This window comes from Amycolatopsis stemonae, assembly GCF_054781455.1.
The window spans coordinates 945,301-1,001,793 of sequence record NZ_BAAGUJ010000001.1; the positions used below are offsets into that span (position 1 = coordinate 945,301).

52 protein-coding genes and 5 tRNA genes (2 of these 57 cut by a window edge) are annotated in these 56,493 nt (G+C 71.0%); 32 read left to right on the forward strand and 25 right to left on the reverse strand.

Annotation, left to right across the window (positions count from 1 at the left end):
• On the forward strand, nucleotides 1–1,401 hold the 3' portion of the coding sequence (locus ACYVLJ_RS04700) for a chitobiase/beta-hexosaminidase C-terminal domain-containing protein (protein WP_460437856.1). 918 nt of this gene lie to the left of the window's left edge; only the last 1,401 of its 2,319 coding nucleotides appear in the window; its start codon lies off the left edge, out of view; its stop codon occupies nucleotides 1,399–1,401.
• A gap of 54 nt (nucleotides 1,402–1,455) precedes the next feature.
• On the opposite strand, the gene ACYVLJ_RS04705 is transcribed toward ACYVLJ_RS04700, so the two are convergent.
• Complete coding sequence (locus ACYVLJ_RS04705) at nucleotides 1,456–2,559, reverse strand: erythromycin esterase family protein (protein ID WP_460437857.1); 1,104 nt, start codon at nucleotides 2,557–2,559, stop codon at nucleotides 1,456–1,458.
• 59 nt (nucleotides 2,560–2,618) lie between these two features.
• Between ACYVLJ_RS04705 and ACYVLJ_RS04710 the strand changes: the two genes are divergently transcribed.
• A complete protein-coding gene (locus ACYVLJ_RS04710) occupies nucleotides 2,619–3,311 on the forward strand; it encodes a TioE family transcriptional regulator (RefSeq protein ID WP_460437858.1) in 693 nt (230 codons plus the stop codon).
• Here the strand turns inward: ACYVLJ_RS04710 and ACYVLJ_RS04715 are convergent.
• From ACYVLJ_RS04715 to ACYVLJ_RS04735, 5 genes are all read right to left on the reverse strand, one after another.
• Nucleotides 3,300–4,154 carry an ion transporter gene (locus ACYVLJ_RS04715; protein ID WP_451969152.1) on the reverse strand — a complete coding sequence of 285 codons (855 nt, stop codon included), beginning with the start codon at nucleotides 4,152–4,154 and terminating at the stop codon, nucleotides 3,300–3,302. The genes ACYVLJ_RS04710 and ACYVLJ_RS04715 overlap by 12 nt on opposite strands.
• A gap of 36 nt (nucleotides 4,155–4,190) precedes the next feature.
• Nucleotides 4,191–6,074, reverse strand: coding sequence for an ATP-binding cassette domain-containing protein (locus ACYVLJ_RS04720; RefSeq protein ID WP_460437859.1), 1,884 nt, complete (start codon nucleotides 6,072–6,074; stop codon nucleotides 4,191–4,193).
• A 4-nt stretch (nucleotides 6,075–6,078) separates the two neighbouring features.
• Nucleotides 6,079–7,860, reverse strand: a complete 1,782-nt coding sequence (locus ACYVLJ_RS04725; RefSeq protein WP_460437860.1) for a protein kinase domain-containing protein — start codon at nucleotides 7,858–7,860, stop codon at nucleotides 6,079–6,081.
• Between the two features lie 17 nt (nucleotides 7,861–7,877).
• The gene (locus tag ACYVLJ_RS04730) at nucleotides 7,878–10,559 is read right to left on the reverse strand and encodes a tetratricopeptide repeat protein (protein WP_460437861.1); all 2,682 of its coding nucleotides are present in this window, start codon (nucleotides 10,557–10,559) and stop codon (nucleotides 7,878–7,880) included.
• 202 nt (nucleotides 10,560–10,761) lie between these two features.
• Nucleotides 10,762–11,745: a hypothetical protein gene (locus ACYVLJ_RS04735; RefSeq protein WP_451969160.1), complete on the reverse strand. Its 984-nt coding sequence runs from the start codon at nucleotides 11,743–11,745 to the stop codon at nucleotides 10,762–10,764.
• 371 nt (nucleotides 11,746–12,116) lie between these two features.
• Between ACYVLJ_RS04735 and ACYVLJ_RS04740 the strand changes: the two genes are divergently transcribed.
• Entirely contained in the window at nucleotides 12,117–14,309 is a 2,193-nt protein-coding gene (locus ACYVLJ_RS04740) for an NB-ARC domain-containing protein (RefSeq protein WP_460437862.1), read from the forward strand.
• Here ACYVLJ_RS04740 and ACYVLJ_RS04745 read toward each other — a convergent pair whose 3' ends face one another.
• From ACYVLJ_RS04745 to ACYVLJ_RS04795, 11 genes are all read right to left on the reverse strand, one after another.
• A complete protein-coding gene (locus tag ACYVLJ_RS04745) occupies nucleotides 14,310–14,573 on the reverse strand; it encodes a hypothetical protein (protein ID WP_460437863.1) in 264 nt (87 codons plus the stop codon).
• Nucleotides 14,574–14,875: 302 nt separating this feature from the next.
• Nucleotides 14,876–15,742 carry an alpha/beta fold hydrolase gene (locus tag ACYVLJ_RS04750; RefSeq protein WP_460437864.1) on the reverse strand — a complete coding sequence of 289 codons (867 nt, stop codon included), beginning with the start codon at nucleotides 15,740–15,742 and terminating at the stop codon, nucleotides 14,876–14,878.
• 130 nt (nucleotides 15,743–15,872) lie between these two features.
• Nucleotides 15,873–15,949, reverse strand: a tRNA-His gene (locus tag ACYVLJ_RS04755).
• A 2-nt stretch (nucleotides 15,950–15,951) separates the two neighbouring features.
• Nucleotides 15,952–16,023, reverse strand: a tRNA-Val gene (locus tag ACYVLJ_RS04760).
• 18 nt (nucleotides 16,024–16,041) lie between these two features.
• A tRNA-Glu gene (locus tag ACYVLJ_RS04765) sits at nucleotides 16,042–16,113 on the reverse strand.
• A gap of 1 nt (nucleotide 16,114) precedes the next feature.
• Nucleotides 16,115–16,200 (reverse strand) — tRNA-Tyr (locus tag ACYVLJ_RS04770).
• A gap of 307 nt (nucleotides 16,201–16,507) precedes the next feature.
• Nucleotides 16,508–17,158, reverse strand: a complete 651-nt coding sequence (locus tag ACYVLJ_RS04775; protein ID WP_460437865.1) for a transcriptional regulator — start codon at nucleotides 17,156–17,158, stop codon at nucleotides 16,508–16,510.
• Nucleotides 17,155–18,318, reverse strand: a complete 1,164-nt coding sequence (locus ACYVLJ_RS04780) for a sensor histidine kinase (protein ID WP_460437866.1) — start codon at nucleotides 18,316–18,318, stop codon at nucleotides 17,155–17,157. Before ACYVLJ_RS04780 ends, ACYVLJ_RS04775 begins: the two co-directional genes overlap by 4 nt.
• Nucleotides 18,315–19,136 carry a CPBP family intramembrane glutamic endopeptidase gene (locus tag ACYVLJ_RS04785; RefSeq protein ID WP_460437867.1) on the reverse strand — a complete coding sequence of 274 codons (822 nt, stop codon included), beginning with the start codon at nucleotides 19,134–19,136 and terminating at the stop codon, nucleotides 18,315–18,317. Before ACYVLJ_RS04785 ends, ACYVLJ_RS04780 begins: the two co-directional genes overlap by 4 nt.
• A gap of 127 nt (nucleotides 19,137–19,263) precedes the next feature.
• On the reverse strand, nucleotides 19,264–20,943 hold the full coding sequence (locus ACYVLJ_RS04790; protein WP_460437868.1) for a hypothetical protein: 1,680 nt from the start codon (nucleotides 20,941–20,943) through the stop codon (nucleotides 19,264–19,266).
• Between the two features lie 28 nt (nucleotides 20,944–20,971).
• Nucleotides 20,972–21,044 (reverse strand) — tRNA-Thr (locus tag ACYVLJ_RS04795).
• Nucleotides 21,045–21,242: 198 nt separating this feature from the next.
• Between ACYVLJ_RS04795 and ACYVLJ_RS04800 the strand changes: the two genes are divergently transcribed.
• The 4 genes from ACYVLJ_RS04800 (at nucleotide 21,243) to ACYVLJ_RS04815 (ending at nucleotide 27,448) form a co-directional block, all read left to right on the forward strand.
• Entirely contained in the window at nucleotides 21,243–22,742 is a 1,500-nt protein-coding gene (locus tag ACYVLJ_RS04800; protein ID WP_451969176.1) for a threonine/serine exporter family protein, read from the forward strand.
• Between the two features lie 82 nt (nucleotides 22,743–22,824).
• Nucleotides 22,825–24,264 (forward strand): alpha,alpha-trehalose-phosphate synthase (UDP-forming), encoded by a 1,440-nt coding sequence (locus tag ACYVLJ_RS04805; protein ID WP_451969178.1) that lies wholly within the window; start codon nucleotides 22,825–22,827, stop codon nucleotides 24,262–24,264.
• A 36-nt stretch (nucleotides 24,265–24,300) separates the two neighbouring features.
• Entirely contained in the window at nucleotides 24,301–26,832 is a 2,532-nt protein-coding gene (gene otsB / locus ACYVLJ_RS04810) for a trehalose-phosphatase (RefSeq protein ID WP_451969180.1), read from the forward strand.
• Nucleotides 26,833–26,920: 88 nt separating this feature from the next.
• On the forward strand, nucleotides 26,921–27,448 hold the full coding sequence (locus tag ACYVLJ_RS04815) for a hypothetical protein (RefSeq protein ID WP_451969182.1): 528 nt from the start codon (nucleotides 26,921–26,923) through the stop codon (nucleotides 27,446–27,448).
• Between the two features lie 246 nt (nucleotides 27,449–27,694).
• On the opposite strand, the gene radA is transcribed toward ACYVLJ_RS04815, so the two are convergent.
• Nucleotides 27,695–29,053, reverse strand: a complete 1,359-nt coding sequence (radA, locus tag ACYVLJ_RS04820; protein WP_460437869.1) for a DNA repair protein RadA — start codon at nucleotides 29,051–29,053, stop codon at nucleotides 27,695–27,697.
• Nucleotides 29,054–29,092: 39 nt separating this feature from the next.
• Complete coding sequence (locus tag ACYVLJ_RS04825) at nucleotides 29,093–29,755, reverse strand: copper chaperone PCu(A)C (RefSeq protein ID WP_460437870.1); 663 nt, start codon at nucleotides 29,753–29,755, stop codon at nucleotides 29,093–29,095.
• 275 nt (nucleotides 29,756–30,030) lie between these two features.
• Between ACYVLJ_RS04825 and ACYVLJ_RS04830 the strand changes: the two genes are divergently transcribed.
• The 16 genes from ACYVLJ_RS04830 to ACYVLJ_RS04905 all read left to right on the forward strand — a co-directional run bounded on the left by ACYVLJ_RS04830 (nucleotide 30,031) and on the right by ACYVLJ_RS04905 (nucleotide 41,744).
• Complete coding sequence (locus ACYVLJ_RS04830; RefSeq protein ID WP_004559016.1) at nucleotides 30,031–30,522, forward strand: CarD family transcriptional regulator; 492 nt, start codon at nucleotides 30,031–30,033, stop codon at nucleotides 30,520–30,522.
• 53 nt (nucleotides 30,523–30,575) lie between these two features.
• A complete protein-coding gene (locus tag ACYVLJ_RS04835; protein ID WP_460437871.1) occupies nucleotides 30,576–31,205 on the forward strand; it encodes an IspD/TarI family cytidylyltransferase in 630 nt (209 codons plus the stop codon).
• Complete coding sequence (gene ispF, locus ACYVLJ_RS04840; RefSeq protein ID WP_460437872.1) at nucleotides 31,202–31,669, forward strand: 2-C-methyl-D-erythritol 2,4-cyclodiphosphate synthase; 468 nt, start codon at nucleotides 31,202–31,204, stop codon at nucleotides 31,667–31,669. Before ACYVLJ_RS04835 ends, ispF begins: the two co-directional genes overlap by 4 nt.
• Before the next feature lie 28 nt (nucleotides 31,670–31,697).
• Complete coding sequence (locus ACYVLJ_RS04845) at nucleotides 31,698–32,093, forward strand: PPOX class F420-dependent oxidoreductase (RefSeq protein WP_460437873.1); 396 nt, start codon at nucleotides 31,698–31,700, stop codon at nucleotides 32,091–32,093.
• 10 nt (nucleotides 32,094–32,103) lie between these two features.
• On the forward strand, nucleotides 32,104–32,499 hold the full coding sequence (locus tag ACYVLJ_RS04850) for a PPOX class F420-dependent oxidoreductase (protein WP_451969192.1): 396 nt from the start codon (nucleotides 32,104–32,106) through the stop codon (nucleotides 32,497–32,499).
• Between the two features lie 22 nt (nucleotides 32,500–32,521).
• Nucleotides 32,522–33,208 (forward strand): HAD family hydrolase, encoded by a 687-nt coding sequence (locus tag ACYVLJ_RS04855; RefSeq protein ID WP_460437874.1) that lies wholly within the window; start codon nucleotides 32,522–32,524, stop codon nucleotides 33,206–33,208.
• A 43-nt stretch (nucleotides 33,209–33,251) separates the two neighbouring features.
• The gene (gene cysS, locus ACYVLJ_RS04860; protein ID WP_451969196.1) at nucleotides 33,252–34,640 is read left to right on the forward strand and encodes a cysteine--tRNA ligase; all 1,389 of its coding nucleotides are present in this window, start codon (nucleotides 33,252–33,254) and stop codon (nucleotides 34,638–34,640) included.
• Nucleotides 34,641–34,669: 29 nt separating this feature from the next.
• Nucleotides 34,670–35,626: a 23S rRNA (guanosine(2251)-2'-O)-methyltransferase RlmB gene (rlmB, locus tag ACYVLJ_RS04865; protein ID WP_451969198.1), complete on the forward strand. Its 957-nt coding sequence runs from the start codon at nucleotides 34,670–34,672 to the stop codon at nucleotides 35,624–35,626.
• Between the two features lie 52 nt (nucleotides 35,627–35,678).
• Nucleotides 35,679–37,112, forward strand: a complete 1,434-nt coding sequence (locus ACYVLJ_RS04870) for an MBOAT family O-acyltransferase (RefSeq protein ID WP_460437875.1) — start codon at nucleotides 35,679–35,681, stop codon at nucleotides 37,110–37,112.
• A 32-nt stretch (nucleotides 37,113–37,144) separates the two neighbouring features.
• Nucleotides 37,145–37,348, forward strand: a complete 204-nt coding sequence (locus ACYVLJ_RS04875; RefSeq protein WP_460437876.1) for a hypothetical protein — start codon at nucleotides 37,145–37,147, stop codon at nucleotides 37,346–37,348.
• Between the two features lie 186 nt (nucleotides 37,349–37,534).
• Entirely contained in the window at nucleotides 37,535–37,897 is a 363-nt protein-coding gene (locus ACYVLJ_RS04880; RefSeq protein WP_460437877.1) for a hypothetical protein, read from the forward strand.
• A 2-nt stretch (nucleotides 37,898–37,899) separates the two neighbouring features.
• Nucleotides 37,900–38,505 carry a histidine phosphatase family protein gene (locus ACYVLJ_RS04885; protein ID WP_460437878.1) on the forward strand — a complete coding sequence of 202 codons (606 nt, stop codon included), beginning with the start codon at nucleotides 37,900–37,902 and terminating at the stop codon, nucleotides 38,503–38,505.
• A 74-nt stretch (nucleotides 38,506–38,579) separates the two neighbouring features.
• Nucleotides 38,580–39,161 (forward strand): transglutaminase-like domain-containing protein, encoded by a 582-nt coding sequence (locus ACYVLJ_RS04890; RefSeq protein ID WP_460437879.1) that lies wholly within the window; start codon nucleotides 38,580–38,582, stop codon nucleotides 39,159–39,161.
• A gap of 183 nt (nucleotides 39,162–39,344) precedes the next feature.
• A complete protein-coding gene (locus ACYVLJ_RS04895) occupies nucleotides 39,345–40,358 on the forward strand; it encodes a hypothetical protein (RefSeq protein WP_460437880.1) in 1,014 nt (337 codons plus the stop codon).
• Between the two features lie 2 nt (nucleotides 40,359–40,360).
• Nucleotides 40,361–40,999 carry a hypothetical protein gene (locus ACYVLJ_RS04900; protein WP_460437881.1) on the forward strand — a complete coding sequence of 213 codons (639 nt, stop codon included), beginning with the start codon at nucleotides 40,361–40,363 and terminating at the stop codon, nucleotides 40,997–40,999.
• Nucleotides 41,000–41,072: 73 nt separating this feature from the next.
• Nucleotides 41,073–41,744 (forward strand): HD domain-containing protein, encoded by a 672-nt coding sequence (locus ACYVLJ_RS04905; protein ID WP_451969208.1) that lies wholly within the window; start codon nucleotides 41,073–41,075, stop codon nucleotides 41,742–41,744.
• 36 nt (nucleotides 41,745–41,780) lie between these two features.
• On the opposite strand, the gene ACYVLJ_RS04910 is transcribed toward ACYVLJ_RS04905, so the two are convergent.
• Together ACYVLJ_RS04910 and ACYVLJ_RS04915 are read right to left on the reverse strand one after the other, a co-directional pair.
• The gene (locus tag ACYVLJ_RS04910) at nucleotides 41,781–42,431 is read right to left on the reverse strand and encodes a class II aldolase/adducin family protein (protein ID WP_460437882.1); all 651 of its coding nucleotides are present in this window, start codon (nucleotides 42,429–42,431) and stop codon (nucleotides 41,781–41,783) included.
• A 497-nt stretch (nucleotides 42,432–42,928) separates the two neighbouring features.
• Complete coding sequence (locus ACYVLJ_RS04915) at nucleotides 42,929–43,894, reverse strand: coiled-coil domain-containing protein (protein ID WP_460437883.1); 966 nt, start codon at nucleotides 43,892–43,894, stop codon at nucleotides 42,929–42,931.
• 129 nt (nucleotides 43,895–44,023) lie between these two features.
• On the opposite strand from ACYVLJ_RS04915, the gene ACYVLJ_RS04920 reads away from it, so the two are divergent.
• The 3 genes from ACYVLJ_RS04920 to ACYVLJ_RS04930 all read left to right on the forward strand — a co-directional run bounded on the left by ACYVLJ_RS04920 (nucleotide 44,024) and on the right by ACYVLJ_RS04930 (nucleotide 47,741).
• Complete coding sequence (locus ACYVLJ_RS04920; RefSeq protein ID WP_460437884.1) at nucleotides 44,024–45,253, forward strand: DUF445 domain-containing protein; 1,230 nt, start codon at nucleotides 44,024–44,026, stop codon at nucleotides 45,251–45,253.
• Nucleotides 45,254–45,322: 69 nt separating this feature from the next.
• Nucleotides 45,323–46,498, forward strand: coding sequence for a DUF445 family protein (locus ACYVLJ_RS04925; RefSeq protein ID WP_460438012.1), 1,176 nt, complete (start codon nucleotides 45,323–45,325; stop codon nucleotides 46,496–46,498).
• Between the two features lie 34 nt (nucleotides 46,499–46,532).
• A complete protein-coding gene (locus ACYVLJ_RS04930; RefSeq protein WP_460437885.1) occupies nucleotides 46,533–47,741 on the forward strand; it encodes a DUF445 domain-containing protein in 1,209 nt (402 codons plus the stop codon).
• Here the strand turns inward: ACYVLJ_RS04930 and ACYVLJ_RS04935 are convergent.
• The 3 genes from ACYVLJ_RS04935 to ACYVLJ_RS04945 are packed head-to-tail and all read right to left on the reverse strand — an operon-like array spanning nucleotide 47,738 to nucleotide 50,373.
• Complete coding sequence (locus ACYVLJ_RS04935) at nucleotides 47,738–48,613, reverse strand: metal ABC transporter permease (RefSeq protein WP_451969215.1); 876 nt, start codon at nucleotides 48,611–48,613, stop codon at nucleotides 47,738–47,740. The genes ACYVLJ_RS04930 and ACYVLJ_RS04935 overlap by 4 nt on opposite strands.
• 3 nt (nucleotides 48,614–48,616) lie before the next feature.
• Nucleotides 48,617–49,468: a metal ABC transporter ATP-binding protein gene (locus ACYVLJ_RS04940; RefSeq protein ID WP_451969216.1), complete on the reverse strand. Its 852-nt coding sequence runs from the start codon at nucleotides 49,466–49,468 to the stop codon at nucleotides 48,617–48,619.
• Between the two features lie 2 nt (nucleotides 49,469–49,470).
• Nucleotides 49,471–50,373 (reverse strand): TroA family protein, encoded by a 903-nt coding sequence (locus ACYVLJ_RS04945; RefSeq protein ID WP_460437886.1) that lies wholly within the window; start codon nucleotides 50,371–50,373, stop codon nucleotides 49,471–49,473.
• 177 nt (nucleotides 50,374–50,550) lie between these two features.
• On the opposite strand from ACYVLJ_RS04945, the gene ACYVLJ_RS04950 reads away from it, so the two are divergent.
• From ACYVLJ_RS04950 to ACYVLJ_RS04965, 4 genes are all read left to right on the forward strand, one after another.
• Entirely contained in the window at nucleotides 50,551–51,651 is a 1,101-nt protein-coding gene (locus ACYVLJ_RS04950) for a LacI family DNA-binding transcriptional regulator (protein ID WP_451969218.1), read from the forward strand.
• A 100-nt stretch (nucleotides 51,652–51,751) separates the two neighbouring features.
• Entirely contained in the window at nucleotides 51,752–52,243 is a 492-nt protein-coding gene (locus tag ACYVLJ_RS04955; protein WP_451969219.1) for a beta-class carbonic anhydrase, read from the forward strand.
• A 76-nt stretch (nucleotides 52,244–52,319) separates the two neighbouring features.
• A complete protein-coding gene (locus tag ACYVLJ_RS04960) occupies nucleotides 52,320–53,195 on the forward strand; it encodes an HhH-GPD family protein (RefSeq protein ID WP_460437887.1) in 876 nt (291 codons plus the stop codon).
• Nucleotides 53,196–53,257: 62 nt separating this feature from the next.
• Nucleotides 53,258–54,214 carry a peptidoglycan recognition protein family protein gene (locus ACYVLJ_RS04965; RefSeq protein ID WP_460437888.1) on the forward strand — a complete coding sequence of 319 codons (957 nt, stop codon included), beginning with the start codon at nucleotides 53,258–53,260 and terminating at the stop codon, nucleotides 54,212–54,214.
• Here ACYVLJ_RS04965 and ACYVLJ_RS04970 read toward each other — a convergent pair.
• Nucleotides 54,204–54,950: an alpha/beta fold hydrolase gene (locus ACYVLJ_RS04970; protein WP_460437889.1), complete on the reverse strand. Its 747-nt coding sequence runs from the start codon at nucleotides 54,948–54,950 to the stop codon at nucleotides 54,204–54,206. The genes ACYVLJ_RS04965 and ACYVLJ_RS04970 overlap by 11 nt on opposite strands.
• A 74-nt stretch (nucleotides 54,951–55,024) precedes the next feature.
• Here ACYVLJ_RS04970 and ACYVLJ_RS04975 point away from each other — a divergent pair, with 74 nt between their 5' ends.
• On the forward strand, nucleotides 55,025–56,431 hold the full coding sequence (locus ACYVLJ_RS04975; protein WP_460437890.1) for a M1 family metallopeptidase: 1,407 nt from the start codon (nucleotides 55,025–55,027) through the stop codon (nucleotides 56,429–56,431).
• Between the two features lie 46 nt (nucleotides 56,432–56,477).
• A protein-coding gene (locus ACYVLJ_RS04980) for an antibiotic biosynthesis monooxygenase family protein (protein WP_125308236.1) crosses the window boundary here: on the forward strand, nucleotides 56,478–56,493 show its beginning. The gene runs 296 nt beyond the window's last position; only the first 16 of its 312 coding nucleotides appear in the window; its start codon is at nucleotides 56,478–56,480; its stop codon lies beyond the right edge, outside the window.

Sequence of the window (56,493 nt, forward strand, 5' to 3'; positions counted from 1 at the left end):
TCCGACAACGGCGTCGCGCTGCAGAACTTCTGGCGCTCGGCCGAAAACATGGCGGTCAACCCCTCCAGCGGCAACGACCGCTGGGCGGTGGCGCAGGCCGCGCCGTTCCGCCGGATGGACATCCGCGGCGGGCTGCAGCTGTACCCGGCGAGCTACGGCTACGCCAGCGGCGGCTACATCGCCGACACCAAGGTGTCCGGCCAGACGGCGTCGATCTCGCAGCAGCAGTGGTACACCCGCGATTCGGCGCTCGGCAGCTGGGACGGCGGCGTCTGGAACATGGTGTTCTCCGGCACGAGCGGCGCTCCGGCGACCACTTTCCCGAGCCCGCCGGAGACCACGCTGGCCACGACGCCGGTCTCGCGCGACGTGCCGTACCTCTACGTCGACGGCTCCGGCAAGTACCGCGTCTTCCTGCCTTCCCTGCGCACCAACGCGTCCGGCCCGAGCTGGGCGAGCGGCAGCACCCCGGGCACGTCGGCGCCGATGAGCCAGTTCTACGTCGTCAAGTCCGGTGACACGGCCGCGTCGATCAACAACGCGCTCGCCGCCGGCTGCGACCTGTTCTTCACGCCGGGCATCTACCACCTCAACCAGACGCTCAACGTGACCAGGGCGAACACGACGATCCTCGGCATCGGCTACCCGACGCTGGTGCCGGACAACGGCGTCAACGCGATGAACGTGTCCGATGTGGACGGCGTGCGGCTCAAGGGCCTGCTCTTCGACGCGGGCACGACGAACTCGCAGGCGCTGCTCACGGTCGGCCAGTCCGGCTCTTCGGCGTCGCACGCTTCGAACCCGACGACGGTCCAGGACGTGTTCTTCCGGATCGGCGGCGAGATCGCCGGAAAGGCGACCAACAGCCTGGTCGTCAACAGCGCCGACACGATCATCGACCACATCTGGGCGTGGCGGGCCGACCACGGCAACGCCGGGACCGTCGGCTGGACCACGAACACGGCCGACACCGGGCTGGTGGTGAACGGCGCGAACGTGACGGCGACCGGCCTGTTCGTCGAGCACTACCAGAAGTACCAGGTGATCTGGAACGGCCAGGGCGGGAAGACGATCTTCTTCCAGAACGAAATGCCCTACGACGTGCCGGACCAGGCGTCGTGGAACGCGCCGTCGGGAGTCGCGGGGTACGCCGCCTACAAGGTCGGCGCGAACGTGACGTCCCACGAAGCGTGGGGTCTCGGGAGCTACTGCTTCTTCGACACGAACCCGGCGGTGTCCAGCTACCACGCGTTCGAAGTGCCGAACACCAGCGGCGTGAAGTTCCACAGCCTGCTGACGGTTTCGCTCAACTACCGCGGCACGATCACCCACGTCATCAACGACACGGGCGGGGTCACGCCTTCGGGCACCGTGCCGGTGAACGTGGTGAACTACCCGTAACCCGGGTGAACGACGGCCCCCGGTACCGGACCCGACCCGGTACCGGGGGCCGTTTCACGCGATGTGCAGGACCGCGTCGGCGCCGCCGAGCAGGTTTTCGTCGAGCGGGAAGTAGCCCTGCTCGGGCCGGGTGTCGGTACGCTTGCGGCCCGGCGCGACGTCGCTCGCGGCGGTCAGGGACCAGGTCTCGGTGCCGCGCTGCAGCACGCCTTCGCAGGTGTCCCCGGCAGGTTCGCCGAGGCCGAGGACCTCGCTGTGGCCGAGGCTGCCGGCGACGAAGGCGTATCGGTCGCCGAGCAGTGACGCGACGACCGCGCCGGCGCTGACCCATTCGAGCTTCGCGTAGGGCGAGTCCCAGGTGCTCAGCCGGCGCTGCAGGTGGCTGTTGTGCGCGAACACCAGCGTCGGCCCGCGTGGCGCTTCGAGTTCGCGGATCTCCAGGAGGTTCCGGGCCATCAGGGCGTCGCGCGTGCTCGACAGCCGGCTGATCCGCTCGTCCCGGTCGCCGGGCCGGGCGCACTGCGCGTGGTAGCGCAGCAGGCCGAGACCGGCGGTGAGGGTGGTCTTCGCCCGCAGCCACCGCGCGCGGGACGTCGCCGCGATCAGGGCCGGGGCCTGGGCGTAGAGCTCGGTGAGCAGGTCGTCCGCGAGTACCCGCAGCCGGTCGGCCTCCGCCGTGCCGCCGGGGGACGCGGCCGGGTCGAGGACCGCCTCCTGACGGCTCCAGCGTTCGTCGTCCCCGGCGAGACCCGCGATGTCGAGGTCGAGGCCCAGGTAGTCGCGGGCGTGCTCGAGGTAGGTCCGCGGGCTGGGGACGGTCATCATCTCCATCGCGGCGTCGAAGCCGTGGAAGGCCAGCGGTTCGGCGGCGTGCTCGTTGTACTCGCGCATCCAGGCGACCAGCCGCCGGTTGGCGTCGAGAGTGCCGAAGGTGTGCGAGAACCCTTCGTCCATCGCGGTGTCGAGCGTGCCGGTTCCGGTTCGGACGTGGTCGTCCACGACCAGCGCGGCGACGCGGTCGGTCTCCAGCGCGATCGAGCGGAACCCCTGCTCGGCGAGCTGGGCGAAGAGGTCGTTCCGCAGCAGCGCGAAGGCGGGTTCCTGGTGTGTCGGCTCGCCGAACGCGAGCAGCTCGGCGGTGAAGTCGCGGATGTCCATGAGCTTCAACCGTATCGTTGAAGACTCGGTTGAGACTTTTGCCCGGTAGGCTCCGGCTCGTGCGCCCTGCCGACCTCGCCCGTGAACACGGTATCTCGACGCAGGCGGTCCGCAACTACGAACGCAAGGGCTTCCTCCCGCCCGCGTCACGCGCCGAGAGCGGCTACCGGGTTTACACCGAGATCCACGCGGCAGCACTGCGTGCGTTCCTCGCGCTGGTCACGGCGTACGGCCACGCGACGGCCGGCGGCATCATGACCGCCCTCCACGACGACGACCTCGAGCGCGCGCTGACCCTCGTCGACCGCGGCCACGAACGCCTGCTCCGCGACCGCGAAACCCTCAACACGGTCCGCACGGCGATCGGCCACCTGGCCGCGGAACCGGTTCGCGGTGACGGCCCGCAGGGCAGCCGGTCGGTCGGCGAGCTGGCCCACCGCCTGGGCGTCACCGCGGCGACGGTCCGCGCGTGGGAACGCGCGGGCGTCCTGGTGCCGTCACGCAACCCGGCGACCGGCTACCGGGTCTTCACCGCGGCCGACGTCCGCGACGCGGAGCTGACGCACCTGCTCCGCCGCGGCGGCTACCCGCTGGAGCACATCGCGACGGTGGTCGGCCAGGTCCGCGCCGCCGGGGGCACCGCCTCGCTGGCCGGCGCTTTGTCGACGTGGCAACGAAACCTGACCGCGCGAGGCGTCGCCATGCTCACCGCGGCGGCCCGGCTCGGCGAGTACCTGGCGTCACGGCCGTGACTTCGGGTGCAGCCGGTCGTACTCGAGGGCGGCCGAGTGCTGGGTGCGCACGCGCAGGGTCTTCTCCACGTCCTCGTCCTCGATCTCGTTGAGCCCGAGCTGCACGGCCTGCCGGATCTGCTCGCGGTTGTCGCGCACGACGGCGGAGAAGAAGTCGTCGATCCGCGGGTCGAGGAGCACTTCGAGCAGCACCCGGAACGACGTGTCGACGCACGCGCGCACGATCTCGTCGTGGAACGGCAGCCGCTTGAGCTTGCCGAGCTGCGGGTCCTCGGCGATCTTCTCGGTGATGATCGCGCGCAGCTCTTCCTTGTTGGCGCCGAGCGACTTGGCGAGGTTCTCGGGGTAGTTGCCGGTTTCCAGCACCTTGACGACCTCGTCGAGCACGGCGATGGTCACCGGCTTCTTGATGGCCTTCACGATGGGCTCGGACAGCTTGTCGACGAGCCGGTAGGTGAACTGCTCCCCGACGGCCCGGTCCGCGGCCCGCCCGACCCGGATGAGCAGCAGCACGACCCCGACGAACTTGTGCCCCACGATCCACGGGTGCGCGACGGGGATCATGGCGAACAGCTCGTACCAGTTGCGCACCAGGAACTTCCGGGCCCACCGCCGCTTGCGCCACCGCCACAGGAACTCGAGGAAGAACACCCCGCAGATCCCGCAGTCGACGGAGAAGACGACCAGGGCGGCGTCGCGCGCCGGCGGGCTGATCAGCATGAACCCCAGCAACCCGACGGACCCGGCGGCGAGGATGAGCATGATCCAGTCGTCGGCCCGCACGTTCCCGGGCAGGATCCCGCTGTTGAGCTCCGGCTCGCGGGCGTCGCGATGGGTGGTCATGCCCGATGATGGCACGCACGGCCCCGCGAAGCCGGTTCACCGCCCCGGCCGCAGCCTCCTCATCCGGACGGCGCACAGCGCCGTGCAGGCCGCGGACACCAGCAGCAACGCCGCGACGGACCCCAGCCACCACGGCCAGTCGTGGGTCCACAGGTCATCGGCCGGCCCGGTCCGCGGCAGATCCACAGTGGAGGCCCCGGCGGCGTAGCCCCACCGCGCCGGAGCCAGCCAGGACAGCTGCGCCAGCACCGGCCGCCCGGCCACCGGGATCATCCCGCCGCACAGCACCAGCTGCGCCATCACGGTCACGACGAGCACGGGCGTCGTCTGCTCGAGCGAGCGCACCAGCGCCGACCCCAGCAGGCTGAGAAGGCAGGACGCCAACGCGGTCAGCCAGACGGCGACCCCGAGCTCGACGACCGGCCGCGGCAGCAGGACCGCCGAAACCGGCCCGGGCTTGACCGTCGTGACGACGCCGACGAGCACCGCCGCCTGCACGGCCGCGACGAGCGTGAACACGCCGGCCTTCGCGAGCGCGTACGCGCCGGGCCGGAGCCCGACGGCCCGTTCGCGGAGGAAGATCGCCCGTTCGGCGACGGCCTCACGCGCCGAAGCCGCGGCACCCATGAAAGCCGCGCCGACGAAGACGAGCACGAGCATCTGCGCGGCCTCCGTCGGGTGGTCCGGCCCCGGCCGTCGCAGCCCTTCGTGACCGGGCACCGCGAGCGCGAGCACGGCCAGCACGACGGGCACGAGCAGGAGGAACAGCGCGTACCCGGAATCGGCGAGGACGAGCCGCAGGTGCCGCGCGGCGAGCGTGCCGGCCTGGTGCCCCAGTCCCGCGCGGACCGGCGGCGGCTCGATGGCCGCCTCGGGCGGCGCCGCCGGACCCACCGGCGACGGCTGGTGCGGCGGCGCCGTCCCGGCGATCACCCGGTGGAAGATGTCGGCCCAGTCGGCCGTGCCGAACCGCGCCCGCAGTTCCGCGGGCCGCCCGCTGAACACCGGGACGCCGCCCGGGGCCAGCAGCAGCACCAGGTCGCAGTCGTCGAGGTTGGTGACGTTGTGCGTGACCACCACGACCGTCCGGCCGGCGTCGGCCAGTTCGCGCAGCCGGCCCATGATCTGCCTGTCGAGCGCCGGGTCGAGGCCGGACGTCGGCTCGTCCAGCATCAGCAGCGACGGCGCGGTCAGCAGTTCGAGCGCGATCGAGACGCGCTTGCGCTGCCCGCCGGACAACCGGTGGATGGGCGTGCGCGCGTGCTCGGCGAGCCCGACTTCGGCCAGCGTCTCGGTCACCCGCTGCCGCCGGGCCGCCGCGCCGGTGTCGTCCGGCAGCCGCAGCTTGGCCGCGTAGGACAGCGCACTGCGCGCGGTCAGCCGCGTGTGCACGACGTCGTCCTGCGGCACGACCCCGACCCGCCGGGCCACCGCCGAGCGCTGCCGGTGCATGTCGTAACCGTCGTAGGTGATGCGCCCGGTGGTCGGCGCGACCTCGCCGGAGAGCACCTTGAGCAGCGTCGACTTCCCCGCCCCGGACGGCCCGACGACGGCGACCAGCTGTCCGGGCCGCAGGTCGAGCGAAACACCCGCAAGCAACCGCTTCTCCCCGACGGCGAACCCGACGTCGTCGGCCACGAGCCGCGTGCGCTCCCCGCCGGTCGCGACGAGGTTGTCGCCGTCGACCCGCAGATCGGTGGCCCCGACGGTGATCCGGTCCCCGTCCGCGATCGGCGCCCGCCCGGCGACCGGGACGCCGTTGACCAGCGTCGGGTTCCGGCTGCCGAGATCGGTCAGCCGCCATGCCCCGCTGACGCGTTCCAGCCGGGCGTGGCGCCGGGAGACCTGCAGGTCCCCCAGCACGACGTCGTTGTCGGCGGCCCGCCCGATGGTGATCCGGACCCGGTTCCCGATCCACACGCCGTCAGCCGGTGGTGGTCGGGGACGTCGGCACCTCGCCGGGCAGGCCCAGCAGTTCGGCGGTCCCGAGCACGAGGTAGCTCCGCGTGCAGCATTCGCGGCCCGCGACGCCTTCGTACTGGAACCGCAGCCGCAGCACCCCGCTCACATCGAGGTCGATCGGCGTCGGTGTTCCGTAGGCCACCGGCTTGTTGAAGATCTCGCGGCCGTCGGCGAAGATTTCCAGCTGCATCTTCAACGTCGAATCGCCCGCGTTGTCCTCGATACCCGCGGTCGCGGTGAAGCGCCGGAATCCCTTGGAGATGTTGTATTCCACCGCTTCCGTGCGCGTTCCGGAGTACGCCTCGGCGCCGAGTGAGTGCAGGTAGGCCTTGCCCGCGATGTTGGCGCCCTTCTCACCACTCCAGCTCCCGCTGGCCGGTTCGACGGAGTCGAGGTAGACCAGCTGGGCCTGGCGGGCCACGGTCAGCTTCACCGTGTCACCGATGGCCGCACCGGCGGCCGGGTCCTGCTCGATCACCGTGCCGTCGGCGGCCGTCGCGTCGATCTTGTCCACTGTGGACACTTGGACGCCCGGCAGCGCGTCCTGGGCGTCGGCGAGCTTCTTGCCCACGACGTTCGGCATGACGCTGGGCTTCGCCGTGGTCGTCACCGTCGGCGAGTCGCTTGTGGACACCGGCGCCGGGGCGGACGTCGCCGGGGCGACGGAGTTGCCCGAGGCCGCGGTGGTGTTCGGCGCCGGCCGGAAGACGAGCCAGCCGCCGACCAGGAGGGCGAAGACGATGACCAGGGTCACCACCACCGGTCCCCGGCGGCGCTTGCGGTTCGGCATGTTCGCTCCGGTCGGGGTGGACGGCGGGCCCGCCGTCAGCGGTCTGGACGGCGGCGGCGCGGGCACGCCGAACACGGTCTCGGTGCCCGCGCCGGGTTCGGCGAGCGGCACCGGGGGCGGCGGCGTGGCGAGCGGGAGGACCAGCGGCTGGTTCATCAGTTCCAGCACGAGCGCGTCGAGGATGGTCGCGACCTGCTGGGCCGACTCGGGCCGGTCCGCCGGCCGCTTCGCCAGCAACCAGGTGAGCACGTCCCACAGCTGGTCGGGCACCCCGGCGGGCCGGCCCGGCATCGCGGTTTCGTGCAGCCGGATCACGGCGAACGTCGACTGCCCGGCGAACGGCGTGACCCCGCAGCACAGTTCGTACAGCAGGATGCCGAGCGAATACAGGTCCGACGCGGGTGCCGCGTCGAGCCCCTTGCCCAGTTCCGGCGCGAGGTACTGCGGAGTCCCGACGAGCAGCGACCGGCGGCCGAGGTCGCTGGCCGTCGCGAGGCGCGAAATCCCGAAGTCCGTCAGGCGCGGCACCGTGCCGTCCATCAGGACGTTCTCCGGTTTGACGTCGCGGTGCACGACCCCGGCCTGGTGCACGGCCGCGAGCGCCGACGCCACCCCGGCGCCGATGCGCGCGACTTCCGACGGCAGCAACGTCTTCTCGGCGTTCAGCCGCGCCCGGAGGTCGCCACCGCCGACCAGGTCCATCACGATCGCCACGGTTTCGCCCTCGACGACCAGGTCGTGCACGCCGACGAGGTTCGGGTGGCGCAGCCCCACCAGGATGGACCGCTCCTGCAGGAACCGCGCCACCTGTTCGGGGTCCTCGACGAGCTCGTCGCGCAGCACCTTGAAGGCGTAGGCGTGCCCCTGCTCGTCGGAGCCGGCGAAGACCCGGCCCATCGCACCCGTGCCCAGCGGGTCACCCAGCCGGTAGCGGCTGCCCAACGGCTTTTCCATTCACGACCTCCAGCGGTTCAGTCCTCTTCGGGCTTCTTCTTCCCGAAGAGGTTTTCGAGGTGGGGGAAGAGCTGCCAGATGATCACCGGGAGGTTCATCAGCGCTCTGGTGATGCCGGCGCGGTTCCGGAGTTCGGCCCGCCAGCCGAGTGCTTCGCCGATCCGCTGTTCCGCCTCGACGACCAGCGGGACGGCTTCGTCCTTGTCGCCGTTCAGCGCCAGCGCGATGCCGAGGTCGAGCTGGGTCCGCATGGTGTCCGGGTGGTACGGCCCGATCGACTCCCGCTGCTTTTCCAGCAGGACGCGCAGGATCACGGCGACGTCTTCGTACTCCTTCAGCTGGGCGTACGCCTGCGCGGTCGAATACCGCAGCCACTGGTGGAGCGGGTGGTGCTCCGCGAAGACGTCCCGCACACGCGGTTCGAGCTCCGCGAACTCCCGCAGGGCCCGCTTCGGGCGGCCGCGGGTGACGGACGCCCGCGCGCACCGGACGCCGGCCGCCAGGGTCAGCGGGCTCTCGCTGCCCAGCAGGCCGGCGAGGCTGTCGCGGGCCGAGCGGAGCTGCGCTTCCAGGGCGTCCCAGCCTTCGTCGCGCACCTTGAACTCGGTGAGGTCCAACGACATCTGGGCCTCGGCGTGCACGCCGATCGCCTCCAGCCGCAGCGGGTGGCGTTCGTGGTCCGGCGTGTCGTACTCGCGGATGACCGACTCGGCGATCGTCCGCGCCGGCTTGAGGTCGCCGGTGACGATCCGCAGCCGGGCCAGTTCCAGGCGCGCCCGCGGGTCCGGGTCGCCGGTGGAGAGCAGTCCGAGCGCGTCCCGGAACCGGCCGCGCATCCGCTTCGCGACGGCCATCGCCACCCGGGCTTCGGCTTTTTCCCGGTCCGGTAGGGCTTCCGGGACCTCGTCCGGCCACAGCGGATCCGCGTCCGCGTACCGCCCGAGCTGGTCGAGCGCGCGGGCGCACGTCAACCGGGCGCGGAAGGCTTCGGCGCCCGCGAGCGGGCGGCAGACCGCGACGGCCTCGGCGAAGTCACCGGCCTCGACCAGCGCCGCGGCGGCGGCCACCCGGTCCGCCGGGCCCGCGCCCGCCAGGCCCAGGATGCGGTTCGCCGCGTCCCGCGCGGCCACGATGTCGCCCTGGTCGCGGAACCGGTCCAGCCCGATCCGCAGCAGCCGGGCCCGCCGGTCCGCGGGCACGCAGTCGTGCCCGGCGAGCGCGGCCGCGTGCTGGTGGAGGTGTGCGGTGTCCTCGGCCAGCTCCAGCAGGACCTCGGCGGCTTTGCGCGTCAGGTCGTCGTCGAGGCCCGCCGCCTCGCGGACCAGCGCGTGGACGTCCCACCCGGAGCCGAGGTGGGTCAGCAGCGCGCGTCTCGCCAATGCGGCGACGGCGTCCTCGACCGGTTCGCCCGGCAGGACGCGCCGCACGAGGTCCGGCGGCACCGGTGCCCCGGAGATCGCCGCGGCGATCCGCAGGACGCGCCGCGCGGTCCGCCCGCAGCCGTCGACCGCCTGCCGCAGGACGTCCACGGTCGTGCCCTTGACCGCGTCGAGGACATCGGGGAAACCGGTGTGGTCGACCGCGCCCCGCCGGTCGCGCAGCGCGGTGCCGACGCTCGTCAGGACGATCGGGTGCCCGCCGCACCGCTCGACGAGCCGGCGCACGGCCGCCAGCTCGACGGGGTCGTCGGACCCGACGATTTCCGTGTACAGCGCGGAACCCTCGTCTTCCGACAGCCCCGTGAGGTCGATGACCGGGGCGGGCCAGTCCGGGTTGCCGGACCGCGTCGTGAGCACGGTCCGGATGTACGACGTCGGCATGACCAGCTGGTCGAGCACGTCGGCCGGCAACTCCGACGGGACGTCGTCGATGACCCACAGCTGAGGTTGCCGGGCGGCTTCGACGCGCCGGGCGACGACGTCGCGGATCTGGTCCGGCGGCAGGTCGCCGGCGACCTTCGCGAACGTCCGGAGCTGGGCGTGGAACCGCGAAAGCGCCCCGACCGGGTCGTCCTGCCCGAACAGGTCCAGCCACCGCACCCCGCCGGGGAAGGCGTCCCGGAAGAGGAAGGCGTACTGCTCGGCCAGGCTGGTCTTCCCGAGGCCCGCGATCCCGCGCACGACGGCGAGCGCCGAAGACGTCCGCGGGGTGGTGGGCGGCAGCTCGCGGGCGTGCAGGGCGCTGTGGATCGCCCAAAGCTGCCGGTAGCGGCCGACGAACCGGCGGGGCCGCAGCAGCCGGGGCAGCAGCGGCGCCGTGCTGCGGGCCGAACCCAGCGGTGTGGCCGCCTGCCGGACCATTTCGGCGACCCGGTCGGCGATCCGCGCACGTTCCCGGTCGTCCTTCGGCGCCCCGAAGTAGGCGGCGTCCTCCAGTTCCACCGGGGCGATGTGGTTGCTGTCCCGCTCGGGATTGACGACGAGCACCCGCCGCCGGGGATCGCCGAGGCGCTGCGCCGCGAGAAAGGCGGAAGTCAGTTCCCATTGGCAGGCGTACCGCGTCGGAAACCGGCGCGAGTAGTACGCGAGAAGGACTTTCGCTTCGGCCAGTGCAGCTTCGAGCTTCTCGGTGATGCCCTCGAACCGGTCGATCCCGCGGTCACGGAAAACCCGCACGCCGGCGGTTTCGAGTGCGCGTTCGAGCGCGTCCACCTCGGCACGGTCCGACCAGGTGAAACTGAGGAAGACGTCGTGGCCCATTTTGTCCTCGCCGGGAGCGGGAAAGCGTGACGCTCGCCGATGTCGGCCGAGGAATGGTTCCCGTTACACCCGGCGCCGCCCGACCGGGCACGATTGTCGCGTTTTTGTCGTCTTTCCGACGCGGCATTTCCCGTCCGGATGGGGCACGCTGGAAGAAGCGCTCAAGCCGAGGAGGAGCATGGCGCGCACACCGAGGTTCCGCTCAGGGGGCCGGCTGCCAGCCCACGCCGTAGGACCGCGCGGGCCGGAGGTCGTGGAACCCGGTGTGCACCTCGCCCGCGTTGTCGAGGAAGAGCGGCTTGCGCGCGGGCACCGGATCCTCGGCGTCCTTGGAGAACTCGCCGTCGATCCGCCAGATCCGCGAAGGCGGTTCCTGCCGGTCGAACCGGACATTGAGGTCGAAACTCTCGCACGGGAATTCCGGCGTGCAGCAGTAGAAGGGCGCGGGCAGTTCTTCCAGCCTGATGCGGAAGAAGAACTCGTGCTGGTCACCGGCGTCCAGCGCCTGCGGCGGCCGCAGGCGGAACGCGACCCGCGTCGAGGAGACCATCCGCACGGAATGCACCTCACCGCCCGCGACGACGTCGATGCCGAGCCCGGAAAGATCGGGCTGACCGGTGGTGCTGGCCGGCCGCGCCAGGGAAATGCCGTGCTCGATTTCGGCGAGCCCGGAGACGTGGCTGACGATTCGCCGGGTTTCGAAGACTTCGGCAGCGGCGCCCGTGAGCGTCAACCGGACCGCCAGCGCGGACGTGTGCCACGGGTCCTGCCGTCCGGTGGCCGCCGAGGCGCGGAAGGCCGTCGGCAGCTCGGCCGCGGCCTCGGCGATGAGGTAGAGGACGTCGTCGGCGCGGCGCTGCATGGTGCGGACGTTGCGATCGGCGCCCGTGCCGAGGAGTTCGAGCCGCGCGGTGTAGCGCTCGTTCGCGCCGGTGCCGAAGCCCAGGACGATCCGCGCGGTTTCCCGCTGCGATTCGGGCAGCTTCCCGATCAGGGCGACGAGCGTGGCGACGACCTTGGCGCGGACCGTTCCCGGACCGTCGTCGTCGCGGACACCGCACACTTCACGTAACTGTTCGCCGACGACGCCGGGCAGGTTCTTCGCTTGGACGCCCAGGCCTTTGCGAAGCAGTTTCAGCTCCGCTGAGAGCGCGTTGATCTTCGCGTCGGCCGCCTCCTGAGCCAAGCCGCCACCTCCGTCGTGCTCGCCTTCGGGGAAGTGTACTCATGTTCCCCTGCCCGCCACGAAGCCGTCATCCGTTTCCGCCCGGTTTCCGGAACCGGGAAACAGTGCTGGTCACGGCGCCGGGAACCGTTTCCTTTCGAGGGTCAACCAGAAACGCCTGTCGCCACCGAAATGGCCGGGCGAGGCTGGAACGGCCGAAATCCTTCGGCAATCCGAGAAATGCGAAACGGAAAGGTGGCCGCGATGCACACGCACCTCGTCATCGTGCTCAGCCAGCTGGTCTCCCTGCTGGGCTGACCAGGAACAGGCCGGCGGGCCCGGGCCGCCGGCCGATCCTTCCCACCGTTCGCCGAATACAGGATGATCGAGCCATGCAGGACTTTGGAGCCGAATTGAAACGTCGACGGACGGCTGCCGGAATTTCACTGACCGGTCTCGCGGCCGCCGCGCATTTCACCAAGGGCTATCTCAGCAAGGTGGAGAACGGCAAGGCCCGCGTGAACCACGACCTGGCCAAGGCCTGCGACCGGGCACTGGACGCCAAGGGCGAACTGCTCGCCCTCGCCGCGGAACAGGCCTCCCCCGCGCGCCGCAGCGCCGGCGGCATCGTCGGGCTGCCGGCCGGCGGACCGTACTTCGTCGGCCGGGAAACCGAGCTCGAGGCGCTTTCCGCGCTCCTGCTGGACCCGGACGACACCCGCGTCGGCGTCGTGCACGGCATGGCCGGCGCGGGCAAGACGGCGCTGGTCGTCGCCGCCGCCCGGCGGGTCGCGCGCGCCTTCCCCGACGGCTGCCTCTTCTTCGACCTCCGGGGCCACACCCCCGGCGCGACCGAGCTTTCGGCCGGCGAAGCGCTGGGCCGGCTGCTGCGGCTGCTCGACGTCTCGGCCGACCAGTTGCCCGCCGACGAAGACGGCCTGGCCAACCTGGTCCGCGACCAGCTCCGCGGCCGGCGGATGATCCTGGTGCTGGACAACGTGCGCTCCGCCGAGCAGATCCGGGCGATCGTCCCGGGCGAGACGGCGTCGCGGATCCTGGTCACCAGCCGCGGCCGGCTCCCCGCCCTCGACGACGCCTGGCACTTCCCCGTCGACGTGCTGCCGCTCGACGACGCCGTGCGGCTCCTGCGGTCCGTCGCGGGCGAGCACGCGCCGGACGACGAAGACGTCGTGACCGAGATCGTCCGGCACTGCGGCCGGCTCCCGCTCGCGGTGCGCATCGTGGCCGCCCGGTTCGTCGCCGGTGGCTGGACCGCGGCGAAGCTGCGCGACCGGCTCGCCGACGAAACGACCCGGCTCGGCACGCTGGACGACGGGGAGCGCAGTGTCGCCACCGCGTTCACCGTCTCCTACGCCTCCCTGCCCCGCGACCAGCGGCGGCTGCTGGGCCTGCTCGCCCTCCACCCCGCGACCGCCGCGGAAGAACGGGCCGTCGAAGCCCTCGCCGGCCTGGGCGCGGGCGAAGCGGACCGCCTGGTGGACCGGCTGCACGACGCCCACCTGCTCGTCCGCGACGAGCGGGGGTACGTCGAGCTCCACGACCTGATGCGGATGTTCGCGGCGAAGCACGCCCTCCCCGAGGTCGCGCCGGACGACCGCGAAGTCGCGGTGAGCCGCCTGGTCGATCACGCGCTCTCGACCACCCTGGCGGCCGACGGACTCGCGGAGCCGCACCGGTTCCGCCCGGCCACCGGCCTTCCGCCCGCGGCCGCCGTGCCGTTCGGCGACGCCGGGGGGGCGCTCGCCTGGCTGGCCGCGCAGTGGCCGATGCTCGTCGAGATCGTCGACGCCGCCGCGCGCCACCGGCTGCACGAACGCTGCTGGCAGCTCGCCTTCACGCTCCGCGCGTTCTTCTTCCGCGAGAAACTGTTCGAGCCGTGGATCCGGACGCACGAGCGAGCGCTCGAAGCCACGCGCGCGCTGGGCGACCTGAGCGCCACGGGGATGATCCTCAACAACCTCGGCATGGCCCACGTCGAGGCGGGCCACGTCGACGACGCCGTCCGGCTCCACGAACAGGCCCGGGAGTGCTTCACGCAGGCGCACGACGAACGCGGCGCGACCGACGCGCTGTCGAGCCTGGCGTGGGCGCGCCTGTACCGAGGCGAAGCCGAAGCGACGCTGACCGACCTGACCACGGTGCTGGCGGTCTACCGCCGGACCGGGCGGACCCGGAACGTGGTCATCGCCCTGCGCGGCATCGCGCTCGCGGCGGCGGATTTGGAGCAGTTCCCCGAAGCCCTGACTCGCGCCCGGGAAGCCGTCGAACTCGCTCAGCAGCCGGACGACCAGGTGATGTCGGTCAACTGCGCGGCGTGGGTGCACTTCCGCGCCGGCCAGTGGGAAGACGCCGAACGCTGCTACCGGCGGGCGGCCGAACTGGCCGACGACGCGGGGAACGAGTACGAACACGCGCGCGCGTTGACGGGCCTGGGCAACACCGCGGCCGGGCGCGGCGACCGGGAGGCGGCGACGCGCTGGTGGGCGGACGCCGCCGCGTACCGGGTGACCCTCGACCGGACCGTGCTCGGCGAGGCCGAGTACCGGGACCGGGTGGCCGGCTGATCAGAAGACGATGAAGAAGATGAGCCGCTTCGCCTGCCAGGTCCAGATCCGCCAGGCGTAGCGGAGAGCCAGCGCGGCCAGGACCAGGCCGACGAGCCCGGCGAAGACCGAGCCGTGGCCCAGCAGGACGAACCCGCCGATCGCGAGGACGACGGTCCACACCGTCCACAGCAGACCGTAGCCCGCTCTGCTCGCCTCGCTGTACGGGCGGGTTTCGGCCGGTCCCGGCACCGGGCCGACGGGTGACTGCGGTTCCGCACTCATGGTTCCTCCTCGTTTCCAGGAAGCGGTTCGGCATTCCTGGGTGACGAGTCGCCGGGCCGGCGGAACGCGTTGCGACGGACCGTCCATTGTCGGCCTTCTGTCGCGTTCGGCAGGCACCGGGCCACGGCGCGGTGGGATTCTCACCGCCGGGAAACCGGTCAATAACCCGACATTCCCCGGCAACCGCACCCTGAGCGGTAGCGAAGCCGCCCGGGCAGCCGATCAACGTCCGGGAAGCGGAAACCGGGGTGAGGACACCGTCATGACCACGCATTGAGTCGCCGCCGAAGGCTGAGCGCACGTCAGTCTTCGAGGACCTCCCTGAGCCTGCGGGCGAACGCCTCGGGCTGGCCGGCGTAGCCGAACTCGCCGCCCAGGAAGCCGCCGTGGTGGCTGGGGAACACCGTTGCCTGCCGGCCGAGGCGGGCGGCCGTGGCCTGGGCGGTGCGGCCCGTCATGACGTCCGCGGACTCCTCGCCCACCGCGATCACGATCCGGGTCGGCGCCGACCTCAGCGCGTCGACGTCGAGCTCGTAGGCCGTGACCGCCAGGGAGCGTTCGGTCAGCAGCGGGTCGTCGCGGCGGCCGTCGTCCTCGGTGGGCATGCCGAACTGGGCGGGGTCCGGCAGGGGCTGCGCGAAGTAGTCGTCGGTGAACTCGCCCTTCCACGAAGTCATCGCGATGAACGCCGCCATCCCGGCGCCGAAGCCCCGTGCCTGGTAGGCGTCCCGGAAGGCCTGGCTCGCCCGCTCGGCCGCCGCGGCATCGGGCAGGACCGACACGAGCGGCGGCTCGTGGGCGACGAGCGTGCGGACGCTCTCGGGGTGCGCCGTGACCAGCGCGAGCGCGGCGACGGCGCCCCCGCTGCTCCCGAACACCTCGACCGGGCCGACGCCCAGCGCCCGGATGACGCCGTGGATGTCTTCGGCCTGGACGGCGGGCACGTGGTCCTCCCGGCCGTCCTTGCGGACGCTGCGCCCGAGCCCGCGCGGGTCGTACGTGACGACGGTCCGCTCGGGGAAGAACGACGCCAGGGTGCTGAACCCGGCCGCCTCCATGGGCTGCCCGACCATGAGGAGCGGTGGCCGCGGGCTGTCGGCGGGCGCGGGGCCGTGGACGTCGTAGACGACGTCGGCCTCCGGCGTTTCCAGTACGTGTGTGGTGGTCATGCTGCCTCCCCGGTTCGGGACTCGGGCCGAGCCTAAACCGGGGCACCGACAGTTTCCGTGGTCGCGCGCCGTGGTGTCGATCCACGTCCGCGGGGCTCATGAGGCCCCGCTGGTTGCCGAACCGCGCGCGTGGGGTGGCCGGCCGGACTCGCACCGGCTTCGCCCGGGGTCACAGCCCGGGGCCTCGTCTCCTTCGGCTTCGGCCACAGTCGTCCTGCCGGGGTTCGAACCCGGGACCACCCCGAGGTGACCGGGGTGCTCTTCCGCTGAGCTACGGGACGTTCGTTCACCGCTTCGCGTAGCGCGTCCGGGAGTCGAACCCGGGTCTCCCGGGTGAGAACCGGGGATCCGTACCGCTGGACCAACGCGCCGTGGTGGTGGAGGAGGGAGTCGAACCCCCGGTGTCGCGAGGACGTCCGGTTTACGGCCGGCTGGGGCTCCACAGCCCCGTCTCCACCGATTCCCCGGCCGCGGCAGGCCGGGGCGCACTCGCGTCCGCCGCATTGGTACGACGAAGACGAGCGCAGAAAAAAGAACGCAAAAAGAAAGCCGCCCGGATCGGTTTCCCGATGGGCGGCTCCGCGAGCACGACGACTGCTACGTCATGGCCGGGAGCCGGTGTTCGTGCACGGAGAACCGGTGGTCCGACGCGCGTACGAGGACGGCCGAGATATACATCTCGCGCCTCTCGATGTGCGTCATGACAACTCCTCGGCTCGTTTGGGTGAACACATCATCGCCCACCGCGGCGCACGCGTCAACGAATTAATGCACCAGCCCGGTGCGATAGGCGTAGATCACGGCCTGCACGCGGTCACGCAGATCCAGCTTGGCCAGGATTCGCGACACGTACGTCTTCACGGTCTCCTGGCTGATCACGAGCGTCGCGGCGATTTCGCTGTTGGACAGGCCGTTCGCGATCAGGCGCAGCACCTCCAGCTCGCGCGGCGCCAGCGCGGTGTCGCCGGAAGTGCCTGCGACGGGCCGGATCCGCGCGGCGTAGCGGCCGACGAGCCGGCGCGTCACCTCCGGGTCCAGCAGCGCGGCGCCGGTCGCGACGGTGCGGATGCCGTGCAGCAGCTGGGCCGGCGGAGCGTCCTTGAGCAGGAACCCGCCCGCGCCCGCGCGCAACGCCTCGTACACGTACTCGTCGAGGTTGAACGTCGTCACCACGAGGACCTTGACCGGCTGCGCCACCCCGGCGCCGGCGAGCCGCCGGGTCGCCTCGATGCCGTCGAGAAGCGGCATCCGGACGTCCATCACCACGACGTCCGGCTTCAGCGAGCGGGCCAGGTCGACCGCCGTGCGGCCGTCCGCGCACTCGCCGACCACTTCGAGGTCCGGCTGCGCGCCGATGATCGTCGCGAGCCCGGTGCGGATCAGCGCCTGGTCGTCGCAGACGAGGACCCGGATCACCGCGGGATCCGAGCCCGGACGACGAAACCGCCGTCACCGCCGCCGCCCGCGGTGAACTCGCCACCGAGCGCGCCGACGCGTTCGCGCAGCCCCGCCAGGCCGCGCCCGCTTCCGCTCGGCACCGCCGGGCCCGCGGGGGCGCCCCCGTTTTCCACGCTACCGGACGGCACCGACGGTTTCGGCGGCCCGGAAGTCGTGACCTCCACGAGGATCTCCTTCTCGTCGTGCTGCACGCGGACTTCGGTGTGCTTGCCGTACGCGTGCTTCAGCGTGTTCGTCAAGGCTTCCTGCACGACGCGGTAGACCACGGCGTCGGCGGTGCCGGGCACCTGATCACCCGCTTCGGTGAATTCGACCGGCTGCCCGGCCCGCCGCGTCTGCTCCACGAGGGCCCGCAGCGAACCGAGGGAAGGGTGGTCGGGGTCGAGCAGGTCGAGCAGCTGCCGGAGGTCCGAGATGGCCAGCCGCCCGGTGTCGGTGATCGCGCTCAGGGTCCGGTCGAGCCGTTCGGGCGCGGCGGTCAGGTAGCGCGCGGCTTCGGTCTGGACGACCATCGCCGTCACGTGGTGGGTCACGACGTCGTGGAGTTCGCGGGCGATGCGCGTGCGCTCGGCGGCGCGGGTCGTCTCGGCGACGTGGCGGCGGTGCTCCGCCTCGGCGGCGCGCGACTGCCGCAGCCAGGCGCCGATGCCCCACGCGAGGGCCAGCGCCAGGTAGAAGGTGACGAAGCCGGTCACGCCCTCGGTCGACCCGTGCCGGGCCAGGACGACGGCCAAGGGCACATACGCGGCGGAAGCGACGGCCACGGTCGTCCACCGGAAGCGCGTCAGGTGGGCCGCCGCGCTCAGCAGCGCGATCGGCAGCGCGGAGCCGGAAACCGTGTGGTAGGCCCAAATCTGGTCGAGGGCGAAGCCGGCCGAGACGAGCGCGAGGCAGACGGCCGGCCATCGCCGCCGCACGGCGAGCGGCAGGCACTCGAGGGCGACCACCGCGTAGGCCGCGCCGTCCATGGGCCGCGTCGGCAGATCGCCGACCTGGGTGCCGTAGCCGTGCAGCGCCGGGATCAGGGCCAAGCCCGCGAGCAGCACCGCGAACGCGAGGTCCCGGACGGTGACGTCGAGCCGCCGCCACCGGTCCGGGACGCGCCGGAGGTCGGTCACGGGAGGACAGTAGCGGCCGCGGCGGCGCGTCCCCGGCGAGGCACGATGTGGCCGCGCCGCCGGGCCAGCCGCATGAAGGCGGCCGTCACGACCACGCCGGCCACCACGGAGCAGACGCTCGCCTCGGGCCCGAACCCGCCACCGCTGAGCGCGGCCGGCCCGGACACGACGCCGTGCAGGAGGCCTTCGGGGGCGTTCGTGCCGGAGACGTCGGTGCCGAAGATCGCGCCCTCCGCGTAGTTCCACCCGAAGTGCAGGCCGATCGGCAGCCACAGGGTGCGCGTGGCGGCGTAAGCGGCGGCGAGCATGCCGCCGGCCTCGACGGCGATGGCGATCGCGCCCCAGAGCGTCGCGTGGGCGTTGAAGAGGTGCGAGAGGCCGAACAGCAGCCCGGTGAGGGCGAGCGCGGCCCAGGTGCCGATCCACCGTTCGACGTTCCGGAAAAGCACCCCGCGGAAGAGCAGCTCTTCGGTGACGGCGGCGGCCGCGGTGAACCCGAACAACGCGATCGCCCCGGCGACCGAGCCCCACCCGAGCACGTCGTAGCCGCCGACCAGCGCGATGATCGCGATGACGCAGGCGAACAACCCGAGCCCGAGGAGCAGCCCCCGCCCGAGCGCCCCGGTGTTCCTGGCGACTTCGACCGGCTCGCGGTGCTCGGTCCGGTTCACGATCCACCGGTAGGCGAGCAGGGAAAGCACCGCGGTGCCGAGCCCGAAAACGAGGGTGAGCGGGGTGTTCCACCCGACGGCACTGACCGCGAGACTGCCGCCGAAGGCGACGACCGCCACGACCACGAGCTGCAGGAACAGTCGCATGACGACTCCTTCGAGAGGTCCGCGACCAGCGCGCCGCGGCTGCGACGAACGCTAGGGATTCCGCGGCCCGGAAACGTCACCGCGGAGTGGACACTTGCGAGTGGCTCGCAAGGGGGACAAGGCCCGCTCAGTCGCGTTTCAGCGCGTTGGTGACGCCGGCGACGACGGCCGTCGTGAGCACCCAGCCCGCCCCGGTGAACACCCACGACCACACCTGGGCCGGGCCCTGCGCGAACCAGGCCTTCTTCTGGCCGAGGTCGACGATCGGCACAAGGACGTCGAGCGTGTAGGCGACCGGCTGGAACGCCGGCCCGGCGGGGGCCGACGGGTGCAAGTCCGCGCGGTACGCGCCGCCGAACAGCATCGTGCCGAACGCCACCAGTGCGACGAGCCACAGCCCGGCGAGCCAGGTGCGGTAGCCGTAGCCGACCGTCACGGCGAGCAGCCGGTTCCACAGCCTGCCGAACGGGTTGAGCTCCTCGCGCCGGTGCCGCTGCTTCGCCAAGCCGACGCGGCGGGCGGCTTCGACCTGCCCGCCCCGCCGGAAGGCGGCGGCCAGCTGGTCGTACGCGCTCGGGTCGTAGCCGACGGTGCCGTCCCGGAGCCAGGCCAGCCGTTTGCGCACGGGCAGGTAGTCGTTGCGCAGCACCTGGTAGGTGAACCCGAGCATGGCCCGGCCCGGTGCCCAGGTCTCCGGCAGGTCGTAGAACTCCCGGACCTGGGCGCGGGACAGGTCCACCTTGCCGTGGAACGGTTCCTTCGGCAGCAGCAGGAGTGAATCCGCGCGCAGGCGCATGAGGTTGAGCGTCGGCTCGCCCTCGGCCACCGTGCTGACGCCGTTGAACCGGACGTGCCCGGCGACCTGCGCGCCGTGCAGGCTGATCGAGCCGGCCGTCGTCAGGTCCGGGCCGAGGTCCAGGTCGTCGCCGACCACGAGGCCGTCGCCGATCAGCGGTCCGGTCAAGGCCGCTTCGGTCAAGAGCACCCGGCCACCGACGTTCGTGTTGGCCACCTGGACCGCGCCGTCGGCCGTGAACCCGCCACCCATGCGGAGGCCACGGCCCACGGTGACTTCGTTCGCTTCGAGGGCGACCCCGCCCGGATTGCCCAGCCGCGCGCCGTCGAGGTCGAGGTGGCCGCCGATCTTGGACCCGCTCAGCCGAACTCCGGCCGTTGTCGTGTACCCGTGGCAGGACACCGTTCCGGTCACGGTCATCCCGTCGGCGATGAGCCCCTGCGCATTCGCGTCGGCCAGGACGACCTCGCCCCCGACGTTCGCACCCGACAGCACGACGGCCCCGCGGACGGTCAGGTCCGAGAGCACCAGGTCCCCGGCCACGACGACCCCACCGGCGGCCAGGGCCCCTTGCCCGGAGGCGCCCAGCTCGGCTTTGGCCAGCTCGAGGTGACCGCCGATGCGCGCGTTCGTCAGCATCACGAGCATGTCCACGGTGAGCCCGGTGAGGTGCAGGCTCCCGCTGGTGCGCAGGTCGATCGCCAGGAGCGCGGAAACGTGGCTGTGCCGCAGGCTGACGGACTTCGCCTGGGTTTCGGCCAGCAGAACCGCGTCTTCGAAGTGACAGGACTCCAACGACATCGGGCAATCGATGGTCAGGGCACTGAGATCGAGCTCTCCGGTGACCCGCGCGCCCTTGAGCCGCACGGCTCGCGGCGCACCGGCGAGCACCTCGACGAGCACCGACGCGTCGACCGGCTCCCGGTGCTCCGGATCGCCCCCGGTCAGGTCGACCACCCGCCCGGCCCGGCCGGCTTCGACGAGCTGCTCCAACGCCGGCGCGCCGGTCACACGACCCCCAGGTGGCTGGAACCGAAGGAGCCGCCAAGGGGGCTCGAACCCCTGACCTTCTGTTTACAAGACAGATGCTCTACCAGCTGAGCTATAGCGGCCTGGCGCCGAGGCGCCGGACCCAGTGTATCGGCCGCCGTGGAGATCCTCCTCGAGAGGCACGATCACCTGGTCGAGGCCACTATGGACCTACGTGGTGCACGCCACTGCAACGCTCGACACACCCGCGTCGATGGTCCGGGCGGAGGGGCGTGAAAAGGGCGTCTGCGGCGAGCCGAGAGCGAGGAGGTGACGGGATCATGAAGATCAACGAGCGCACCAACGGGGGCACCACGACCAGATGGCCCCTCCTCGAACCTCCGGAACAAAAACCGCGCACGCACCGCCCGAACCTCCTCAAGCGGCGGCCGTGGCACGTGCTCGAGGCGCCCACCGGCGAATTCCCCGCCGTCGACGCCGAGGAGGCCATGGGGCCTCAGCTGCCCGATGACGCCACCGTCAACTTCGTGCTCGACCTCTCCCTGCGGATCGGGGAGAACCAGATGGCCAGCGGGGCCGGGGCGTCGGACGTCAGCGCCACGATCCTCGCCATCACCGCCGCGCTCGGGCTGCCGCACTGCGAGGTCGACGTCATCTTCACGTCGATCACCGTCACCTGCCACCGCGGCACCGACCTCGCGCCGGTGACCGCGCTGCGGGTCGTGCGCAGCCGGAGCCTCGACTACACGCGGCTCACCGAGACCGAGAAGCTCATCCGGAAGATCGTCCGCGGGAACATGAGCGCCGAGCAGGCGCAGACCGAGCTGGAGCGGATCACCCGGGCGCCGCACCCGTACCCGCGCTGGGTCGCGACGCTGTCCTGGGGCGGGGTCGCCGCGTTCATCACCATCCTGCTCGGCGGGGGCTTCGACATCGCGCTCGTCGCGTTCGTCATCAGCGGGGTCATCGACCGGATCGGGCGGTTCGTCAACCGCTATTCGCTGCCCTTCTTCTTCCAGCAGGTGCTCGGCGGTGCCATCGCGACGCTCTCCGCGATGGCCATCGTGAGCAGCAACGTCCTGACCACCGACAAACCGACGCTGGTCGTCGCCGCCGCGGTCACCGTGCTGCTGTCCGGGCTGTCCACCGTCTCGGCGGTGCAGGACGCCATCACCGGATACAACGTCACCGCCGCCGGGCGCACCATGGAGACCGCGCTCATGTCGGCCGGCCTGATCGCCGGCGTCGTGATCGCCCTGCGGATCGCCGTCCTGCTCGGCCTGCCGCGCACGCCGTTGCCCGAGGTCAGCGGGTCGACGCCGCAGCAGCTGCCGCTCGTCGTGCTCGGGGGCGCCGGCGCGGCCGCCTGCTTCGCGCTCGCGAGCTACTCCAAGATCCGCGCGATGCTGGTCGCGGCCGCCGCCGGGGGCATCGGCGCCGCCGTCTACGGCGCGCTCATGCTGGCCCAGCTCGACGGTGTGAGCTCGTCCGCGATCGCCGCGACGCTCGTCGGGTTCTGCGGCGGCGTGCTCGCCCGGCGCCTCGGCGTTACTCCACTGGTGGTGGCCGTGTCCGGGATCACTCCGCTGCTTCCGGGCCTCTCGACCTACCGTGGTCTGTACCAGATCGGCGTCGAGCCCAGCGGGAACATCTCGACGCTCATGACGGCCGTCGCAATCGGGCTTGCGCTGGCAGCGGGCGTGGTATTCGGCGAGTGGCTCGCCCAGCCGGTACGGACCGGCCTGGGCAGGCTCGAGCGGCGGTTCGCCGGACCACGCATGGCTGGTCCGCTCGAACCGACCGAACGAAGCTTGGAGTAACGCTGCGGTCACCGGCTGTTCATCGCTCACGCGATAGGGTTTCACTCTGGGGCCGCGACCCAGGACGCGAGGAGCGACAGCTGTGAGTGACAAGGAGAACGGGAACCAGGCCGACTTCGTCGTAGTGGCGAACCGGCTACCGGTCGACCTCGAACGGACGGCCGACGGTGAGCGCCGCTGGACGGCCAGCCCGGGCGGGCTGGTGTCGGCGCTGGAGCCGTTCCTGCGCTCCCGGAAGGGCGCCTGGGTGGGCTGGCCGGGCATCCCGGACGTCGAGGTCGAGGAGTTCGACGACGACGGCCTGGTGCTGCACCCGGTGTCGCTGAGCGCCGACGAGGTCCGCGACTACTACGAGGGCTTCTCCAACGCGACGCTCTGGCCGCTCTACCACGACGTCGTCGAGCGCCCGGTGTTCGACCGAGCGTGGTGGAACAGCTACGTCAAGGTGAACCGCCGCTTCGCGCACGCCAGCGCCGAGGTCGCCGCCCAGGGCGCGACGGTCTGGATCCAGGACTACCAGCTGCAACTGGTGCCGGCGATGCTGCGCGAACTCAGACCGGACCTGCGCATCGGCTTCTTCCTGCACATCCCGTTCCCGCCGGTCGAGCTGTTCATGCAGATGCCGTGGCGCGCCGCGATCATCCGCGGCCTGACCGGCGCGGACCTCGTCGGCTTCCACCGCCCCGGCGGGGCGCAGAACTTCCTGTGGCTGTGCCGCCAGCTGATCGGCCTCGAGTCGACGCGCGGCGCGGTCGGCGTCCGGTCGCGGCCGGGCACCATGCAGGTCGGCGACCGGACGGTCCGGGTCGGCGCGTTCCCGATCTCCATCGACGCGACCGGGCTCGACGCGCTGGCCCGCACCAAGGGCGTCCAGGAGCGGGCCGCGCAGCTGCGGCGCGACCTCGGCAACCCCAAGACGGTCCTGCTGGGTGTCGACCGGCTCGACTACACCAAGGGCATCGACCTGCGCCTGCAGGCGCTGCACGAGCTGCTGCACGAGGGCAGGCTGCAGCCCGACGAGGTGACGTTCGTCCAGCTCGCGACGCCGAGCCGCGAGCGCGTCGAGCACTACCAGCGGATGCGCGGCGAGATCGAGCAGATGGTCGGGCGGATCAACGGCGAGTTCTCGCGCGTCGGTCACCCGGTGGTGCACTACCTGCACCAGTCGGTCGACCGCACCGAGCTGGCCGCGTTCTTCTCGGCCGCGGACGTCATGGTCGTGACGCCGCTGCGTGACGGGATGAACCTCGTCTGCAAGGAGTACGTCGCCGCGCGGCACGACCTCGGGGGCGCGCTCGTGCTGTCCGAGTTCGCGGGCGCGGCCGCGGAACTCTCCAGTGCGTTCCTCGTGAACCCTCACGACCTGGACGGGGTGAAGGACGCGCTAGTGGCTGCCATTACGCTCGACCCGGCAGAGGGCCGTCGCCGGATGCGCGCCATGCGTCGCCAGGTCCTCACGCACGATGTCGATCGTTGGGCGCGCTCTTTCCTACAGGCTTTGGGTGCCGAAGCGGTCGACTGACCCGAACGACCATGCACGAGCTCCTGAGGAGGAGTGTTGACTGCCGAGGCCCTGCCCGCCGAGTTGCGGCGCGCGATCGTCCAGATCGCTCGCACGCCGCGTCTGCTGGTCGCTTGCGACTACGACGGCACGCTGGCACCCATCACCCTCAACCCGGACGAGGCGCGCCCGCTGCCCGAGTCCGTGGGCGCCCTCAGATCGCTCGCCGGGCTGCACGAGACGACGACCGCGGTCATCTCGGGGCGCGCGCTGCGCGACCTCGCCACGCTGTCGCGGCTGCCGTCCGAGGTGAACCTGGTCGGCAGCCACGGCTCCGAGTTCGACATCGGCTTCATCCACGCCCTCGACGAGAAGGCGCGGGACCTGCACCGGCGGCTCGAGGCCGAGCTCGAACAACTCGTGCTCGACGTCCCGGGCGTGTCGCTGGAGGTGAAGCCGGCCAGCATCGCGGTGCACGTGCGCCGCGCCGAGCACGAAGCCGGGCGCCGCGTGCTCGCGGCCGTCCACAGCGGACCGTCCACATGGGAGGGCGTGTCGACCACCGACGGCAAGGAGGTGGTCGAGCTCGCGGTCGTCCAGACGGACAAGGGCCGTGCGCTCGACATCCTGCGCCACCAGGTCGGCGCCACCGCGGCGATCTTCCTCGGCGACGACGTCACCGACGAGAAGGCCTTCGCCCGGCTGTCCGGCCCGGACCTGGGCATCAAGGTCGGCGACGGCGAGACGCTCGCCGGGTTCCGCGTGCCGGACACCGTCGATGTCGCGCTGGTCCTCGGTTTCCTGCTGGAGGAGCGCCGGAACTGGCTGTACGGCGAGTCGGCGCCGCCGATCGAGCGGCTGTCGCTGCTGGCCAACGAGCGCTCGGTCGCGCTCGTGACACCGGACGCGAAGCTGACCTGGCTCTGCCACCCCGGCCCGGACGCGCCGGCGGTGTTCGCCGACCTGCTCGGCGGCGAGGGTGCCGGCCACTTCTCCATCAAGCCGCACCGCAACGGCCTGCCGCTGGGCCAGCGCTACCTGCCGAACACGATGACGGTCGAGACGCGCTGGTCGCGCCTGCTCGTCACCGACTACCTCGAGCCGGAAAGCCCGCAGCACCGCACGGACCTCGTGCGCGTGATCTCGGGTGAGGCGATGGCGGACGTCAAGTTCGCGCCCCGCCCCGAGTTCGGTGGCGTGCCGGTGAAGCTGGAGATCACCGAAGGCGGCCTGCGCGTGCTCGGCACGTCGGAGCCGTTCGTCCTGTACTCGCCGGGCGTCGAGTGGACCATCACGTCGGACGGCCTGCACGACACCGCGACGGCGCTGGTGCAGCCGACGCCGACCCAGCCGGTGGTGCTGGAGCTGCGCTGCGGCACCACGGACCTCGGCGCCCACGAACTGTCCGAAGTGGAACGCCGTGACCGCGCGGGCCGCTACTGGAGCGAGTGGACGTCGAAGCTGCAGCTGCCCAAGGTGCAGACCGACCTGGTGCTGCGCTCGGCGCTGACGTTGCGCGGCCTGGTCAACACCGACACGGGCGGCGTGCTCGCCGCGGCGACGTCGTCGCTGCCGGAGGAGATCGGCGGGGTCCGCAACTGGGACTACCGCTACTGCTGGATCCGCGACGCCGCGATGACCGTGCGGGAGCTCGTGCACCTGGGCTCGGTCGAGGAGGCCGAGGGCTACCTCAAGTGGCTGCACGGCGTGCTCGCCACGCTGGCCGGCCCGGAGCGCCTGCACCCGCTGTACACCCTCGCGGGCAGCGTGATCGGCGCCGAAGCGGTCATCGAATCCCTGCCCGGTTATGCCGGTTCTCGCCCGGTTCGGGTCGGGAACCTCGCGAACCACCAGGTGCAGCTGGACGTCTTCGGCCCGGTCGTCGAGCTGGTCGGCACGCTCGCCGCGGCGCGCGGTGACCTGCGTGACGAAGACTGGCAGCTGGTCCGCGCGATGGCCGAGGCCGTGACGCGGCGCTGGAACGAGCCCGACCACGGGATCTGGGAGGAGCGGCACGTGCCGCGCCACCGGGTCTACTCGCGCGTCATGTGCTGGGTGACCATCGACCGCGCGATCAAGCTCGGCGAGCAGTACGGCCGCGAGCTCCCCGGGAACTGGCACGGATTGCGCGAGGAAATCTCCCGCGATGTCCTCACGCACGGGTGGAACGACGAGGTCCAGGCGTTCACGACGGCCTACGACGGCACGGACCTGGACGCGGCGTCCCTGTTCGTCGGGCTCACCGGGCTGATCGACCCGGCCGACGAGCGGTTCCAGCAGACGGTGACGGCGATCGAGGCGGAGCTGCGCAGCGGGTCCACTGTGTACCGTTACCGCCGCGACGACGGCCTGCCGGGCGGTGAGGGCGGTTTCCACATCTGCGCGGCGTGGCTGATCGAGGCGTACCTGCTCACCGGGCGGCGCACCGAGGCGCAGGAGCTGTTCGACCAGATCGTCGCGGCGGCCGGCCCGACGGGCCTGCTGCCGGAGCAGTACGACCCGATCGCCGAACGGTCGCTCGGCAACCATCCGCAGGCGTATTCGCACATCGGGCTCATCAGGTGCGCCAACTTGCTGGCGGCCAGTTAGCCCTTTCGGTCCGAAAGCCGTTGAAGGCCACCATAAAGGCGTCCGCCGCCTTTATGGTGGCCTTCGGGCCATCGCGGAGGTGAGGCTGGTGCAAGGGACTTTCGGACAGGTCGAGTTCGTGCCGCTGCCGCCCCGCTTCGCCGACCGCGTGCGCTGGGGTTCGGTGGTCGTCGGGAGCTCGATGATCGCCGGGATGGTGCTCCTGTTCGGCCTCACGACGTTCCTGCAGGGCATCGTCCACGGCCATTCTTTTCCCGACACGCTCGTCGGGAAGGCGGCCGCGGTGGTGCCGCCGCTGGGCGTGCTGGCGATCGCGGTGCTGGTGCTTTCGTCCCGCCGCTGCCTGCGCGGCGACTACCTGGTGGTCGCCAGCGCCGGTTCGGCCCGCAACGCGCTGGTGTTCACGTACGTGCTGACGCTCGTGCTGATTCTCGGTTCGTTCGCGGTGCCGCTGGTGTTCCGCGTCTGGCGCGACACCCCGCAGTTCCGGGCGCCGGACCTGCTCACGACGTTCTCGACGCTCGGCTTCTCCACGATGGGCTTCCTGGCGGGGATGTTCTACGTGCGGCCGAGCGTGCAGACGCTCAGGAAGTTCAGCGACCACCCGATCTGGTGAGCTGAAACGTCCACAGTGGACTTGCCGGCCCAGCCGGTTCGCCCGTGAACGCCCCTGGCGCCTGCGGGCAGCAGGGAGCACGACCGGGACACGCTGCTCCCGTTGTCGTGGGCCGGGCTCGAAGCGGTGACCTGGACCGCCCGCTCGAGCCGGGCGAGCTCCGCTACACCCGCGAGGCGCCGCCGCCCACGACGTTCACGTACTCGATCACCACCGGCAAGCCCGGCCACCCGCGGCCGCCGGGTCTCAGCGCGCGTGGCTGGCGGCGTTCAGCGCGTCGGCGACGTTCGCCACTTCCAGCACCCGGATCCCGGCCGGCGGTTTCCCGGAGTCGGGCGGCACCAAGGCGTGCGTGAAGCCGAGCCGCGCCGCCTCCGCGAGCCGCCGGCCCACGCTCGGCACCCGGCGGATCTCGCCCGCCAGCCCGACCTCGCCCACCGACACCAGCCGCGGCGACAGCGGCACGTCTTCGAACGACGACGTCAACGCCAGCACCAGCGCCAGGTCGATGCCCGGCTCGGTGATCTTCATGCCGCCGACCGTGGCCGCGTACACGTCCTTGTCGCCCAGCTTCAGGCCGCCGCGCTTCTCCAGCACCGCCAGGACCATCGCCACGCGCGCCGAGTCCAGCCCGCTGACCGCGCGGCGCGGCTGCGGTGCCGACGTCGACGACACCAGCGCCTGGACCTCGCCCAGCAGCGGCCGCTTGCCCTCGAGCGACACCGTGATCGCCGTGCCCGACACCGCCTCTTCCGTGCGGCTGAGGAACAGCCCCGACGGGTCGGGCACCCCGACGATGCCTTCTTCCTGCAGCTCGAAACAGCCGATCTCGTCGGCCGCGCCGAAGCGGTTCTTGATGCCGCGCACCATCCGCAGCGTCGAATGCTTGTCGCCCTCGAACTGCAGGACGACGTCCACCAGGTGCTCCAGCACGCGCGGGCCGGCCACCGTGCCGTCCTTCGTGACGTGCCCCACGAGCACCACCGGCAGCCCGCGCTCCTTGGCCAGCGCGACCAGCCCGGACGTCACCGCGCGGACCTGCGTCACCCCGCCCGGCGAGCCGTCGACCTGCGGGGACGCCATGGTCTGCACCGAGTCGACGATCAGCACGCCCGGCTTGACGTCGTCGACGTGCCCGAGGATGGCCGAAAGGTCGCTCTCGGCGGCCAGGTACATGCGGTCGTGGACGTTGCCCGTTCGCTCAGCGCGCAACCGGACCTGGCCCGCGGACTCCTCGCCCGTGACGTACAGGGACCGGTCGACCGTCTTCGCCCACTGGTAGGCGACCTCGAGCAGCAGGGTCGACTTGCCGACGCCCGGCTCACCCGCGAGCAGCACCACCGCGCCGGGCACCAGGCCGCCGCCCAGCACCCGGTCGAGCTCGGAAACGCCGGTCCGGCGAGCCCGGGCGGCTTCGACGTCGACCTCGCCGATCGGCCGCGCCGGAGCGCTCGGCGCCCCGGCCGCGACGCGCTGGATGGCCGGCTTGGCCGGCGCTCCGCGCTCCTGGAACGAGCCCCACTCCTGGCACTCCGGACACCGGCCCAGCCACTTGGCCGCTTCGTACCCGCAGCTCCCGCAGCGGTAGGTGGTCCCTTTCTTCACCCCGCGAGGCTATCGGCGACCACCGACAAAACCGGGGACCTAGTCGTTGGCGTGCGCCGGCGCCGCGACGGGCAGCTCGACGGTGACCGGCCCGGCGTTCTGGAAGACGAAGGTCACCTTGAGGACCTGGCCGGGCCAGAGCGGCTGCTTCAGCGGGGCCAGCTTCACGGTGGCCTTGCCGACGACCTGGGGCGCGGTCGGCGTCGCGCTGGACGTCGGCGCCTCCGGCGTGGTGGTCGCGGTCCCGGTGGCGCTCGAGCTGGTGCCGGTCGGCGTCCCCGAGGAGGACGGCGTGGCCGCCGGGGCCGACGACGTGGCCTGGGCCTCGTTGGTGGACTCGACCGCGTCGTCCGGGCCGATCACCAGGGAGTGCCCGGCGACGACGGCCTTCGAGCCGCTGAGGGTCGCCGGGGCGCCGTCCTCGCTCGTCACCGAGACGAGTGAGTCGTCCTGGGCGCCCTCGTTCACGATCGTCAGCGTCAGCGCCGGGGTCGCACCGGCCGGGTAACCCGCGCCGGAGGTCGGGTACTGCACCGCGGCGTCGCGCAGGACGATGGTCTTGACCTGCGCGTACGTGCCGTTGACGGCGGGCTGCTGCGAGGCGGTCTGAGTGATCTGGCCGGCCCCGCACCCGGCGAGCACGAGCGCGGCACCGAGCGCCAGCACGCCCGCGCCGAGCACGCGACGATTCTGCAGCCTCACGTCGCAGTCCTTCCCTTTTCACGGCCTATCCGCCCCGAAGACTAGCCGGGGGCGATCTCCCGCGCGGAACCGGTGTGCGTTGCGCCCAAGATCAACCGTCCACAAAGGATTTCCCGCCACCCTGGGAAACCCGCCCGCATCACCTGCATGAGCACGGGGGTCGGACGTTTGTCAACCCCCGCTCAGGCCGCTGACCTGCGAGGACGAGTCCGGCCCGCTAGGTGGGCGCTGGCGGACCGTGCTAGGATGGAGTCAGCGAAAGGGGCAGAGGACACATGGTTTTCAAGGTCGGAGAGACCGTCGTCTACCCGCACCACGGTGCCGCACTCATCGAAGCCATCGAGACCCGCGTGATCAAGGGCGAGGAAAAGAAGTACCTCGTCCTCAAGGTCGCGCAAGGGGATCTCACGGTTCGCGTGCCCGCAGACAACGCCGAGATCGTCGGCGTTCGCGATGTCGTCGGGCAAGAAGGACTGGACAAGGTCTTCGACGTTCTGCGTGCTCCGCACACCGAAGAGCCCACCAACTGGTCTCGTCGGTACAAGGCCAACCTCGAGAAGCTCGCCTCCGGCGATGTGAACAAGGTGGCCGAAGTGGTGCGCGACCTCTGGCGGCGAGAGAAGGACCGCGGGCTTTCGGCAGGCGAGAAGCGCATGCTCGCCAAGGCGCGGCAAATTCTGGTCAGCGAGCTCGCGCTCGCGGAGGGCACCGACGAGGACAAGGCTGAAGTCCTCCTCGACGAAGTTCTGGAAACCGCGACGGTCTGAAGCCCGGGCACCTCGCTCGACGGGCGGGCAGGTGCCTCTACGATCGCGAACCGATGAACGTCGTCGCGATCGTGACCGTCGCACATCATGCCTCCGACGGAGAGCTCGCTCTCACGCCGGTCCATGGTGAGGCGCTACTCACGCACACCGTGCGGGGGCTGCTCGACGTGCCGGAAATCGATCTGGTGCTCGTGGCGGCCCCCCAGCGGTGTGCTTTTTCGTTTTCCCAGGCGGTCGGTGTCCTCGGAAAACGTGGTCTGACCTGCCGGGTCGTGCCCGGTTCCCCGCGGCAGGCCCTCGCCGCCGTCGAGGCCGAGCTGGCCCGTGACTCAGTTGTACTCCTCCACGACGCCCTGCGGGCCTTCATTCCTGCGGAAACGGTGCGTGACGTCATCCGCGCGGTCGGTGACGCCCCGGTGGTCGTCCCCGTGCTGCCGATGGCGGACACGGTGAAGGTGACCGACGCCTCGTTCATCGTCGGCACGGAGGACCGGAACCGGTTGCGCACCGCCCAGACCCCGATCGGCTACACGCTCGAGGCGTTCCGGTCGGCCGAGCTGTGGGACGTCGCCGGCGCGGCGACGGTCCCCGGCCACCCGGACGCGATGCGCGTCACGACGGATTTCGAACTTTCCCTGGCCGAGGCGATCGCGGCGGCACCGAAGAACGAGGAGACGCTGTGAGGATCGGCAACGGCGTGGACGTCCACCCGGTCGAAGCGGGCCGCGAGTGCTGGATGGCGGGCCTGCTGTGGCCGGGCGTGGACGGCTGCGCGGGCCACTCGGACGGCGACGTGGCGGCGCACGCCCTGTGCGACGCCCTGCTGTCGGCGGCGGGCCTGGGCGACCTCGGCGCGGTGTTCGGCACGGGCGACCCGCGGATGGACGGCGCCCACGGCGCGGACATGCTCGCCGAGGTCCGCGGCCTGGTTTCCGCGGCCGGCTGGCGCGTGGCGAACGCGTCGGTCCAGATCGTGGGCAACGCCCCGCGCGTGGGCAAGCGGCGCGAGGAAGCGCAGCAGGTGCTGTCGGAGGCGGTGGGCGGCCCGGTGAGCGTGTCGGGGACGACGTCGGACGGCCTGGGCCTCACCGGCCGAGGCGAAGGCATCGCGGCCTTCGCGACGGCACTCCTGCTCGCCACGGAATAGGCACCCACGGGCGCCCGTTCGGCGTGATATGGCCCTCACCCTCTCGGACGACGTCCGCGCGCTGATCGACGGGAAGAACTTCGCCACCGTCGCCACCCTCGATCCCGACGGCAGCCCGCAGACCTCCGTCGTCTGGATCGGCCTCGACGACGGCGACCTCGTCTTCAGCGCGACCGAGGACCGCCGGAAAGTCCGCAACCTGCGGCGCGACCCCCGCCTCGGCGTCTCGATCACCGACGCCACCAACCCGTACCGCCACACCCAGCTGCGCGGTACCGCCACGATCACCCCGGACCCCGGCAAGACACTCCCCAAGACTCTCAGCCACAAGTACCTCGCCCAGGACCCGCCGCTGGAAAGCGAGAGCACCGAGCGCGTCATCGTCCGGCTGAAGGTCGAGAAGGTCGCCGGGAACGTGAAATAGGGTCCAGACCATGGGTGTGACATTCAACGCGGCCACCAAGGCCCTGCTCGACGGCACCAACTACCCCGTCGTGGCCACCACGAACGCCGACGGCTCGCCGCAGAGCTCCGTCGTCTGGGCTCGCCGCGACGGCGACACCGTGCTCTTCGTGACCGTCCAAGGCCGGCGCAAGGAACGCAACATCCGCCGTGACCCGCGGGTTTCGCTGTCCGTCTTCGACCTGGCCGATCCGGAGAACTACGTCGAGATCCGCGGCCGCGCCGAGGTCACCGCCGAGGGCGGCCGCGAGCTGAACGACGAACTGGCCCGCAAGTACACCGGCACGGTCTTCCCGCCCGAGCCGCCCGAGGTCGTGCGCGTGCTCGTCCGCGTCGTGCCCGAACACGTCACAGGGCATTCGGCCTGACGCTCCCGTTAGGCTGGAAACCATGACGATCAGGGCGGTGTTGTTCGACTTCTCCGGCACGCTCTTCCGGCTCGAGCAGGACGAGTCGTGGCTCGCCGAGCTGACCGACCACGAAGGCACTCCCCTCGACATCGAGGCGCAGGCCGAGCTGATGCGCCGGATGACCGCGCCGGTCGGGCAGGTCGTCGAGCTCGACGCCGAGCACCTGCACGCCTGGCACAACCGCGACCGCGACCCCGGGCTGCACCGGAAGGTGTACCTCGAGGTGCTCAAGAAGTCCGGCGTCCCGCTCCCGGAGCAGGCCGTGGCCCTGTACGACCGGCTCATCGATCCCAGCCAGTGGACGCCCTACCCGGACACCGAAGCCGCGCTGAAGGCCGCGTCGGAACGCGGCCTCAAGGTCGGCGTGCTGAGCAACATCGCCTTCGACATCCGGCCGGCCTTCACCGCGCGCGGGTGGGACGCCTACGTCGACGAGTTCGTGCTGTCCTTCGAGGTCGGCGCCATCAAGCCGGAGCTGGAGATCTTCCGCAAGGCCGTCAGCGCCCTCGGCGTCCCGGCCACCGAGACCCTGATGGTCGGCGACAGCGAGGAGGCCGACGGCGGTGCCCGCGCGCTCGGCTGCGAGTTCGCGCTGGTCGACCCGCTGCCCACCGCCGACCGGCCGGACGCCCTGCTCACGGCCCTGCGCAAGCACGGGGTGGCGTGAGGGCCAGAGACATCCCTCACGCCCGACCCCGTACCCTTTGAGGGTGGCCCTTCACCTTTTCGACACAGCGACCCGGAGCGTGCGGGAGTTCCATCCCGTCCGTAGCGGAACGGCGTCGATCTACGTGTGTGGTGCCACCGTGCAGGGCGTGCCGCACATCGGGCACATCCGCGGCGCCCTGAACTACGACGTCCTGCGCCGCTGGCTCGTCCACAGTGGACTGGACGTGCTGCTGGTCCGCAACGTCACGGACATCGACGACAAGATCCTGGCCAAGGCCGCCGACGCCGGCCGGCCCTGGTGGGAGTGGGCGGCGACGCACGAGCGCGCCTTCGAGCAGGCCTACGACCAGCTCGGCTGCCTCCCGCCGTCGATCAACCCGCGCGCGACCGGGCACATCACCCAGATGGTCGAGCTGATGCAGCGCCTGATCGACCAGGGCCACGCGTACGCGACCGAAGGCGACGTCTACTTCTCGGTCAAGTCGTTCGACCACTACGGCGAGCTGTCGCGCCAGGGCCTCGACGACGTCCAGCAGGGCGAGACGCCGACCCGCGGCAAGCAGGACCCGCGCGACTTCACCCTGTGGAAGAGCGCGAAGCCGGGCGAGCCGTCGTGGCCGACGCCGTGGGGGCCCGGCCGGCCGGGCTGGCACCTCGAGTGCTCGGCGATGGCGACCGCCTACCTCGGCCGCGAGTTCGACATCCACGGCGGCGGGATCGACCTGATCTTCCCGCACCACGAGAACGAGCGCGCCCAGTCGAACGCCGCCGGCGACCCGTTCGCCCGCTACTGGCTGCACAACGCCTGGGTGACCATGTCGGGCGAGAAGATGGCCAAGTCGCTCGGCAACACCGTGTCGATCCCCGCGATGCTGGAGCGGTACCGCGCGGTCGAGCTGCGGTACTACCTGGTGCAGCCGCACTACCGGTCGAACGTCGAATACTCCGACGACGCGGTCTCCGAAGCCGCCCAGGGCTACCGGCGGATCGAGACGTTCTTGCGCCGCGCCGCGCAGTCCGGCGAGGTCGGGCTGGGCACGATCCCGGCGGAGTTCGCCGCCGCGCTCGACGACGACCTGGCGACGCCGCAGGCGTTCGCCGTGGTGCACAACACGGTGCGCGACGGTAACGCCGCGTTCGACGCGGGCGACACCTCCAAGGCACTCGACTTCGCCGCGGCCGTCCGCGCGATGACCGACGTGCTCGGCCTCGACCCGCTGTCCGCGCGCTGGTCCGAGGCGGGCGGTTCCGACACGCCCACCAAGGAAGCTCTGTCCCGGATCGTCGAAGGGCTCCTGGCCGAGCGCCAGCAGGCCCGGGCCGAGAAGGACTTCGCGCGCGCGGACGCCGCCCGTGACCGCCTCTCGCAGGCGGGCATCGTGGTGGAGGACACCCCCAACGGTCCTCAGTGGACAGTCAAGTCCGACTGATCCCGTTACAACGCAAGGAAACTTTCACCATGGCAGGCAATTCGCGGCGCCAGGGCGCGATCCGCAAGACGGGCACCAAGAAGGGTGCCGTCGTCGGCTCGGGCGGCCAGCGGCGCAAGGCGCTCGAAGGCAAGGGCCCGACCCCGAAGGCGGAGGACCGCCCCGGGCACAAGGCCTACCGCGCGGCCAACGCGGCGACGAAGCGCGACCAGGCCCGGCAGAAGAAGGCCGACAAGCCGGAGCTGATCGCCGGGCGCAACCCGGTGGTCGAGGCGCTGCGCGCGGACGTCCCGGCGACCGCGCTGTACGTCGCGCTGAACATCGACATCGACGACCGCGTCAACGAGGCCGTCCGGCTGGCCGGCGACAAGGGCATCTCGATCCTGGAGATCCCGCGCGAGGAGCTGGACCGCAAGACGAACCGGGCCGTGCACCAGGGCCTGGGCCTGCAGGTCCCGCCGTTCGAGTACGCCCACCCGGACGACCTGATGGCGGCGGCCCGCAACTCGGGCGAGGTGCCCCTGTTCGTCGCGCTCGACGGCGTCACCGACCCGCGGAACCTGGGCGCGGTGATCCGGTCGGCGGCCGCGTTCGGCGCCCAGGGCGTGCTGCTGCCGGAGCGGCGCAGCGCGGGCATGACGGCGGTGGCGTGGCGGACGAGCGCCGGCACGGCGGCGAAGCTGCCGATCGCGGTGGCGACGAACCTGACGCGCCAGCTCAAGTCGTGGGCGAACGACGGCCTGATGCTGGTCGGCCTGGACGCGGACGGCTCGGTCGACATCGACGAGCTGGAGCTGGCGTCCGACCCGCTGGTCATCGTGCTCGGCTCCGAAGGCCGCGGGCTCTCGCGCCTGGTGCGCGAGACGTGCGACGCCACGGTGTCGATCCCGATGGCGGCGGGCGTCGAGTCGCTGAACGCGTCCGTGGCGGCGGGAGTGCTGCTCGCGGAGGTGGCGCGGCGCCGCCGTGTCGCCGGTCGGGTCTGACCCGGCCACCCACTCGGGTTAAGGTCACCGTCGGATAAACCGAGGGGACCCGATGTCGTTCGTATCGCCACTGTTCCTGTGGTACTTCATGCCGGCGGTGCTCATCGCCGTCCTGGTGTGCCCGCGGAGCTGGCGCAACGGCATCGTCGCGGTCGGCAGCCTGCTGTTCTACACGATCGGCGCCGGGCCGTTCGTGTTCCTGCTGCTCGGCTGCATGGTCGTCAACTTCCTGGCCGGGCCGTGGCTCGCGCCGAGCCCGTGGGACGTCAACGGCACCCGGCGGCGCCGGATCCTCGTCGGCGTGGTGACGCTCGACGTCGCGGTGCTGGTGATCTGGAAGTACGCGGGGTTCGCGACGCAGCAGATCGCCGCCGTCGCGCACTGGTTCGGCGGCAGCGTGCCGGTGGCGAGCATCGTGGTGCCGATCGGCATCTCGTTCTACACGTTCCACCACATCTCGTACGTCGTCGACATCTACCGCGGCGAGCGGCAGGCACTGCGGAACCCGGTGTCGTTCGCCGCGTACATCGCGATGTTCCCGCAGCTGGTGGCCGGCCCGATCGTGCGCTACCGCGAGATCGCCGACCAGCTGCCGCAGCAGCGTTCGCACCGCCTCGACGACATCGCGGCGGGCTTCCCGCGGTTCGCGCTGGGCCTGTGCAAGAAGACGATCATCGCGGACTCGCTGAGCCCGCTGGTCGAGGCGTGCTTCAAGGTGCCGCCGGACGAAATGACGTTCGCGACGGCCTGGCTCGGCGCGCTCGGCTACACGCTCCAGCTGTTCTTCGACTTTTCCGGCTATTCGGACATGGCGATCGGCCTCGGCCGCATGCTGGGCTTCCGCCTGCCGGAGAACTTCGCGCGCCCGTACTCGTCGGTGACGATCACGGAGTTCTGGCGCCGCTGGCACATGAGCTTGAGCCGCTGGTTCCGCGACTACGTCTACATCCCTCTGGGCGGCAACCGCAACGGCGCGGCGAAGACGTACCGGAACCTGTGCATCGTGTTCGTGCTGACGGGTTTCTGGCACGGCGCGCAGTGGACGTTCCTGGTGTGGGGCTGTTACCACGGAGCGCTGCTGGTGATCGAGCGCCGCTTCCGCTTCGACCTGGACCCGGCTTCGCGCTGGCCACGCCTGGCCCGCCGAGCCCTGACGATGCTGCTGGTGGTGTTCGGCTGGGTGTTCTTCCGCTCGGCGGACCTGGGCAGCGCGCTGTCGATGATCGGCCACATGCTGATCCCCGACTTCGACGGCTTGGGCACGGGAGTGGAGCAGGCGTTCACGAACCAGCGCCTGGTCCTCCTCCTGGCCGCGGCGGCGGTGTTCTTCCTCCCGGCCCACCCGGTGACGGGCCCGATGCTGGAGTCGTCCCGAAGCCGCCCGGCAACGGCGCTGCGCATAGGCGTGATGACGGTGGGTCTGCTGTACGCGGCGATCCTCATCGCCACGGGGACGTTCAGCCCGTTCCTGTACTACCAGTTCTAGGGACCACTCCTCACCCACCAAGGGGCGCAACCATGGTCGACGTGTGGACGGTCGAGATGGACCGTGAACTTGCCCGCCTGGTTCGGGTCTGGCGCGTCGATGAGGAGCAGAGCTGGCGTCAGATCGCCGCCGGCATCACCGAGCACCTCGATCTGCCACACAGCGACAGCCAGCTCGCGGGGCGTGCACTGTGTACCCGGGCGGCGCAGCTGCTGGGTGAGGAACCGTGGAACTGATGGGTGCGGCTCCGGATCCGCGGTTCGATGGTTACCGCGTTCGTGCGCCTCAGTTCCGCCGCCGCGCAGGTCGGGGGTGCGCTCTGGCGGCGGCAGTGGTCCGAAGGGTCCGCGACGACGTCTTCCAGTTGGCTGCGCCTGACGGCCTGGCAGCATGATCGGGGAGAACCGCTGGAGGCCCGAGAAATGACCGACCCGACCGAGCTGGCCAAGACGCCCGGCGTGATCCCCTACGTCGACCACCACGTCGGGCCGCGGCGGCTGCTGGTCCTCGAGATCCCGCACCTCGGCCACACCGTGCAGGACTACGCGCCCGTCGCGAGCATCGACGGCCGGCAGTACGTCGTCTCGTGGGGGGCCGTCTGCTTCGAGGTGCCCGCCGACCGGAACGTGCACGTCAGCGTGCACCTGCACACCAACAGCGGGCGCGACCACACGATCACCCCCTTCGCCTCGCTCGTCCTGTCGCCCCATCCCGCGCCCTTGCGGCTCGTCGCCCAGTTCGTGCCGAGCCGGGGTCCCCAGGGCACGCTCGTCCCCGTCGGCTGATCGTGCTCGCGACGCGCTACCTCTTCCTCACCCGGCACGGCGAAGCGGGCCCATCCGGTGATCTCACCGAGGCCGGGCAGCGCCAGGCCGTGCTGCTCGGCCGGCGCCTGCGCGACATCCCGGTCACCGCCGTGCACCACGGTCCTCTGCCCCGCGCCACCCAGACCGCCGCCTTCGTCGCGATGCAGCTGCCCGGCGTCCCGGTGTACGTCGACGAAGCGGCCGGCGACTTCGTCCCCTACACGCCGATGCGCGAGGAGCTCCCCGAGACCTCCGGCGACCTCCTGCACGCCTTCGCCCGGCAACTGCCGCCCACGGACGAGGAGCTCGCCGCCGAGGCCGAGCGGCGGTTCACCGGGCCCGTGCCGGGGAACGAGCCGCGGTACGACGTGCTCATCACGCACAACTTCCTCGCCGGCTGGCTCGTGCGCGCATCGCAGGACGCGCCGCCGTGGCGGTGGCTCGCGCTCGACCACGCCAACGCCGCGCTCACCGTGATCCGCTACTCGCCCGGGCGCCCGGCCGCGCTGCTGGCCTACAACGACGTCGGTCACCTGCCCGCGGAACTGCGCTGGACCGGCTTTCCGCCCGAGTTTTACCTTCCGTGACCGGCGAACGCGGAGCGTTGCCGCACCCGGAAACTGTGGCTCGCCCGAATGGCCGATCCTGACAGGATGGGCGGATGAGTCCCGTTCCGTCGCCCACCTCCGATCGGCTCAGCGACTACCTCGCCGCCGACGCCGTCGTCGATCACGGACACCCGTCGATCCGCGCGAAAGCCGAGGACCTCCGGCCGGGTTCCGGCGACGTCGTCGCGCGCGCCGAGGCCGCGTTCCTCTTCGTGCGGGACGAGATCGACCACGTGATCGACGCACGCGATCCGCGCGTCACCTGGCGGGCGTCGGACGTCCTGCGCGAGCGCGTCGGGCTGTGCCACGCGAAAACGCACCTGCTCGCCGCTTTGCTGCGCGCACAAGGGATTCCCGCCGGGTTCTGCTACCAGGAGCTCTCCGCACTGCACGGGCTCAATGCCGTGTATCTGCACGGTAAGTGGGCCCGGCTCGACGCGCGCGGGAACCGCACCGGCGCCCGCGGGGAGTTTTCGCTCGACGAGGAAGAACTCGCCTGGCCGGTGGATCGCGAGCGCGGCGAACGCGACCACCCGGAGATCCACCCGGCGCCCGCGGCGGTCGTCGTCGATTTCCTGATGACCGCGCGACCGGGCCCCGGCTGGTACGAAAAAGATCTCCCCGGCACGCTTTGACGCCGGTTTTCCGCGGTTTTCGGAAAACTCGGCGAGCCGGTTAGTTATTGCCGAGAGTGACGTCTGTCCGTCAGGATTGTCCCCCGAATCTCTTATTTCGCGGGCTCCCCCAGGCGCGTAAAGTGACTCCCCGCGCTCGAACAGACACTTTGTGCATTCGTCCGTTCGGGTGGCTCGAGGGAGGTGAAGCACGTGGCCGCGGATGGCGGACGCCTCCGCCGTACCCCACTGCAGGAGATCTTCTGGACGAGGACGAGCCTGCTCCTCACGGTGCTCGTCGTGGTCGCCGGGCTGAGCCTGTGGCTCGCCGGCCTGATGGACCCCGGCACCGGGAAGAACCTGGTGACGTCGCTGGGCACCGGCACCCTGATCTCCGCGATCGTCGGGTTCGGCACGACGCTGATCACCGCCAGCGCGTCGCAGAAGGCGCTGGTGACCCCGGTGATCGAGGAGAGCAGGCGCGCGCTGGAGGACCTCAGCGCCGAATACCGGGCGCTGAACAAGGAGTTCTTCCCCACCGACGTGTTCGAGGCGACCACCGATCCGGACCCCGCGTTCAACCGCGCGCTGATGGCCGACCTCAACGCGACCCGGCAGTACTTCTTCCGCGGCTTCTCCGGGCGGCACGCCGCCGCCCGCCTGCTGCTTTCCCGCACGGAACGGGAGCTCCGGGCCGTCATTGCCGACCCCCGTGACGCCAACTCGATCAGCGGGCGCGCCCGCTACCTGTTGCGCCGCGAGGCGGGCGACGTCGACTACGAACAGATCCAGACCCGGCTCCACGAGGAGATCCGGATCGGGCTCGTCGGCCTCTTCCTGGCGCGCAGCCGCTGCGCGCAGGTCGACATCACCGTGATCCCCGACCCGCCGCTGGACCGGCTCGAAATGTTCGACGACAGCGTGTGGGTTTCGCTCTACAGCGACGTCCGCGGCGCCACGAAGCTGTACCCGCGGTCCCTTCGGTTCACCGAGGGTTCCTTCCTCTACAACATGGAACGCGCCGAGTTCGTGCGCGTTTCGCAGTCCCGGACCGGCCGCCACTTCCGCATCACGTCCGCGACGACGCGGACGGATTTCCTGGCGCTGTTCGAAAAGATCACCGGATCCCCCTTGTCCGAGGAGCAGTTCCGCGAGCTGGAGGGCAAGTTCCACGCCTTCCGCGCGGAGTTCTCCGAAGTAGCCGAGCTAGGGAGCTGACCTTGCTCACCCGCCTGTCCCCTCTTTCCGAACTGGCCGCGCGCCTGCGTGCGGCCGGGCCCCCGATCGCCGCCGACTGGCGCGCGGTCGACGGCTGGTTCCGGCCGTGGGCCGGCCAGTCCGGGCTGCGCGACGAACTGCGCGCGCAACTGCGCGCGCTGACGGACGCGCAGGCCGCCAAGGTGCTGCGCTCGTCCCGGGAAACGACCACACACTTCGCCTGGTGCCTGCTGGATTCACCGGCCGACCCGTTCTCCTTCTGGCTGCACGAATACAAGGCGCAGGAGGACTGGCGGGAGGGCTACGCGGATTCCGTGCACAACCACAGGTACCACTTCTGCACCACCATTCTCCGGGGCGACTACCTCCACGAAAGGTACGAGACGACGATCGACGGCGGCACCGGGCTGATCACCTCGGCGCGGCGGCGGCGCAGCACGTTGTGCCAGGCCGGCGCGTGCATCACCATGCTGGCCGACGAATTCCACCGGATCCCCGAAGCCGCGGCCGGGACGATGACTTTCCTGGTGAAATCACGGCCGGTGAGCGGATACAGCCTTTCCTTCGATCCCGCCGGCGGAATCGGCCATCGGCACGTTCCGGTCGAGAGCCGATTGGGGGAATTGGCGGACCGCATCTAGCTACACACCGGCGTCAGCGGCGCTTACCATTACTCCACCCGTCTGAACACCACGGCCGGGATCGGAGAGGTGTATGCGCACGCAGGAAAGCACGATCGACCACGTCACCGTCGGCGCTGTGGAAAACCGGGTCCACCGGCTGTGCCACCGCTATGCCGAACGCCTGCAGTTCCACGGCTGGCACCACGTGAGTTTCGTCCGCGCGAAAGCGGTCGGCTTCGCCCAGCACAACGGGGCCGACCGCGCCGTGGTCGAAGTGGCCGCGCTGGTGCACGACGTCAACTACCTGGTGCTCCGGAACTCGCCCGCCGCGGCGGGCCGGAGCCTGCGGCTGGAGATCCTCGCGGAGTGCGGCGTGCCGCCGTCCGTCGCGCGCTGGATAGACGAGATCGTCGACGAAGCCGAGATGGCCACGCGCGGCCGTGACATCTCGCTGGAGGCACAGGCGCTGAGCGACGCCGACACGCTGTTCAAGGCGCTGCCGGTGACGCCGGTGGTGCTCGCGCACCGGTACCTGCGCGAAAACGGGCTGAGCCTGCGCGAGCTGGCGGACAAGATCGTCGGCGAACAGTGCGACGTCCACGACGAGGGGTACTACTTCTACAACCCCGAAGCGGCGGCGACGTACTCGCGCTGGGCGATGGCGAACCTCCAGCTGTGGCAGTGCATCAAGGAGGCGGTCGACGACCCGACGGTCGCGGAACTGCTGGACGCCGTCCACGCGGTGGACGCGCTGGCGTCCTAGTTACGCAAGCACCTGGTGGGCCGCGACCGTCATCCGCTAACGCTGGCCGTAGCTGCGCAGCCGGTCGACGACCTTGGCCACCTCGGGCGGCGGCAGCAGGCTCGGCCGGCCGGCGCTCTGCGCGAGCAGCCACACGCGGCAGGCCCATTCGAGCTGCTGCGCGCGGTGGTAGGCGGCCTCGAGGCCGTCGCCGTAGGTCAGGGTGCCGTGGTTGGCCATGAGGCAGCCGCGGCGTCCGTCCAGTGCCTCGAGCACGGCGGCGGCGAGCTCGGGCGTGCCGTAAGTGGCGTAGCGAGCGACGCGCACGGACGGCCCGATGGTCGCGATGATGTAGTGGACCGGCGGCAGCTCGCGCACGAGCGTGGAGGCGGCGGTGGCGTGCGGCGAGTGCGTGTGCACGACAGCGGTCACCGGCTCGCCGTCGGGATCGCGCACGTCCCAGTAGACGGACAGGTGCATCGGCAGCTCACTGGTCGGCTTGAGCGAACCGTCGACAACCTGCCCACCGAGGTCGACGACGGGCACGTCGGCCGGGTTCAGGCTGGAGTAGCCGACCCCGGTCGGGGTGACGGCAACGAGATCACCGGCCCGCACGGACACGTTCCCGGACGTGCCGACGACCAGGCCATCACCGACCATCCGCCGCGCATAAGCACACACGGCGGCGCGCTCGGTCTCGAGGATCATGGGCAGGTCCGTTCGTCTCGGGGGTGATCAGCATGAACATTGCCAGCCACCCACGAGCCTCGGCCACCTACCCGGCCGGGGGATTTCCAGAGGGCACGAACGGCCCGTTCGCGACGCCGCGCGGGCGCGAAGGGGCCGTTGGTGACGCCGGGCCGGGCGCGAACGGGCCGGTCGCGACGGCTGAGCGGGCGCGAAAGGGCCGCTCGCTACGCCGCCCGCGCGAGCGCGAATGGACCGTTCGCGACCCCGCCGGGGCACGAAAGGGCCAGTCGCGACGCTGGACGGGTGCGCAAGGGCCGCTCGCTACGCCGCCCGCGCGCGAAAGGGCCGGTCGCAACGCCCGCCGAGTCGCGAAAGGGCCACTCGCAACGCCCGCCCGCGCGCGAAAGGGCCACTCGCAACGCCCACCGAGACGCGAAAGGGCCAGTCGCGACGCCGGGCCAGGCGCGAAAGGGCCGCTCGCGCCCCGGGCCAGGGGTGCGAGCGGACCGTTCGCCCTAAGCCTTCGTCGGAGCAGGCGCAGCAGGAGCGGCAGCGGAAGCCGGAGCAGCCTTCGAAGCCGCACCCTTCGGCGCAGGCGCAGGAGCAGGCGCAGGCTTGCGATCCCCGTTCTCACCAGCCACAGGCTCCGGAGCCAGCAACCGCATGGCCTCCTGAACAGCCACATCCGTAGCCGCGATCCGCTCGGCGACCTTCGACCGCAGGTCCAGAGCCAGCTTCCGGTTCTGGTCAGCCGTCGCCTGCTTGGACCGAGCGTCGGCCAAGGCCGCGTCCGTCTCGTGCTTCTTGGTCGCGATCTCCTCGTCGAACGCCTTCTTCTTGGCCGCGTACTCGTCGTCGAAGGCCTTCTTCTTGCGGGCCAGCTCCTCCGAAGCCACCCGGTCCGCCTCGGCGCGTGCCTCGGCCGCCGCTGCTTCGGCTGCCGCGTCCGCTTCCTTGCGGGACCGCTCCGCCGCCGCGGCCAGCTCGACCCGCTTGGCGCCCGCCGCCGCGTTGAGCTTTTCGATTTCGGCCTTCGCGTCCGACAGCAGGCGGGCGCGCTCCTCTTCCGCGTCCTTCGCCAGCTTGTCGGCCGTGCGGCGCGTCTCGTGCGCGTACTTGTCGGCCTGGTCGCGGGTCGATGCCGCGTCCGCCTCCGCCGCCGCGCGCAGGTCGGCGATCTCCTCCTCGGCGAGCTGCATCATCATCCGGACGCGCTCGGCCATCGCGCCGGCGCCGGACGGGCTCGAACTCATCCTGGCCAGCGCGGCCTTGGTCTCGGCGAGCTCCTTCTGCGCGTACGCGAGGGCCTTGGTGAGGTCCGCCGACGTCGCGACGGCTTCGTCGCGGCTGCGGGACGTCTCGCGCAGGTCCTTGTTCAGCTCGGCGACGCGTTCGTCGACCTGACGCTGGTTGTAGCCGCGGACACCCACGGCGAACTGGGCGGTCTTCGGGGCGGGCTGGGGCTTCTCAGGCGCGACCATCGCGCCACCTTAATGAGCCGGGGCCCGTCAGGACGTACCGCCAAACGGATGCATCACGAATATTGGAACCCCCGGTGACGCATGGCATCCTGAGCTTGTTGACCAGCGGTTAACGGCGAGGAGGCCACTGTGGACATACAGGCGATCCTCGCGGACATCGGCGAGCACTGGCACGTCTACGCCACCATGCCGCTCATCGCCGCCCTGATCGGCTACCTGACCAAGCGCGTCGCCATCGAGATGATGTTCCGGCCCCTCGAGTTCCGCGGCATCCGGCCGTTCCTCGGCTGGCAGGGCGTGATCCCGGCGAACGCGCGGCGGATGGCCACCACCGCCGTCGACCTGCTCACCCGCAACCTCGTCGACCCGCAGGAGATCTTCAGCCGCCTCGATCCGGAAGAAATGGTCAAAGAGCTCGAAGCACCCCTGCTCAAGGCCGTCGAAGACGTCACCCGCGAAGTCATGGAGACCTACCAGCCGCGGCTCTGGGAGCTGCTGCCGGCGCGGGCGCAGCAGCTGCTCGTCGACCAGGTCCGCGCGCAGGCGCCGGAAGTCGTGAAGCGCCTGCTGCGGGAGGTCTCGACCAACATCGACGAGGTCCTCGACGTCAACGCCATGCTGATCGGCGCCATGGTCCGCGACAAGTCGCTGACCTGCCGGCTGATCCGCGAGGTCGCCGCGCCCGAGTTCAAGTTCATCGCGCGGTCGGGGATCTGGTTCGGGTTCGTGATCGGGCTCGTCCAGTTCGTCGCGTGGGCGCTGACGAAACAGCCGCTGATCATGCCGGTCTTCGGTTTCGTCACGGGCTTCGTCACGGACTGGCTCGCGCTCAAGATGATCTTCTACCCGCGCGAGCCCCGCGGGTTCCTCTTCTTCCGCTGGCAGGGCATGTTCCAGAAACGGCGCCAGGAGGTCGCCGCCGACTACGGCGCGCTGATCGCCGACGAGGTGCTCACCGTGCGGAACGTGCTGGAGGCCGTGCTCACCGGGCCGCGCGCGGACCGGCTGTTCGCGCTGGTCACCCGCGAGGTGCAGCGCACGATCGACGCGCAGGCGAGCATCGCCAAGCCGCTCGTCGCGCTGACCATCGGCGGCCGCCAGTACCAGGAGATGAAACGCGCGGCCGCCGCCAAAACGATCGAACACCTCCCCGAAACGGTGAAACACGTCGAGAGCTACGCGACCGGCGCGCTCGACGTCCGCAACACCATCGTCGAAAAGATGCAGCAGCTGACCCCGCTCGAGTTCGAAGGCATCCTGCGCCCGGCCTTCAAGCAGGACGAATGGAAGCTCATCGCCGTCGGCGCGATCATCGGCGGGCTGGTGGGTGAACTGCAGGTACTGCTCCTGCTCCACTGACACCGGGCCGATAGCGTGCCCGGCGTGGACGCGATCGAGTTCGGCACGCACTGGCAGGTGTACGTCACCATGCCGTTCATCGCGGCCCTGATCGGCTACGTCACCAAGCGCGTCGCCATCGAAATGATGTTCCGGCCGCTCGAATTCACCGGGATCAAGCCGTTCCTCGGCTGGCAGGGGGTGCTGCCGGCGAACGCCGAGCGCATGGCGGCGACGGCGACCGAAATGCTGACGACCACCCTGGTCGACCCCAAGGAGATCTTCGCCCGCCTCGACCCGGTGCAGGTCGCGAAGGAGATCGAACAGCCGCTGCTGCGGGTCGTCGAGGACGTCACCCGCGAGGTCATGGAGACCTACCAGCCGCGGCTCTGGGAAGTGCTGCCGAACACCGCGCAGCTGCTGCTGCTCAAGCGCGTCCAGGCCGAGGCGCCGAAGGCGATCACCAAGATCATGCGGGAGATCGCCGACAACATCGAGGACGTCCTCGACCTGCAGCACATGGTCGTGACGAACCTCGTGCGCGACAAGGCCCTGCTCAACCGGCTCATCCGCGACATCTCGCGGCCCGAGATGCGGTTCATCGCGCGCTCGGGCATCGGGTTCGGGTTCGTCCTCGGCTGCGTGCAGCTCGTCGTGTGGACGCTGACGAAGTCGCCGATCGTGCTTCCGCTGTTCGGCCTCCTCATCGGCTGGTTCACCGACTGGCTGGCCCTGAAGATGATCTTCCTGCCACGCGAACCCAAGCGGTTCTTGGGCCTCTACACCTGGCAGGGCGTCTTCCAGAAGCGCCGCGACGAGGTGGCCGCCGACTACGGCGACATGATCGCCCGCGAGATCATCACCATCCCGAACCTGCTGGAAGCCGTGCTGAGCGGGCCGAAGTCCGACCGCCTGTTCACGATGATCACCCGCGAGGTGCAGAAGACGATCGACGCGCAGGCGAGCGTCGTGAAACCGTTCGTCGCCATCGCCGTCGGGACGAGGAAGTTCCAGGAGATGAAGCAGACGGCGGCGGCGAAGGCGGCGGAGCGCGTCCCGGAGACGATCCGGTACGCCGAGAACTACGCGATCAACGCGCTCGACGTGCGGAACACCATCGTCGACCGGATGAAGAAGCTGAGCGCGCTGGAGTTCGAGCAGCTGCTGCGGCCGGCGTTCCGGCAGGACGAGTGGAAGCTGATCGCCGTCGGCGCGGTGATCGGCGGACTGGTCGGCGAGCTGCAGGTGCTCGCCCTGCTCGGCTAGCCGGTACGGTTTCGCTTTCGGGAGAGGAGGTCGGGTGGACGCTGTCCTGCACGACCTCGCCCTCCACTGGCCGCTGTACGCGGCGATGCCGTTCATCGCGGCGCTGATCGGGTACGTCACCAAGCGCGTCGCCATCGAGATGATGTTCCGGCCCCTGGAGTTCGTCGGGATCCCGCCGCTGCTCGGCTGGCAGGGCGTCGTCCCGAAGCACGGCGGCCGGATGGCGGCGGTGGCGACCGAGCTGCTGACGGCGAACCTCCTCGACCTGCGCGAGGTCTTCGGCCGCATCGACCCCGTGATCATCACGAGCGAGCTGGAACAGCCGCTGCTGCGCGCGGTCGACCACATCGCGCGCGACGTCCTCGCCGAACACCACCCGCGGCTGTGGGAGGTCATGCCGACGCTGGCGCAGGAGATGCTGATCAAGCAGGTCCAGGCGTCGGCGCCGCGGCTGGTCCGGGAGTTCCTCGACGACGTCCGCGAGAACCTCGACGAGGTCCTCGACGTCCAGCACATGACGGTCGAGCGGCTGACGCGCGACAAGGCGCTGCTGGTACGCCTGATCCGCGAGACGTCCCGGCCGGAGATGGCGTTCATCGCGCGGATGGGCATCTACTTCGGCTTCGGCCTCGGCCTGGTCCAGACGATCGTCTGGGCGTTCACGCGCGAGCCCCTGGTGCTGCCGGTCTTCGGCGGCTCGATCGGCCTGTTCACCGACTGGCTGGCGATCAAGCTGATCTTCGTCCCGCGCGAGCCGGTCCGGCTGGGCCGCGTGATCTTCCAGGGCAAGTTCCAGCGCCGGCGCGCGGAGGTGGCGCGCCAGTACGGCGAGCTGATCGCGAACGAGGTCCTGACGGTCCAGAACCTGCTGGACGCGGTCCTGCGCGGCCCGCGAGCCGACCGCCTGGCGGCGCTGGTCGAGCACCTCGTCTCGGAAGCGGTCGACACGCAGATGCCGCTGTCCCGGACCGTCGGCGGCACGCGGCTGAAGGAGATGAAGCACGCGGCGGCCCGCAAGGCGCTCGAACAGCTGCCGGACACGGCCCGGTACGCCGAGGGGTACCTGACCGAGGCGATGGACGTCGCGAAGATGATCGAGCAGCGGATGCTGGCGTTGACGCCACTGGAGTTCGAGGGCTTGCTGCGCCCGGCGTTCCGCCAGGACGAGTGGAAGCTGATCGCGGTCGGCGGGGTGATCGGGTTCGTCGTGGGTGAGCTGCAGGTCCTGCTGATGCTGGGTTAGGCCGCCGCGACGAGAGCCGGTTCCACCGCGCGGACCCGGGTCCGGCGATCGCGCTGCCAGGCGATCACCCGGCACACCACGTAGATCAGGAACGAAATCGCCGTCACGAAGGCGCTCACCGGCAGCCCGGGCGCCAGCGACAGCACGATCCCGCCGATCGCCGACACCTCGGCGAACACGATCGACAGCACCGTGGCCTTCCACGGCGACGCCGTCACGCGCGCGGCAGCGGCCGCGGGCGTCACCATCAGCGCCACCACCAGCAGCGAGCCGACCACCTTCACGCTCAACGCCGTCGAGACACCCACCAGCAGCGCGAACACCACGGTCAGCGTCTTCACCGGCACCCCGCGCGCGACCGCGACGTTCCGGTCCACGGAGGCGAACAACAGCGGCCGGTACACCAAGGCCAGCACCGCCAGCACCACCACCGACGACACCACGAACAACGTCAGGTTCGTCGAATCGATCGTGATGATCTGGCCGGTCAAGATCCCGAACTTGTTCCCGGACCGTCCTTTGTAGAACGACAGGAACAGCACGCCCATGCCGAGGCCGAACGACAGGATCACGCCGATCACCGAGTCGCGGTCCGCGTCGCGCGCGCCCAGGATGCCCAGCAGCAGCGCCGCCACCACCGCGCCGATCAGGGCGCCGTACTCGACGCCGATGCCCAGCAGCAGGGCCGCCGCGCCGCCGGTGAACGCCAGCTCGGACGTGCCGTGCACCGCGAACGACATCCGCCGCATCACGATGAGCGGGCCCAGCACCCCGGCCACCAGGCCGAGGATCGCCGCCGCCAGCAACGCCGTCCGGACGCCGTCGAGCTCGGTGATCAGCTCCCAGGTCTTGCCGAAGTCGAACAGATCCAAGACTCAGCCCACTTGCTCTTCGACGTCGTGCTCGTGGTGGTGCGGCTCCTCCTCGCACAACGCGCTCTGCGCGCCCGCGATGTGGATCTGCCCGCCCACCTTCAGCACCTCGACGCGGGTTCCGTACAGCTCGGACAGGGTCTCGGTGGTCATGACCTCGTCCGGCTTGCCGATCCGGAACTGGCCGTTGACCAGGTACAGCACCCGGTCGACGAACGGCAGCACCGGGTTGATCTCGTGCGTCACGAACAGCACCGCCGTGCCCGCCGCGCGCCGCCGGGCGTCGATCAGCTCGCTGATCGCGCGCTGGTGCGCCAGGTCCAGGGACAGCAGGGGCTCGTCGCAGAGCAGCACCTCGGGGTCGCCGACCAGGGCCTGGGCCACCCGCAGCCGCTGCTGCTCGCCGCCGGACAGCCGGCCGACCGGCTGCTTCGCGTAGCGGGTCGCGCCGACCGCGTCGATCGCCGCGGCGACCCGGCGCCGCCGGGCGGCCATGCCGAACAGGCCCGGACCCCAGCGGTGACCGTCGAGGCCCAAACCGACCAGGTCGACGCCGCGCAGCGTCAGCGACTCGTCGATCGCGCGCTGCTGCGGGATGTAGCCGACCTTGCGGTTCGCGCCGCCCGGACGGCCGCCGGCGATCTCGACCGCGCCCGCCGACAGGCCCTGCATGCCGAGCAGCGCCTTGAGCAGGCTGCTCTTGCCGGAGCCGTTCGGGCCGAGCACGGCGAGGAACTCCCCCGGCTCGACGACGAGGTCGAGCCCCGACCAGAGCGTGCGGGGACCGAAGGCGAGGCCCGCCCCGCGGACCCGGACCGCGGGGCGTACGTCATCGGGGACAGAGGTCGGCGGCATGGTTACTTCAACGCTCCTGCCAGCGCATCCACTTCCCCGGTCATCCAGCCAATGTAGTCCGTCACACCCCGGGGCAGCGTTTCGGTCACGTCCACGACGCCGATCCCGGCGGCCTTCGCCTGCCCGACGACGTCCTGGGTCAGCGGGGTGACCGTCTGCGCGTTGTTGATCAGCGCCTTGACCTGCTTGGTGGCGATGAGCTGCTTGTACTCGTTCACGGCACCCGCCGGGACGTCGGTGTCGTTCTCGACGGCGTCCGAGAACGCCTTGGGCGTCGCGTCGGTCAGCTTCGCGCTCTGGAGCAGGTAGTGCGCGACCGGCTCGGTGACGACGACCTTCGCGCCCGGGTGCGACGCGCCCAGCTCGCCGAGGCGCTTCTCCAGCGCGTCGACCTTCGCCTTGAACGCGGTCGCGTTGTCGGTGAACTGCTGCTTCGCGGCCGGCTGGAGCTCGCCGAGCTGCGCCGCGACCTGGTCGGCGACCTTGCCGACGCCCGGCAGGTCGTACCAGACGTGCTCGTTCTCGTCGCCGGTCGCGGCGATGTCGTAGGCGACGAGCTTCTTGGCGTCGCCGGCCTGCGCGGTGAGCTTGTCGAAGAACTCGTCGTAACCGCCGCCGTTGGAGAGGAGCAGCTTCGCGTCCTTCGCCGCGAGCGCGTCGTCCGCCGTGGTCTCGTACGAGTGCGGGTCGGCCGAGGGGTCGTGGATGATCGACTTGACCTCGACCTTGTCGCCGCCGACGGCGCTCACGACGCTGCCCCAGACGTCCGTCGAAGCCACGACCCCGATCTTGTCCGAGCCGCCGGACTGCCCGCCGCCGTCGGAGGTTCCACCGGAGCACGCGGCCAGGGCGAGCACGGACAGGGCCGAAGCGGCGGCGAGCACGCTCCTGGTGCGGGAACTCATCTGAAGACTCCTGCAGACGCTAATGGAAACCGTTGTCAGATTCACCTTACCCCATCCGGATGACTTCCTGGCCATCCGATCCCGGTTTGGTGTATGCGTCTTCATGCATGCGGATCGAGACATCGACCACCCGGGGTGTCTCTTCAGGAAAACGATCTGAACCGTTACGGTTTGCTGATGGGACGTCCTATTCGCACCCGGAGGCAGGCGACGCTGGCGTCGCTCGCGGCGGAGCTCGGTGTGTCCAGGACCACGGTGTCCAACGCCTACAACCGGCCGGACCAGCTGTCCCCGGAACTGCGCCGCCGGGTCCTCGAGACCGCGCGGCGCCTCGGCTACCCCGGTCCCGACCCGGTCGCCCGCTCCCTGCGCACCCGCAAGGCGGGCGCGGTCGGGCTGCTGCTCACCGAGAACCTCTCCTACGCCTTCCGCGACCCCGCGGCCGTCGGTGTCCTCGAAGGACTGGCCCTGGCCTGCGAAGACGCCGGCGTCGGCCTGCACCTGGTGCCGGCCAGCCCCGGCCGCGAGGACGTCGCCGCCGTGCACCGCGCGGGCGTCGACGGCTTCGTCGTCTACTCCGTCCCGGACGACGACCCGCACCTGGCCGCCGTGCTCGAGCGGCCGGTGCCGACGGTGATCATCGACCAGCCGAGCCTGGAGGGCATCGACCGCGTCGGCCCGGACGACGCGGCGGCGGTCGGCAAGATCGCCGAGCACCTCGTCACCCTGGGGCACCGGCAGGTCGGCGTGATCTGCATGCGGCTCGCCCGCGAGCGCAACGACGACTTCGTCTCGGCCGCCCGGCAGAGCGGCGCGCACTTCCACGTCCAGCGCACCCGGCTGGAGGCGCTGGCCGTGGCGTTCTCCGCGGCGGGCGTCGACTGGGCGAGCGTCCCGGTGGTCGAGCGCTTCGACCACACGGTGGACGACGGCGCGTCCGCGGCGCGGCAGCTGCTGGACGCGTACCCGCAGATCACGGCCGTGATCTGCACCTCGGACATCCTCGCGCTCGGCGCCATGGCCGAGGCCGAACGACGGGGGCTGCGCGTGCCGCAGGACCTGACCGTCACCGGCTTCGACGGCATCGCCGAGGCCGAGCGGATCGGCCTCACCACGGTCCACCAGCCCGTGCTCGAGAAGGGCAAGACGGCCGGGCGGCTGCTGCTCGGTTCGGCCGAGCGAAGCGCACCGAAGGTGATCACGCTCCCGACCGAACTGCGCGTCGGGCGCACGTCGGCACCCCCCAGGACGGTCGAGGAGCCCTGGTTCGGGGGCTGACCCCGTGACATAGCTCGTAACGCATTGCCCGACGGGGTACTCACCGGGTCAAATGGAGTGGCACGCCCGCGCCGCGGGGCCACTGGCCGGAAGGTGACCGATGACCTCGATCGACGTACTGCTCAAGCGCAACCAAGAGCTCGGCGAGGTGACGCCGGGCGACCGGTCGTCCCCGAAGCCGTCGCTGCAGGTCGCCGTCCTGACCTGCATGGACGCCCGGATCCGGGTGTTCGAGCTGTTCGGCCTGCTGCAGGGCGAGTCGCACGTCCTGCGCAACGCGGGCGGCGTGGTGACCGACGACATGATCCGCTCGCTCGCCCTGTCCCAGCGCAAGCTCGGCACCCGCGAGGTGCTGATCGTCCAGCACACCGAGTGCGGCCTCTCGATGGTCACCGAGGACGACTTCAAGGACGAGCTGGAGAACGACACGGGCCTGCGCCCGACCTGGGCGGTCGAGGCGTTCCGAAACGTCGAGAACAGCGTCCGGACGTCGGTGGAGCGGGTGCGGCGCAGCGCGTACCTGCCGCACACGGACAACGTCCGCGGCTTCGTCTACGACGTCAAGACCGGGCGGCTGACCGAGGTCGAGTGACGCTCGCCCGCCTCGGCGCGGCGCACCGGAGCGAGGCCGAGTCCCCGGCCTGACCGCCGTCGGGTTCAATGGGCGCGTGGCTGTGGACGCTGACGTACTGCTCGACTGGTTTTCCGCGCACGGCCGGGACCTGCCCTGGCGCGAGCCGGAGTGCTCGGCCTGGGGCGTGCTGGTCAGCGAAATCATGCTCCAGCAGACGCCGGTCGCCCGGGTCGAGCCGATCTGGCACGAGTGGATGGCGCGCTGGCCGGTGCCCTCCGCGCTCGCCGCGTCGTCGCCGGGTGAGGTCGTGCGGGCCTGGGGCAAGCTCGGCTACCCGCGGCGCGCGCTGCGCCTGCACGAAGCCGCCGGGGTGATCGCACGCGACCACGGCGACGTCGTTCCGTCCGATGTGGACACCCTGCTCGCGCTGCCCGGGATCGGGGCCTACACCGCGCGGGCCGTCGCCGCGTTCGCCTACGGGCGGCGGGCACCGGTCGTCGACACCAACGTGCGGCGGGTCGTCGCGCGGGCCGTGCACGGGGCCGGGGACGCCGGGCCCGCGTCGAACACGCGGGACATGGCCGACGTCGAAGCGCTGCTGCCGGCCGGAGACGCGCCCGCCGCGCGGTTTTCCGCCGCGATCATGGAACTGGGTGCGCTGATCTGCACCGCGCGGGCGCCGAAGTGCGCCGATTGCCCCGTTCACTCCGAATGCGCGTGGCAACTCGCCGGCCGTCCGGAGTACGCCGGCCCGGTCAAGCCCGTGCAGAAGTTCGCCGGCACCGACCGGCAGGTCCGCGGGCTGCTGCTCGACGTCCTGCGCGGCAGCGAAGGCCCGGTCGAGAAGGCCAGGCTGGACCTCGTCTGGCACGACGGCGGCCAGCGCGACCGCTGCCTGGACTCCCTGCTCGTCGACGGGCTCCTGGAGCAGACCAGCGGCGGCCTCTTCGCCCTGCCGGGTGAACACTGACGCGCTACACCAAAAGTTGGTCAATAGTTGTCATCGGCGCGGTCCGGAGCTACCTTTTCCGAATGGTCGAAGTTGACCGCCGGACCCTGCTCAAGGCGGGGGCGACCGCGACCGCGGCCGGCGCACTGGGGATGACGATCACGGGGACGGCCGCCGCGGCCGTGCCGACACCGACGATCCACGGCTGCTCGGAGTGGGGCGCCCGGCCCCCGGCCGGCACCATCGTCGTGGAGAACCACAAACCCACCTACATCGTCGTGCACCACGCGGTCGATCCGCCGATGAACGACGACTTCTCGCTGTCTCGCGCCTTCTACGTCGCGAAGTTCATCCAGAACCTGCACATGGACAAGAACGGCTGGATCGACAGCGGCCAGCAGTTCACGAACAGCCGCGGCGGGTTCGTCACCGAGGGCAGGCACCGCAGCCTCGAGATCCTGCGCGGCGGCACGCAGCACGTGCAGGGCGCGAACGTGGGCAACCACAACAGCGAGGTCATCGGCATCGAGAACGAAGGCATGTACAGCACCGTCGACGTGCCGCCGGCGCTGTGGAACTCGCTGGTCAACCTGGTCGCCTACATCGCGCACCAATACGGCATTTCGCCCGAGTTCATCAAGGGCCACCGCGACTTCAACTCGACCGAGTGCCCCGGCCAGGTGCTCTACGACCGGCTGCCGGAGCTGCGGACGGCGGTGGGCCGCGTCCTCGGTGTCTCGGTCGCGCGCGCCGAAGCCGAGTGGCCGCTGCTGAAGCCGGGCGACACGGGCCGTCAGGTGCAGCAGGCCCAGCGGTTCCTGCGGGCGTCGGGGTTCGGCGTGCCGGCCGACGGCGTCTTCGGGCAGTCCACAAAGGACGCCGTGGCCGCGCTGGCGGTCCAGGCCGGGCTGCCCCGCGACACGTGCACCGCGGCCAAGGTGACCGAAGAGACCGGCTTCCTCGGCGCGGACGTCTGGCCGCTGATCGTGCCGTCGGACCGCTCCACGGCGGCGTGGCGGGCGGACCTCGCTAGCGCGTGAGGACCTGGCTCAGGAACGCTTCGACGGCGCCCCGGTAGATCTCCGGGGCCTCGTCGTGCGGCAGGTGCGCCGAGCCCGGCACCACGAGGTGCTTCGCGCCGTCGACCCGCGCCGCGACTTCGGCCTGCTGGCCGGGCGGCATCGCGGTGTGCTCGCCCTCGACGAGCAGCAGCGGGCAGCGGATCGCGTCGACGACGTCCCAGTAGTCCCGCCGGCCCCACTCCGCCGCGATGACGTACAGGTCTTCGAGGTCGGCGACCAGGTGAAACCCGTCGGAACGTTCCTCGACGCAGTCCGCGAAGTACTCGCCCGCGTCGCCGAAGAACTCGCGCACGTGGTCCAGGGACTCGAACGGCACCGGCCAGCTCTCGAAGTACCCGCGCCACGTCTCGACGGTCCGGCCGCGCTGGTCCGGCGCGAAGTCCTCGGACACGACCGCGCGCACCAGCTCGGGGTGGCGCGCGGCGGTCGCCCACGCGTGCAGCCCGCCCATCGAATGCCCGATCAGCACGGCCGGGCCGCCGTCGAGGGTCCGCAGCGCCGCGGCGACGTCCTCGGTGAACCGCTCGGTCGTCCACGGCCCGGTGCGCGGCGCGCTGCCGTGGCCGCGCGCGTCCAGGCCGTACACCGCGCCGTAGGGCCGGAGCCACTCCGCGACCCGCCACCACGTCCGCGCCCGGCCCATCAGACCGTGGAGCAGAACGATCGGCACGCCGCTGCCGCCGAAACAGAGCACGCGGCCACCTAACCACAAAAGCCCTGTTCCGGAACGTGACGAAGTGATCGCGCTCCATCACCTATGGTGGTCGTATGCGCCGCCGACTCGCTGTCCTCGCCGTCTGCGCCGCGGTGATCGTCGCCGCGGCCTGCAGCGGCGACGCCGTCTCGGGGGCGCCGCAGCCGCCGCCCATGCACCCGGTCGCGGGCGCCGCCGGCGCCGGTGATCCGTATTACCCGGACGACGGCAACGGCGGCTACGACGCCCTCGGCTACCAGGTCGGCGTGAGCTACGACCCGCCGAGCGGGCACCTCGACGGCGACACGACGGTGACCGCCAAAGCCACCGAGGACCTCGGCCGGTTCGACCTCGACCTGCGCGGCCTGGACGTGCACAGCGTCGAGGTCGACGGGAAGCCGGCGCACTTCACGCGCGAGAAGGCGTTCGAGCTGGTGATCACGCCACCGTCGCCGATCCGCGCCGGGACGACGTTCCGCACGCGGGTGCGCTACGGCGGCGACCCGGCGAAGACCCCGCACGACGGCGGCAGCGAGAACGGCTGGCAGCACTCGGCCGACGGCGGCGCGTACATGGTCGGCGAGCCGCACTCGGCGGCGTTCTGGTTCCCCGTGAACGAGACCCCGCGCGACAAGGCCACCTTCACGGTGACCGCGCACGTCCCGGCGGGCTGGACGGTGATCTCGAACGGCCGCGAGGGCCCGCCGGGGACGTGGACCGAGCCGAACCCGGTCGCGAGCTACCTGACGACGATCGCGATCGGCAAGTTCAGCGTCGACAGGTCGACTTTGCCGGACGGCACCCCGGTCGTCTCGACGTACGCGCCCGGCGCCGAGTCCCACCGCGCGATCGGCGACCGGCTGCCGGAGGTGCTCGGGTTCCTGAGCGGCAAGTTCGGGCCGTACCCGCAGTCGGCGGCCGGCGGGATCTTCCTGAACGAAGACGTCCACTTCTCGCTGGAGACGCAGACCCGGCCGACGTACGCGAAGTGGGCCGACCTGCCGACCCTGGTGCACGAGAACGCCCACGAGTGGTTCGGCGACTCGGTGTCGCTCGAGAACTGGTCCGACATCTGCCTGAACGAGTGCTTCGCGTCGTACGCGCAGTGGCTGTGGGCCGAGCGCGAAGGCCAGAGCCTGGACGACCGCTACCGCGCGGCCATCGAAATCACCCGCGGCAGCGCGGACTTCTGGGGCCAGAAGCTGGTCGGCATGGGCCACGGCCACGAGTTCGAGGGCGTCTACAACAAGGGCATCCTGGCGCTGCACGCGTTGCGCCGCCGGATCGGCGACCCGGCGTTCGACCGCCTCCTGAAGGCCTGGCCGGCCCGCTACCGCCACGGCAACGCGACCTGGACCGACTTCGAGACGACGGTGGCGCAGGTCAGCGGCCAGAACCTGAAGCCGTTCTTCGACGAGTGGTTCCGGGGGACCACGCTCCCGGCGGACGCCGACCTCTTCCCGGGCTCCCTGCGCAGCTGAGCTGTCCGGCACGGAGCACCGGGCCCGGCCAACTAGGCTGGGACGCATGAGTGTCGTGAAGA

What these genes read in the sequence shown, in the direction of transcription:
- ACYVLJ_RS04705 (WP_460437857.1), bottom strand. Translation starts at nt 2,559, where the DNA reads ATGGACATCCGCGACTTCACCGCCGAGCTGCTCGCGTTCGGCGAGCCG.
- ACYVLJ_RS04715 (WP_451969152.1), bottom strand. Translation starts at nt 4,154, where the DNA reads ATGACCACCCATCGCGACGCCCGCGAGCCGGAGCTCAACAGCGGGATC.
- ACYVLJ_RS04725 (WP_460437860.1), bottom strand. Translation starts at nt 7,860, where the DNA reads ATGGAAAAGCCGTTGGGCAGCCGCTACCGGCTGGGTGACCCGCTGGGC.
- ACYVLJ_RS04730 (WP_460437861.1), bottom strand. Translation starts at nt 10,559, where the DNA reads ATGGGCCACGACGTCTTCCTCAGTTTCACCTGGTCGGACCGTGCCGAG.
- ACYVLJ_RS04740 (WP_460437862.1), top strand. Translation starts at nt 12,117, where the DNA reads ATGCAGGACTTTGGAGCCGAATTGAAACGTCGACGGACGGCTGCCGGA.
- ACYVLJ_RS04745 (WP_460437863.1), bottom strand. Translation starts at nt 14,573, where the DNA reads ATGAGTGCGGAACCGCAGTCACCCGTCGGCCCGGTGCCGGGACCGGCC.
- ACYVLJ_RS04750 (WP_460437864.1), bottom strand. Translation starts at nt 15,742, where the DNA reads ATGACCACCACACACGTACTGGAAACGCCGGAGGCCGACGTCGTCTAC.
- ACYVLJ_RS04785 (WP_460437867.1), bottom strand. Translation starts at nt 19,136, where the DNA reads ATGCGACTGTTCCTGCAGCTCGTGGTCGTGGCGGTCGTCGCCTTCGGC.
- ACYVLJ_RS04800 (WP_451969176.1), top strand. Translation starts at nt 21,243, where the DNA reads ATGAAGATCAACGAGCGCACCAACGGGGGCACCACGACCAGATGGCCC.
- ACYVLJ_RS04830 (WP_004559016.1), top strand. Translation starts at nt 30,031, where the DNA reads ATGGTTTTCAAGGTCGGAGAGACCGTCGTCTACCCGCACCACGGTGCC.
- ACYVLJ_RS04835 (WP_460437871.1), top strand. Translation starts at nt 30,576, where the DNA reads ATGAACGTCGTCGCGATCGTGACCGTCGCACATCATGCCTCCGACGGA.
- ACYVLJ_RS04845 (WP_460437873.1), top strand. Translation starts at nt 31,698, where the DNA reads ATGGCCCTCACCCTCTCGGACGACGTCCGCGCGCTGATCGACGGGAAG.
- ACYVLJ_RS04850 (WP_451969192.1), top strand. Translation starts at nt 32,104, where the DNA reads ATGGGTGTGACATTCAACGCGGCCACCAAGGCCCTGCTCGACGGCACC.
- ACYVLJ_RS04855 (WP_460437874.1), top strand. Translation starts at nt 32,522, where the DNA reads ATGACGATCAGGGCGGTGTTGTTCGACTTCTCCGGCACGCTCTTCCGG.
- rlmB (WP_451969198.1), top strand. Translation starts at nt 34,670, where the DNA reads ATGGCAGGCAATTCGCGGCGCCAGGGCGCGATCCGCAAGACGGGCACC.
- ACYVLJ_RS04870 (WP_460437875.1), top strand. Translation starts at nt 35,679, where the DNA reads ATGTCGTTCGTATCGCCACTGTTCCTGTGGTACTTCATGCCGGCGGTG.
- ACYVLJ_RS04875 (WP_460437876.1), top strand. Translation starts at nt 37,145, where the DNA reads ATGGTCGACGTGTGGACGGTCGAGATGGACCGTGAACTTGCCCGCCTG.
- ACYVLJ_RS04880 (WP_460437877.1), top strand. Translation starts at nt 37,535, where the DNA reads ATGACCGACCCGACCGAGCTGGCCAAGACGCCCGGCGTGATCCCCTAC.
- ACYVLJ_RS04890 (WP_460437879.1), top strand. Translation starts at nt 38,580, where the DNA reads ATGAGTCCCGTTCCGTCGCCCACCTCCGATCGGCTCAGCGACTACCTC.
- ACYVLJ_RS04905 (WP_451969208.1), top strand. Translation starts at nt 41,073, where the DNA reads ATGCGCACGCAGGAAAGCACGATCGACCACGTCACCGTCGGCGCTGTG.
- ACYVLJ_RS04910 (WP_460437882.1), bottom strand. Translation starts at nt 42,431, where the DNA reads ATGATCCTCGAGACCGAGCGCGCCGCCGTGTGTGCTTATGCGCGGCGG.
- ACYVLJ_RS04915 (WP_460437883.1), bottom strand. Translation starts at nt 43,894, where the DNA reads ATGGTCGCGCCTGAGAAGCCCCAGCCCGCCCCGAAGACCGCCCAGTTC.
- ACYVLJ_RS04925 (WP_460438012.1), top strand. Translation starts at nt 45,323, where the DNA reads ATGCCGTTCATCGCGGCCCTGATCGGCTACGTCACCAAGCGCGTCGCC.
- ACYVLJ_RS04940 (WP_451969216.1), bottom strand. Translation starts at nt 49,468, where the DNA reads ATGCCGCCGACCTCTGTCCCCGATGACGTACGCCCCGCGGTCCGGGTC.
- ACYVLJ_RS04945 (WP_460437886.1), bottom strand. Translation starts at nt 50,373, where the DNA reads ATGAGTTCCCGCACCAGGAGCGTGCTCGCCGCCGCTTCGGCCCTGTCC.
- ACYVLJ_RS04950 (WP_451969218.1), top strand. Translation starts at nt 50,551, where the DNA reads ATGGGACGTCCTATTCGCACCCGGAGGCAGGCGACGCTGGCGTCGCTC.
- ACYVLJ_RS04955 (WP_451969219.1), top strand. Translation starts at nt 51,752, where the DNA reads ATGACCTCGATCGACGTACTGCTCAAGCGCAACCAAGAGCTCGGCGAG.
- ACYVLJ_RS04965 (WP_460437888.1), top strand. Translation starts at nt 53,258, where the DNA reads ATGGTCGAAGTTGACCGCCGGACCCTGCTCAAGGCGGGGGCGACCGCG.
- ACYVLJ_RS04975 (WP_460437890.1), top strand. Translation starts at nt 55,025, where the DNA reads ATGCGCCGCCGACTCGCTGTCCTCGCCGTCTGCGCCGCGGTGATCGTC.